Raw genomic sequence first — 54,559 nt, 5'->3', positions numbered from 1 at the left:
CGGCGTCCAGACCGGCCATGCCGCTCGGCGCGGTCGCCACGGCGTGCCCCTTGTCGCGGAGGGCCCGCACCAGCGCGCCGCGGAGCTGGGGGTCGTCCTCGACGACGAGAAGATGTGCCATACAACCACCGTAGTCAGGGGCGGGGCGCGCGCTCTTGCCGGGGTTCAAGGACGGGCTCTTAACCGGGCGTTAGGAAACGATGCGGCACAGTGGCGGGATGAGGAAGTGGCGGAACGCGGTGGGTACGGCGGCGTGGGTGGCCGTGGGTACGGCGGCGGGGGCGCTGGGCGCGTGGCAGTTGGCGAGTTCGGACAGTGCGGGTGGGGCGGCGCACAGTCGTCCGCTGGACGAGGCGGCGGTGCGGCGGGCGCTGACGTCGGCGTCAGCGCGGCCCTCGGGTTCGCCGCCCCCGAAGTCCCCCTCGCCCTCGTCCTCCTCGCCCTCCTCGTCCTCGCCCGTGCCGTCTTCGCCGGAGCGGTCCACTGTCCGTTTCACGGGGGGCTCGGCGACGGTGGAGTGCCGGTCCGACGGGACGGTGTATCTCGTGTCCTGGAGCCCGGCGGACGGCTTCCACATCGACGACGACGTGGAGCGGGGGCCGTCGGCGGTCGCCCGCCTGGAGGCGGAGCCGGGGGACGACGACGCACAGGACGACCTCCCGTACGAGATCCGCTGCGCGCCGTCCGGTCCCCGGGCGAAGGTGGTCCCGGACGCGGACGACGACTGAGGTTCGCTTTCGGGGGTTGGGGTTGGGGTTGGGGTTGGGGTCGAGGTCGGGGTTGGGGGCGGGTGTGGCCGGTGCGTGCGGGTGCGGGCCGGTGGGGGCGTGCCGCGCAGTTCCCCGCGCCCCTGAGGCAACCCCGGGCACCCTCACCCGCAAGCTCCCGCCCAGGAGCCCCACCCAGGGGCGCGGGGAACTGCGCACGGAGCCCCGCCTGCCCAGGCACGGTACGGGGGCGCCCAGGTGTCTTCCCCAGGGGCGCGGGGAACTGCGCACGGAGCCCCGCCGACCAGACCCGTACGGGGGGCGCCCAGGAGTCCCACCCAGGGGCGCGGGGAACCGCGCACAGAGCCCCGCCCGACCAGGACCATACGGCGGCGTCCGGATGACCCCCCCCGACACTCTGTCGCATTCCACCCCGCACGTCAGACAAGACGCCCATGTCCCGTCCACTCCGTGGACATCTACCCTCGGCCCCATGACCCCTCAGCCGAATCCCCAGGTCGGCGCCGCCGTGAAGGCCGCGGACCGCGCCCACGTCTTCCACTCCTGGTCCGCACAGGAGCTCATCGACCCCCCGGCCATCGCCGGCGCCGAGGGCTCGTACTTCTGGGACTTCGACGGGAACCGCTACCTCGACTTCACCAGCGGCCTCGTCTACACCAACATCGGGTACCAGCACCCGAAGGTCGTCGCCGCGATCCAGGAGCAGGCGGCGACGATGACGACGTTCGCGCCCGCCTTCGCCGTCGAGGCCCGCTCCGAGGCCGCCCGCCTCATCGCCGAGCGGACCCCGGGCGACCTGGACAAGATCTTCTTCACCAACGCCGGCGCCGACGCCGTCGAGCACGCCACCCGCATGGCCCGCCTGCACACGGGCCGCCCCAAGGTGCTCTCCGCGTACCGCTCGTACCACGGCGGCACCCACCAGGCCATCAACCTCACCGGCGACCCGCGCCGCTGGGCCTCCGACACCGGCACCGCGGGCGTCGTCCGCTTCTGGGCCCCCTTCCTCTACCGCTCCCGCTTCTACGCGGAGACGGAGGAGCAGGAGTGCGAGCGCGCCCTCCAGCACCTGGAGGACACGATCGTCTACGAGGGGCCGCAGACCGTCGCCGCCATCATCCTGGAGACGGTCCCCGGCACCGCGGGCATCATGATCCCGCCGCCCGGCTACCTCGCGGGCGTCCGCGCGCTCTGCGACAAGTACGGCATCGTCTTCGTCCTCGACGAGGTCATGGCGGGCTTCGGCCGCACCGGCGAGTGGTTCGCCGCGGACCTCTTCGACGTCGTGCCGGACCTGATGACCTTCGCCAAGGGCGTGAACTCCGGATACGTTCCGCTCGGCGGCGTCGCCATCTCCGGGGAGATCGCGGAGACCTTCGCCAAGCGGCCCTACCCGGGCGGGCTCACCTACTCCGGCCACCCGCTGGCCTGCGCCGCGGCCGTCGCCACGATCAACGTCATGGCGGAGGAAGGCGTCGTCGAGCACGCCGCCGCCCTCGGCGCCCAGGTCGTCGAGCCCGGCCTGCGCGCGCTCGCCGAACGCCACCCCTCGGTCGGCGAGGTGCGCGGCGTCGGCATGTTCTGGGCCCTGGAACTGGTGCGGAACCGGGAGACCCGCGAGCCGCTCGTGCCCTACAACGCCACCGGCGAGGCGAACGCCCCGATGGCCGCGTTCGGCGCCGCCGCCAAGAAGCGGGGCCTGTGGCCGTTCATCAACATGAACCGCACCCACGTGGTCCCGCCGTGCACCATCACGGAGGCCGAGGCGAAGGAGGGCCTCGCGGCCCTCGACGAGGCGCTGACGGCGGCGGACGAGCACACCGTGTAGCCGGGAGGATCACACCAGGTAGCTCCGTGGTTCCCCGCGGTGACGGCGGGCGGGGGGCCCGTATCGCGGCCCCCTGCCCCGCAACCCCGACCACGTAGTCTGACGTGCTCGTAAGCGACCACGTACCCGGACCCCGCGGGGGAAACAGATGCCCGGCACCGACGGCTCCGCCGTCATCCGCAGCACTCTGCGCCAGCAGATCGCCGACGCCCTGCGGGACGAGATCCTGGCCGGCCGCCTCCAGCCGGGCCAGGAGTTCACCGTCAAGGAGATCGCCGAGCAGTACGGCGTCTCCGCGACCCCCGTCCGCGAGGCGCTGGTGAACCTCACCGCGCAGGGCCTCCTCGACGCCGACCAGCACCGCGGCTTCCGCGTCCACGAACACACCCTCGCGGACTACCGCTCCATGCTGGAGGCCCGCGGTCTCGTCGCCGACGGCATCTTCCGCGACCTCGCCGCGCACGGCGCCCGCCGGGACGTCGCCGACGCGCTGCTCTCCGTACGCCGCCGCGGCGAGGAAGCGGCCCGCGCGGCCTGCGCCGGCGACCTGACCGTCCTGATCGGTTACGACCTGCGCTTCTGGCGCGAGCTCAGCGCCCTCTTCGGCAACCCCTACCTCTCCGACTTCCTGCACCGGCTGCGCGTGAAGTCCTGGGTCTGCGCGGTCACCCACCTCCGGCGCTGGTGCGAGAACAGCGGCGGTGACCTGCGGGGCGTCCTCTGGTCCCGGCACACCGAGCTCGTCGACGCGCTGGCGCGCCGCGAGCCGGAGACCGCCCACGGCATCGTCGTGGAGTACAACGCGCACTCCCTGGCCCTGATCGAGCGGCTGGCCACCGCATGAGCGTCGATCTGACCGTCGTCGTTCCGGCGTACAACGAGGAGCGGCGCCTCGGCCCCACCCTGGACGCGATCCGGGCGCACCTGGAGCTGACCGGCCGGGGCGCGTGGGAGCTGATCGTCGTCGACGACGGGTCCACCGACCGCACCGCGGAGATCGCCGCCGAGGCGTCCGCCGCCGACCCCCGCGTCCAGCTCGTGCGCGGCGACCGCAACCGGGGCAAGGGCCACGCCCTGCGCCAGGGCGTCCTCGCCTCCTACGGGCACCGCGTCCTGATCACCGACGCCGACCTCGCCGCGCCCATCGAGGAACTCGACCACCTCGACAAGGCGCTCACCGACGGCCACACGGCCGCGATCGGCTCCCGCGCCCGCCCCGGCGCGACCATCGGCGCCCACCAGCACCGGCTGCGCGAGCTCCTGGGGCGTACCGGCAACTTCCTGATACGCACGGTCGCCGTCCCCGGAATCCGCGACACCCAGTGCGGCTTCAAGCTCTTCGACGGCGACCGCGCCCGTGAGGCGTTCGCGGCGTCCCGGCTGCGCGGCTGGGGCATAGACGTCGAGATACTGCAGTACTTCCGGCGCTCCGGCTGGCCCGTCGCCGAGGTGCCCGTGCGCTGGTCGCACCAGGAGGGGTCGAAGGTCAGGCCGCTGGACTACGTCAAGGTCCTCGCCGAGCTGACCGCCCTGAAGGCCCGCGCGGTCAACCGCGCCGACATCCGCGTCGCCCTCCTCTTCCTCGCTCTGTCGGCCGTCCTCTTCTCGGCGCGCCTGGTGGGCCCCGCGCACCGCTACGTCCCCGACTCCATGCAGGACCAGAACCAGTGGGAGTGGTTCTTCGCGGTCACCGCGGACAACGTCCGCCACCTCCACAACCCCCTGTTCACCACGTTCCAGAACGTCCCGGACGGCGTGAACCTCATGGCCAACACGGCCATGCTCGGCCTCTCCGTGCCGCTCGCCCCCGTGACCTGGCTGCTCGGCCCGGCGTTCGCCCTGAACGTGGCGATGACCGGCGGCCTCGCCGCCACCGCCGTCTCCTGGTACTGGCTGATCCGCAGGCGCCTCGTCCCGCACCGGGGCGCCGCGTTCTTCGGTGCGGCCCTCGCGACCTTCGCGCCCCCGATGGTCAGCCACGCCAACGCGCACCCGAACTTCGTCGTCCTGTTCATGATCCCGCTGATCATCGACAGGGCGCTGCGGCTCTGCGAGGGCACCCGCGTCGTCCGCGACGGGATCGTCCTCGGCCTCTTCACCACGTACCAGATCTTCCTGGGCGAGGAGCCGCTCCTGCTCGCCGCCCTCGGCATGCTGCTCTTCGCCGTCGCGTACGGGGTCGCGCGCAGGGACGTGGCGAAGGCGGCCTTGCGCCCGCTCCTGCGCGGTACGGGGGTGGCGCTCGCCGTCACCGTCCCGCTGATCGCCTTCCCGCTGTACTGGCAGTTCTTCGGGCCGCAGAGCTACCAGAGCGTGCTGCACGGCGACAACGCGGGCAACAGTCCGCTCGCCTTCCTCTCCTTCGCGGAACGCTCCCTCGCGGGCAGCGCGGAGAGCTCCGACCACCTCGCGCTGAACCGCACCGAGCAGAACGCGTTCTTCGGCTGGCCCCTGCTCGCCCTGGCCTTCGCCGTCGTCGTATGCCTCTGGGAGCGCCCGGCGGTCAAGGCGCTCGCCTGCACCGCGGCCGGGGCGGCGCTGCTCTCGCTGGGGCTGGAGTTCCGCGTCCCGCTCACCGGCATCGTGCTGCCGGGGCCGTGGGCGGCGCTGTCGGACCGGCCGCTCTTCGAGTCCGTCATCGAGGCGCGCGTGGCGATGGTGTGCGCCCCGGCGCTCGGCATGCTCCTCGCCCTCGCCCTGGCCCGGCTGTCCTCGGTGCCGCGCCGCCTGCCCCGGTACGCGGGTGTCGCCGCCGTCGCCCTCGCGCTGCTGCCGATCGTGCCCGCGCCGCTGAAGGCCGTGGACCGGGCCGAGGTGCCGCCGTTCATCGCGCACGGCACCTGGCGCGCGTACCTGGGCGAGGACGAGACGCTCGTCCCGGTGCCCGTCCCCGACGCCGCCAACGCGGAGGGCCTGCACTGGCAGACCAGCGCCGGTCTGGGCTTCCGCATCCCCGGCGGCTACTTCAACGGCCCCTGGGGCCCGGACCGCGTCGGCATCTACGGCCCCTCGCCCCGCAACACGTCCAACCTGCTGCGCGAGGTCAGCTCATCGGGCCGCACCCCCCGGGTCACCCCGGCCTGGCGCGCCGCCGCCCGCGAGGACCTGAAGTTCTGGAAGGCGGGCGTCCTCGTCCTGGCGCCGCAGCCGCACGACGGACAACTGCGCGCGACCGTGGACGCACTCCTTGGCCGTCCCGGAAAGTGGGTAGACGGCGTGTGGGTATGGGATCTGCACCGGGGCAACGGACGGGACGACGGCCGGGATCACGGCCGGGATCACGACCGGGATCACGGGCGGGATCCGCACAACGGCGGCTAGCCGACCCCCTGCCCGACTACGCTGCCTGCACGCCGGGCAACGCACAGCAACGACCGACGGCGGCGCCCGCCGCCGTCCGAACCGTACGACCGACCCGAGGAGTCCTTCTTGGCCTGCGACCTGTGGCTGGTCCCCCTCGTCGACGTGCTGTGCCACAGCGCCGACAACCCCTTCGCGGAAGAGCTCGCCGCCTACGACAAGGCGCTGCACGAGGCCGGACTCCCTTCCGTGCCCGTCTTCGCCTACATGCCGGGCCTCTCCGGTGACGTCGCCCCGGTCGCGGTCTTCGACTACGACGCGCTGCACTTCCTGCGCCGCGCCTACCTCCTGCGGATCTGCGGCCTGGAGGTCACGCCGGTGGACGCGCTGGGCGGTGACTACGAACAGCTCCTGGAGATGTTCGACGCCACGGCGCAGCAGTCCCACCTCGTCTGGCACTACGACCACGCGGGCGCGTACGTCCCCGTGGACTTCCCCGCCCCGCTCTCCAACGACGACCTCCTGGCCGGTGGCGGCCCGCTTGGCTCCTCGCAGGCGCTCCTGCGCGAGCTGGAGTTCGTCGCCCCGTCGATCGGCATAGATCCGGCGAACCCGCCGCTCGCCCCGGCCCCGCCCGAGGCGCCCACCGCCCTGGAGGAACCGGCCGCGGCGGCGCCGCCGGACGAGAGCCCGTTCGCCAGGGAGCGGCACGTCTGGCTGGGCCTGCACGCGGCGGCGACGCGGAGCCTCGCCCAGGGCTCGATGATCATCTACAGCTAGGCCGCCCCAGGCCCTGGTGGTTCACGCGTCGGGGCGGTTCACTCGTCAGCGCGGCTCGCGTCTCAACGCGGCTCCGGCGGCCGCTGGCGCGGCATGTTCGGCCGAGCCCCCGGCGGCATCGGGAACCGCCCGGGGGAGGCCGGCGCCTCCCGGGGCGGGCTTCCCGGCGTCATCGCCTGCATGGCCAGCGGCACAGGACCGGCCCGGAACTCCACCATCCAGTCCGAGGTCTCCGCCCGCACCAGCTCCGTGACGTCCTCGGTGAACTTCCGCAGCACCCCGAGGCACCGCTCGGCGGCCTCGCCCGCCGTGCCCTCGGTGGGCCCGAGCACCTCCCGCACGCTCTCCGACGCCCAGTCGAACTGCAGCACCTGCAGCCGCCGCTGCACGGCCTGCGCGGTCGCCACGTCCCGCATCCACCCGGACGTGAGCCCGAAGAACCGGTCGCACCCCACGCACGCCACCCCGGCGAGCAGCGAGACGAACCCCCAGGTGGCCACGGGCCCCACGGCCCCCGCGAGATCGAGCAGCGGCAGCACACCGCCGCCCACGGCACCCAGCGCGGCGCCCGTCCGCAGGAGCCGCGCCCCGAGCCGCTTCCTGCCGCGGTCGGTGAGGTACCACTCGGCGGTGTCCAGGGCGCCCCGCTCGACCCAGCGGTACAGCTCGTCGAGCCGCTCGGCGGGCTCGCCCCAGTCGCCCTGGGGAAAGGCCCGGCCGGTCAGATCGCCGAGCCGCGCCCCCGGCCCCGCACCGGGACCCGCACCGGGACCCGCACCCGCGCCAGGACCCGCACCCGGCTCCGAACCGGCCCCCGAACCCTGCCCCTCGGGGGGCACCCCCTCGGGCTGCATCTCCGGCTGGCTCACCCGGCACTCCTCTACGAGATCGCGCGTATCGACGCTAAGTCCTACCGCCCAATGGGTGGCCATGAGACCGGGTTCACGGCTTTTCCGCCCGGAAGAGCTGCTTGATCAGGTATAGGAAGACGGCTGATCTCACTCGAAAGAGTGTCGGCGAGAGTGCTGGGGCGGCCCGGCCGCCGACCACGTAGGCTCGGTGCTGGCGGAAAACCCGCCAGACGGACCCGTACGAAACGGAGCTGATCGTGATCCCCGGTGGTGGCCAGCCCAACATGCAGCAGCTGCTGCAGCAGGCCCAGAAGATGCAGCAGGACCTCGCGGCCGCGCAGGAGGAACTGGCGCGCACTGAGGTGGAAGGCCAGGCGGGCGGTGGCCTCGTCAAGGCGACGGTCAACGGCTCCGGCGAGCTGCGCGGCCTCGTGATCGACCCGAAGGCGGTCGACCCCGAGGACACCGAGACGCTGGCGGACCTGGTCGTCGCGGCGGTCCAGGCGGCGAACGAGAACGCGCAGGCGCTCCAGCAGGAGAAGCTGGGCCCGCTGGCGCAGGGCCTGGGCGGCGGCGGCATCCCGGGGCTTCCCTTCTAAGAAACCCCCCGGCCAACTACCGTACGTAGAGAGCCGACACCCTCCAGAGGACTTCAGGAAAGGCGTTCCGTGTACGAAGGCGTGGTTCAGGACCTCATCGACGAGCTGGGCAGGCTGCCCGGCGTCGGTCCCAAGAGCGCGCAGCGGATCGCCTTCCACATCCTCCAGGCGGAGCCGACGGACGTCCGTCGGCTCGCGCACGCCCTGATCGAGGTGAAGGACAAGGTCCGCTTCTGCGCGACCTGTGGGAACGTCGCGCAGGAGGAGCTCTGCAACATCTGCCGCGACCCGCGCCGCGACCTCTCCGTCATCTGTGTGGTGGAGGAGCCGAAGGACGTCGTGGCGATCGAGCGGACGCGGGAGTTCCGGGGCAAGTACCACGTCCTGGGCGGCGCGATCAGCCCGATCGAGGGCGTGGGCCCGGACGACCTGCGCATACGGGAACTCCTGGCGCGCCTCGCGGACGGCACGGTCACGGAGCTCATCCTGGCCACCGACCCGAACCTGGAGGGCGAGGCCACGGCCACGTACCTCGCGCGCATGATCAAGCCCATGGGCCTGAAGGTCACCCGCCTGGCCAGCGGACTCCCTGTCGGGGGAGATCTGGAATACGCGGACGAGGTCACCCTGGGCCGCGCCTTCGAGGGGAGACGACTCCTAGATGTCTGACGCCACGCTGAACACCGTGACCGACAACCCGGACGACTTCGCGGTGCAGATCTCCGACCAGATCGAGAGCTTCATCGTCTCGGTCAGGGAGATCGCGAAGGGCGACGAACCCGACTCGGCCGTCCCCTTCCTCCTCCTGGAGGTCTCCCAGCTCCTGCTCGCCGGCGGCCGCCTGGGCGCGCACGAGGACATCGTCCCCGACGAGCGGTACGAGCCGGACCTCGGCCCCGAGCAGGACGTCGACGACCTGCGCGAGCGCCTGGCGCTGATGCTCGACCCGATCGACGTCTACTCCGAGGTCTTCGACCCGTACGAGCCCCGCAAGGCCCCGGTGGCCTGCCGCATCTCGGACGACCTGGCGGACGTCGTCGCCGACCTCTGCCACGGCCTGGCCCACTACCGCGCGGGCCGCACGACCGAGGCCCTGTGGTGGTGGCAGTTCTCCTACTTCTCGAACTGGGGCTCCACGGCCTCGGGCGCCCTGCGCGCCCTGCAGTCCCTGGTGGCCCACGTCCGCCTGAACCAGCCCCTCGAAGACCTCGACGGCCTCGACACGGACGAGGACCTGACGGAGTCGGCCCTCGAGGAGGAGGCCGGGAAGGTCATGGCGGAGGAGATCGCGGGGCCGCTGGGGTTGCGGACGGTCAAGTAGCGCTTCGGCGGAGTCGGTTGTGGGACGCGGCGGCATGCCGCGTCCCACACTGGTCTCATGGACGTACGACGGGTCGTGGAGATCTGGAACCCGGCCGAACGGCAGGCGGGCACCGGGTATCTGGTCGCGGACCGGATCGTCCTGACCGCGCTGCACAACGCGCGCGGTGGGGGTGGCTTGGAGGTTCGGCGGCTCGATCCCTCGGGTCGCGAGACGTGGGCGGCCGCCGAGCTGCTCTGGCCCGAGCCGGGGGAGGCCGAGGCCGCTCGGGTCGACGCGGCGCTGATCCGGGTGACGGACGGTGCGTGGACGCCGCCCGCCGGGGCGGAACCGGTGCGGTGGGGGCGGATCGACGCTGCTCCGGGCGAGGCCAGGCTCGGCTGCCTGGCGGTCGGGTTCCCGCGCTCCGAGGTGCGGGACGGGGCCCGGGACACCAAGGAGATCCGGGGTCACATCGAGACGCTGACCGGGCTGAGGTCCGGCGGCGGCCTGATCACCGTGCACGTCGACGGCGCCGCAACGCCGAACCGCCCGGCCGAGAGGTCGCGCTGGGCGGGGGCGTCCGGTGCGGCGCTGTTCGTGCGGGGCAGGATCGTCGGCGTGGTCACCACGGACCGGATGCGGGACTACGCGGCGGACCAGCTGACGGCCGTGTCGGTGGCCTCGCTGGCGGCGCGGCCGGGGTTCGCGAACGCGGTGGGCGGCGACCTGGTCCTGACGGCGGTCACGGCCGCCGACGCCCCCGAACTCCCGCGCACGCCCTACGACATGGCGGCGCCCCGGGGCCTGCACAACCTGCCGGAGCTGCCCTCGCGGTTCTTCGTCGGCCGGGACGAGGCACTGGCCGCGCTGAGCCGGGCCCTGTCCGAGGGCTCCCGGACGATCACGCAGACGGTGCACGGCCTCGGGGGAGTCGGCAAGACGACGCTGGCGCTGCACTACGCCCACGGCCACCGGGAGGCGTACCGCCTGGTGTGGTGGATCCGCGCCGACACGCCGGACCTGATCGACACGGGCCTGGCCGCGCTCGCCGCCCGGCTCCGCGGCGACGCCCCCGCCCTCGCGACGGCGCAGGCCGCCTCCTGGGCCATCGGCTGGCTGCAGACCCACCCGGGCTGGCTCCTGGTCTTCGACAACGCGGAGAGGCCGCAGGACGTCCGTGCGGTCACCGGCCAACTGGGCTCGGCCGGGCGGCAGTTGATCACCAGCCGGTGCAGGGCGGGCTGGACCGGCGAGCCGATCCCGCTGCCCGTCCTGACCGCCGACGACTCGACGGACCTGCTCGCACGCCTGACGGACGGCGACGACGAGAGTGGCAAGGGCGGCGGGGACGAGGCACGCGCGCTTGCCGAGGCCCTGGGCCATCTGCCCCTCGCCCTGGAACAGGCGGGAGCGTTCATCGCGCAGTCCATGATGACGACGGGCGAGTACCGGGACATGCTCGGCCGGTATCCGGGAGAGGCCACCGACGCCGCCCCCGAGGGCTCGGACCCGGCGCGCACGATGGCCCGGATCTGGCGCATCACCCTGGATGTCCTCGCCGAGCGCGACCCCCGCGCCGTCGAACTCCTGCGCGTCGCCGCCTGGTACGCCCCCACGGGCATCCCCCGCGACCTGGTCGCCCCGCTCGCGGAGAACCCCGTCGACCTCGCCAGGATCCTGGCCCTCCTGGCCAACTACAACATGATCACTCTCGACCGCTGGACCCTCGGCGTCCACCGCCTGGTCCAGATGGTGGCCCGCACGGCGTCGGAGACGGACCCGCACCGCGCCGGTGACCTCGTCCGGGAGGCCCGCGACCGGGCGGCGGGATGGCTGTGCGACGCGCTGCCCGGCGACCCCATGGACAACGTGGCGGGATGGCCGGCGTGGCGCAGGCTCCTGCCCCACGCCGAGGCCCTCCTCGACGCGTGGCGCCCCGAGGAGGACACCGGCCGGACCCAATTCCTGCTCAACCAGGTCGCGTTGTACCTCCAGGCCCAGGGCGAGGTGCGCAAGGCCACCGCGCTGCTCCACCGGAGCCTGGAGGCGAGCGTCCGGGTCCTCGGCGCGGACGACCCGGTGACGCTGGGGGCGCGCAACAACCTGGCGGGCGCGTACGAGATGGCGGGCGAGGTGGACCGGGCGATCCACCTCTTCGAGCGGACGCTGACCGACCGGCTGCGGGTCCTCGGCGCGGACCACCCCGACACGCTCAGGTCGCAGAACAACCTGGCGGGCGCCTACGAGTCGGCGGGTGACGCGCGCCGCGCGATCCCGCTGTACGAGCGGACGCTGGCCGACCGGCTCCGCGTCCTCGGCCCCGACCACCCGGACACGCTGATGTCGCGGAACAACCTGGCGTACACGTACCGGGCTTCGGGCGAGGTGGAACGCGCGATCCCGCTGTACGAGCGGACGCTGGCCGACCGGCTCCGCGTCCTCGGCCCCGACCACCCCGACACGCTCACCTCGCGGAACAACCTCGCGACCGCGTACGCGATGTCGGGCGCCGCGACGCGCGCGATCCCCCTGTACGAGGAGGTGCTTGCCGATCAGCTCCGGGTCCTCGGCGCGGACCACCCCGACACGCTCAGGTCGCGGAACAACCTGGCGGGCGCGTACGAGTCGGCGGACGACGTGGCCGGCGCGATCGCGCTGTACGCGGCGGTCCTTGCCGATCAGCTGCGCGTCCTCGGCAAGGACGACCCGAGAACGCTCAGGACCCGCAACAACCTGGCCCACGCGTACTGGCGCACGGGCGACACCGCCCGCGCGATCCCCTTGTACGAACAGGTCCTCGCCGACCAGCTCCGCGTGCTGAGCAGGGACCACCCGGACACCCTGACGTCGCGGAACAACCTGGCCCACGCGTACTGGACGGCGGGCGACGCGCACCGCGCGGTCACGCTGTACGAACAGGCACTGGCCGACTGCGTCCGCGTCCTCGGCGAGGACCACCCGACGACCCGGATCCTCCGGGAGGGCCTGACGACCGCCCGCTCCAAGAGCTGGAAACCGCGCAAGGCAACGGACTGATCAGCCCCCGAGCACCGCAAGCGAGCTGCGGGCCGCCCTTGTCGCCGCAGTTCAGCCCGGAGCTTGAGCCCCGGGGCCCGAGCTCTTTCCTGGTTGGTCTGGTGAGAGAAATGAACCCAACCAACCGACACATAACCGGAGTTGAGGGCTCCGTCACCCTCAAGAGTGACGTTCCGTAGTCAGCTTGCGTCGGAACGTAAAGCCGCCCTAGGTTCGCGGCAATAGAACGGCCTCGGCCGGTGCGCCAACACCGGGTCCGAGGCCTAGTCCTACGAGTCGAAAAAGGGTCGACCGTGACTTGCACTCAGCCTAGCCCTGCCCTCCCCTCCCCGTCCCACCCGATGGCCAAATCGGGCTACGGGAAACGCCTCGCGGGTGACGAAGAACCGGACACCGAACCCGACTTCGCACACCTGGTCCCGCGTGACGCCGAGCTCGCGACCTTCGTCGATCACCTCCCCGACGGCGCCGCGATGGGCTACAAACACATCGCCGCCGCCCACCCCCGCTACGGCCAGCAGGCGGTCCGCACCTCCCTCAACCGCCTCACCGACGCCGGTCACCTCCGCTGGGTCAAGGAGCACCTCACCGTCGAGGACGGCACCATGCGCTGGGTGACCAGGACGTACTGGTCGAGGGCGGCCAAGTCACCTGACTGGTGGGCGGAGTTCGTACGGGAACGGCACGGGCGCGACGTGACGCACACGTACCGGTCCGGGCTGGCCAGAGCGGACGCTCCGCCGGAGAAGGACCCGGCGCCCACCCCGTCCGCCGAGCCGAGCGCAGCTCACCGCACCCTCGCCCAGCTCCGTACCGCCGACCGCCGCATGGCCCTCTCCGAGGGTGAGTGCGAACAGCTGGAGCCGAGCGCGGCTCAGTGGCTGGAGCGCGGGGCGAGTCCGCAGGACATCACGCGCGCCCTCACCGAAGGGCTGCCGCCCACCGTCACCAACCCGGGCGGTCTCGCCCGCAACCGACTGGAGAAGAAGATGCCCCCCAAGCGTCGGGCCCCCGCCGAGGCCCGTGCCCGCGTCACCCGTGCCGTCATGATCTGCGGGGACTGCGAGGAGCCGGAGACCTCCGTGGAGCTGGTCAACGGAATCTGTACGGAGTGCTACCCCCTTGCGGAGCGGACCGGGTACATCCCGGACACGTTCCGCGCGCGCCCGCGCCGGGCCGCCGAGTCGGGGGTCGTGGACGTCACCGAACGCGTGGCGGAGCTGCGCCGCGCTGCCGGGCTGCCGACGCCCCGGAACGGCGTATGAGCGTGCAGGACGTGCCGGTCCGGGCACCATGGAGTCAAGGAGGCGACACCATGACCCCCAGGACCACCGACCGGCCCCAGATGTCCGTCGAGGACTTCGAGGAACTGGCCAGCCGTGCGCCCGAGACGGTGCGGTTGGAGTTCATCAATGGAAAGGTCCAGGTCAAGCCGGTGCCGGATGGTTCCCACGGCCAGATCGTCATGTGGTTGATCAAGTGCTGCATGCAGCAGCGCCCCGAGCTGTCCCTCTTCCCCGAGCAGGGCCTCAAGGTCGCGGGCTACCGGAAGGGCCGGGCCCGCCCGGACGGCGTGCTCGCGCCGGACGAGAACTTCGTGGGCCAGGGGCAGTGGGCCGATCCGGCCGGCGTCCTGATGACCGTCGAGGTCACCTCCTACGACCAGGACGCCGACCGGCGCGCCCGCGTCGAGAAGCCCGACGGGTATGCCGCCTCCGGCATTCCGGTGTACCTCCTCGTCGACCGGGACGCGGGCGAGGCCCGGGTGTACGCGGATCCGGAGGACGGGAGGTACCGCAGCCTCGTCCGGCGGGCATTCGGCGACGCCGTCGAGCTGCCCGAACCCGTCGGTATCACCCTGGACACGGCCAAGCTCAAGGAGTACGCCGCCTGAGGCCCCCGGTCAGACCCTGTGACCCGCCCCACTTTCCGGAGTGCAGCGCTCCACAGTGGGCATGTGCCCAGCCGAGCGGCCGGAACGTACTCCCCGAACAGCGGGGGCGTATGCCCCTGGTGATCAACTTGTGAGCGGGACATCTCACGATGTGATATAGCCGAGGCGGATTTCGGCCGCTCGTTAGACTGAGCCGACCGCACAACGGATTGAGCGAGGAGCGCACGTGAGCCTTGTCGTGCAGAAGTACGGAGGCTCCTCCGTAGCCGATGCCGAGGGCATCAAGCGAGTCGCCAAGAGAATCGTCGACGCCAAGAAGAACGGCCACCAGGTCGTTGTCGTGGTGTCGGCGATGGGTGACACGACGGATGAGTTGATCGATCTCGCCGGACAGGTATCCCCGATCCCTGCCGGACGCGAATTCGACATGCTGCTGACCGCTGGTGAGCGCATTTCCATGGCCCTGCTGGCCATGGCGATCAAAAACCTGGGCCACGAGGCCCAGTCGTTCACGGGCAGCCAGGCCGGCGTCATCACCGACTCCGTCCACAACAAAGCGCGGATCATCGATGTCACCCCGGGCCGCATCCGGACCTCCGTCGACGAGGGCAACATCGCCATCGTCGCCGGGTTCCAGGGCGTCAGCCAGGAGGGGAAGAACATCACCACCCTCGGGCGCGGTGGTTCGGACACGACGGCCGTCGCCCTCGCCGCCGCCCTCGACGCCGAGGTCTGCGAGATCTACACGGACGTCGACGGTGTCTTCACCGCCGACCCGCGCGTGGTCAAGAAGGCCCGCAAGATCGACTGGATCTCGTTCGAGGACATGCTGGAGCTCGCGAGCTCCGGCTCCAAGGTGCTGCTCCACCGCTGTGTGGAGTACGCCCGCCGCTACAACATCCCGATCCACGTACGGAGCTCGTTCTCCGGCCTCCAGGGCACGTGGGTCAGCAACGAACCGCAAGGGGACCGCAAGGTGGAGCAGGCCATCATCTCCGGTGTCGCGCACGACACCTCCGAGGCCAAGGTCACGGTCGTCGGCGTGCCCGACAAGCCGGGCGAGGCCGCCTCGATCTTCCGCGCCATCGCGGACGCCGAGGTCAACATCGACATGGTCGTGCAGAACGTGTCGGCCGCTTCGACGGGCCTGACCGACATCTCCTTCACGCTCCCCAAGGCCGAGGGCCGCAAGGCCGTCGACGCCCTGGAGAAGACCCGCGCCTCCGTCGGTTTCGACTCGCTGCGCTACGACGACCAGATCGCGAAGATCTCGCTCGTCGGCGCCGGCATGAAGACGAACCCGGGCGTCACCGCGACCTTCTTCGAGGCGCTCAGCGACGCCGGGGTGAACATCGAGCTCATCTCGACCTCCGAGATCCGCATCTCGGTCGTCACGCGCGCCGACGACGTGACCGAGGCCGTGCGGGCCGTGCACACCGCCTTCGGACTCGACTCCGACACGGACGAGGCCGTGGTCTATGGAGGCACCGGGCGATGAACCGGAAGCCGACGCTCGCGGTCGTCGGAGCGACCGGGGCCGTCGGCACCGTCATGCTCCAGATCCTGTCGCAGCATGCCGACATCTGGGGCGAGATCAGACTCGTCGCCTCACCGCGCTCGGCCGGCCGCAAGCTGGCCGTGCGCGGTGCGGAGACCGAGGTGCTTGCCCTGTCCGAAGAGGTCTTCGACGGGGTCGACGTCGCCATGTTCGACGTCCCCGACGAGGTCGCCGCGCAGTGGGCCCCCGTCGCCGCCGCCAAGGGCGTCGTCGTGGTCGACAACTCGGCCGCCTTCCGGATGGACCCGGACGTGCCGCTCGTCGTGCCGGAGGTCAACCCGCACGCCGCGCGCGTACGGCCGCGCGGCATCGTCGCCAACCCCAACTGCACGACGCTCTCGATGATCGTGGCCGTCGGCGCGCTGCACGCCGAGTTCGGGCTGCGCGAGCTGATCGTCTCCTCGTACCAGGCGGTGAGCGGCGCGGGCCGCGACGGCGTCGACACGCTCCGCCGTCAGCTGCGCCTCGTCGCGGGCACGGAGCTGGGCACCAGCCCCGGCGACGTACGCCGCGCCGTCGGCGACGACACGGGCCCCTTCCCGGAGCCCGTCGCGCTGAACGTGGTGCCCTGGGCCGGGTCCCTCAAGGACGACGGCTGGTCGTCCGAGGAGATGAAGGTCCGGGACGAGTCGCGCAAGATCCTCGGGCTGCCCGCCCTCCGCGTCGCCGCGACCTGCGTACGCGTGCCCGTGATCACCACGCACTCCCTGACCGTCCACGCCCGCTTCGAGGACGAGGTCACGGTGGACAAGGCGCGCGAGATCCTCGCCACCGCCCCGGGCGTCGTGCTGTTCGACGATCCGGCCGCGGGCGAGTTCCCCACCCCCGCCGACGTCGTGGGCACCGATCCGACCTGGGTGGGCCGGGTGCGGCGGTCGCTCGACGACCCGACCGCGCTGGAGCTCTTCGTGTGCGGCGACAACCTGCGCAAGGGCGCGGCGCTGAACACCGCGCAGATCGCGGAGCTGGTGGCCGCGGAGCTCACGGCCGGCTGAGCCGTCGCCGCCCGACCGATTGGTATGGACCACCCCGGAGCGGGTCCCTGTGTGAGATCTGTGTAAGTTCTGTGTCCAACTTGGTCGTCGCGCGTGCTTGAACTGGACCATCTCCCCGTTCGAAGATTCGCGTCTGGATCAGTGCAACCGGCGGCTGGGCGGGGGACGTCTTTGCGGTCGCCCTTCAGGGGTGGCCCGAGCGCTGTCGAAAAATGGGGCATAGGGGAAGAGCTGGTACGCATGGGGGCATTTGATGCATCGTCACGAGCGGTGCCCACGCAGCATGCCGCAAACGCGATCCCGGATGCGTACAACCCTGAAGGGGGGAAGCGTGTCCAACAAGCGTGGCAGAGGTACTCGATTTCACAGCGGTACAGGCGAGAGGCGCGGCAACACTGCGCCCCACTCGCCGACCCCGCACGACCGGTGGCATGCCGGTGATCGCACCCATGCCCGCAGCGCGGCCCGCCCGCATCCCGGCGCAGCGCGAGGGCGCTGACGACACGATGACCGCGGGCACCACAGTCGACCATCTCACCGAGACCTACCGCGCCCACTACCGGTCGCTGCTCGGCCTCGCCGCGCTGCTCCTGGACGACACGGCGTCCTGTGAGGACGTGGTCCAGGAGGCGTTCATCCGGGTCCACTCGGCGCGCAAGCGCGTGCGCGATCCGGAGAAGACGCTCGCGTACCTCCGCCAGACCGTGGTCAACCTCTCCCGGTCCGCGCTGCGCCGGCGCATCCTCGGGCTCAAGCTCCTCTCGAAGCCGATGCCCGACATGGCGAGCGCGGAAGAGGGGGCGTACGACCAGCTGGAACGCGACGAGCTGATCAAGGCCATGCGCGGCCTGCAGCGGCGTCAGCGCGAGGTCCTCGTGCTGCGCTACTTCGCCGACATGACCGAGGCGCAGGTCGCCGAGACCCTGGGGATATCACTGGGCTCGGTGAAGGCGTACGGCTCGCGCGGCATCGCGGCCCTCAGGGTCGCCATGGAGGCGCCGGCATGAGTGAGCGCAAGCGTGATGAGCAGGGCGGATCTGAGCGGCATGGCAGGAACGGACACGTGAACCACGGACCCGAAGACGGCCTCGGGCCGGACGGCGGGGCCCACGGAACCGGCCCCGAGAAGAGCGGCACGGATACGGGCGGGCCGGGTCCCGACGGCCCCGGCCCCGATGAGGGCTCCGGCCCTGATGACGGCTCCGGCCCCGACGAGCTCTCCGCCGTCGAACTCGCCTCCGACGAGCTCGCGCTGCGGCGGATGATGCGGCGGGCCGTGGAGGAGATCGAGCCGAGCGACCGCTCCCTCGAACACCTGCGGCAGGCGGTGCCCGCCCGCAGGGCCCGCAAGCGCCAGGCCGTCGTCGGCCTCGCCGCCGCCGCGCTCTTCATCGGCACCGCCGTCCCCGCCCTCGTGCACGTGACCAACTCCGAGGGCGACTCGGACGACCGGACCTCGATCGCGGGCAACAGCCAGGACGCGCAGGGCGGATCGAGCCAGGGCAAGGGCCCCGACGGCGGCGAGAAGGTCCCCGGCCAGAAGGCGGGGGACAAGTCCAAGGGCAAGGACAAGAAGGACAAGAAGGGCAAGAAGGACGACAAGGAGAGGGGTGGCACGGGCGGCGGCGGTACGGGATCGCCGGACCCCTCCACCTCCGAGGCCGCGAGCTCGCCGGTCTGCGACGCCGCCCAGCTCGGCGCCACGGGCAGCGCGGGCACCCCGGAGGCCGACAACAAGGTGTACGGCTCCTTCCGCGTCTCCAACGTCTCCGACAGCAGCTGCACCATCGAGGCCGCGGGCGCCGTGGGCACGGTGGCGCAGGGCGCGGCCGACCCCGCGAAGATCGTCGTGGTCGACCACACGGCGGGGGACGCGGCGACCGGCCTGCCCGACCCCGCGAAGGAAGCCAGCCCGTTCGTGCTGCAGCCCGGCGCCGCGTACGAGGTGCGGTTCGTCTGGGTGCCCTCGGAGACGTGCCCCGCGGACGGCGGGGACCCGACGCCCAACCCGACGCCGTCGGAAGGCGGCACCGGAACGCCCGAGGGCGGCTCGTCCGACGGTACGGAGCCGCAGCTGGGCCGGACGGACGGCGGCGTGGCCGAGGGCAGCGTCGTGGTCTCGCTGACCGCGGAGGCGGGCTCGCCCTCGGCGGGGGCGACGGTGCCCAACGCGTGCGCGGGAACGGTGTACCGGACCGGGGTGCTGCCCGCCTCGTAGCGGGCGCGGGTCAGGCCTCCAGGAGGCCGAGGTGGGCGTCGCGCGCGAACTCCGCCTCGCGGCGGAAGAGCCGGAACCACATGAAGACGACGAAGCCCGCGAAGACGAACCACTCACCGGTGTAGCCGAGGTTCTGGAAGGCCTTCAGGTCCAGGCCGGTGTTGCTGGGCGCGGCCGCGGGGACCGGCTTCATCCCGGAGTCGGCCTTGTCGAGGGTGACCCACGCGTCGTACACGTCGTCGCGTACGAGATTGACCAGTGACGCCGAGCTGATCGCGCCCAGCTGGCCCCGGGGCAGACCACCCGTGGCGCTGACCCCGTTGGAACCGGGGCTCTCCGAGGCCTGCAGCGCGCCCCTCACGGTGACCTTGCCGGTGGGCGCGGCCGGTGCCTTCGCCGTGTCGGCGTCGCCCGGGAGCCAGCCGCGGACGACGGGCAGGGACTTGCCGCCGTCGGTACGCAGCAACGTCAGCACGTAGAAACCGCGCTTGTCGTCCAACTCCCGCCCCGGTACGAGCAGTTGCTTGCCGTAGTGCCCGGTGGCCGTGGCCTGCTCGCCGGAGGTCTCCTTGTCGACGGGCAACAGCGCGTCGAGGGGCCGCCCCCGGGTGTTCCGCTCCTTGCCCTGCTCCGCGACCTGCTCCTTGGCGGACTCGTGGTCCTGCACGCGGTCCTCGAAGCGGCCGAGCTGCCAGGAGCCCATGAAAATGCAGAAGGGGATGGCCAGCACGACGAAGACGTTGATCCCCCACCATCGGGGCGTCAGCAGAAACCGGTACACACCTCCACGGTACGGGGCCCCTGCGGGGGGCTTGGGCGGGGGGTGGATTCGGGTGAGGTAGAGGCAGCTGCCCCTTACGCGGGCGTCCCCACATGACGCGCCGCGAACTCCAGTTCCAGCGCGACCTGCTTGATCCGCTCGTCCACGACCAGTGACCCGTGGCCCGCGTCGTACCGGTAGACCTCGTGCACCGCACCCCGCGCGGCCAGCCGGTCCACGTAGTTGTCGATCTGGCGGATCGGGCACCGCGGGTCGTTGACGCCCGCCGAGATGTAGACGGGGGCCTTGACCTCGTCCACGTACGTCAGCGGGGACGACGCACGGAAGCGCTCGGGGACCTCCTCTGGCGTGCCGCCGAGCAGCGTGCGGTCCATCGCCTTGAGGGCCTCCATCTCGTCGTGGTACGCCGTCACGTAGTCCGCGACGGGCACCGCCGCGAGGCCCACCGCCCAGGCGTCCGGCTGCGTGCCGAGGCCGAGCAGGGTGAGGTAGCCGCCCCAGGAGCCGCCCGCCAGGATCAGGCGGTCGGGGTCCGCGAGGCCCGACGTCACCGCCCACTCCCGCACCGCCGCGATGTCCTCGAGCTCGATGAGGCCGACGCGGTGCTTGAGGGCGTCCGTCCACGCGCGGCCGTACCCCGTGGAACCGCGGTAGTTCACACGGACCACCGCGTACCCGTGGTCGACCCAGGCCGCCGGGCCGGCGGCGAAGGAGTCGCTGTCGTGCCAGGTGGGGCCGCCGTGCACCTCGAAGACCGTGGGGAGCGGCCCCGACGAGCCCGCGGGCCGCTGCACCAGCGCGTGGATGCGGCCGCCTGGCCCGTCCACCCACACGTCCTCCACCGGCACGGACTTCGGTGCCTTCATGCCGGGCGGGTCCAGGACCACACCGCCCGCCGTCGAGCGGACCACCGGCGGCTCGGCGGCCGACGACCACATGTACTCCACGGCGCCGTCGGGGCGTGCCGTCGCGCCCGACACGGAGCCCGCGGGCGTCTCGATGCGGTCCAGCGCGCCCGAGGCGAGGTCGTACCGGAAGAGCTCGCCGCGGGCCTCGAAGCCGTGCGCGATGAGCAGGGCCGAGCCGTCCGGATACCACTCCGCGCTCACGTCGCCCGGCAGCCCGAGCGCGAGGTCGCTCTCCTCGCCCGTCGCCACGTCCCACACCAGCGGCTCCCAGCGGCCGCGCCGCTGGTGCCCGATGAGCAGGCGCGAGTCGCCGTCGACCGGCGCGAAGCCGAGGACCTCCAGGCCCAGCTCGACCGTGCCGCCCTCGGTGTCGTCCAGCTCGGCGACCGTCGAGCCGTCCGGGCGGATCACCCGCAGCGCGGAGTGCATCGCGTCGCCGTGCTCCGTGTGCTCCACGGCGATCAGCGTGCCGTCGTGCGAGAGGTCGCCGACGCCCGCCGACTCGCGGTGGCGGTACACCTCGACCGGGCCCGTGCCGTCGGGGCGCACGACGTGGATCGTCGAGCCGTCGTCGTCCGTGGAGCGGCCGACGACCACCGTGCGGCCGTCCCTGCCGAGGGCCAGACCCGAGGGGTACGAGGCCTCCAGGCCCGGCACGGCGGGCTCGTCGGGGCCGCCGCCGAAGGGCTGGCGCAGCCACACGCCGAACTCGTCGCCGTCCTTGTCGTTGAACCACCAGATCCATTCGCCGTCGGGCGAGAGCGCGCCGTCCGTCGTGCCGTTCGGCCGGTCGGTCACCTGGCGCTGGGCGCCGGTCGTGCGGTCCCACGCGTACAGCTCGTACGTCCCCGTCGCGTTCGACACGAACAGGGAGCGCTGCGGGGCGTCCTCCGCCCAGTCCGGCAGCGACACCCGCGGCGCCCTGAACCGCTTCTCCCAGTCCGGCATGGCGTCCGGCCCCCCGGACCCCGCCGCCGTGGCCTTCGCCGCCTCCGTCGCACTCATTGCGCTCGTCGCACCCGTCTCGCTCATGCCCCCCATAGTGCCTGTCCCCGCCGACAATTCGCTGGCGGGAGCCCCCAGCCTGTGGATAACTTTTCGACCATGTACTCCCCGACGCCCACCGACTGGCGCGAGACCAACCGGAAGCGCTGGGACGAACGCGTCCCCCTCCACCTCGCCAGCAGCTATTACGACCTCGACGCCTTCCGCGCCGGCAAGGACCCGCTGCGCGACTACGAGCTCACGGAAGTGGGTGACGTACGCGGAAAGTCCCTGCTGCACCTGCAGTGCCACATCGGACTCGACACGCTCTCCTGGGCGCGGCACGGGGCGTCCCGCGTGGTCGGGCTCGACTTCTCCGAGCCCGCCGTCGAGGCGGGCCGCGAGCTCGCCGCCGAGCTCGGCCTCACTCCGGAGCAGGCCACCTTCGTCGCCGCCGACGTGTACGACGCGGCCGTGGCGGTGCCCGACCCCTCGTACGACATCGTCTATACCGGGGTGGGCGCGCTCGGCTGGCTGCCCGACATCCGGCGCTGGGCGGAGACCGCCGCCTCGCTGGTGGCGCCCGGCGGCTTCCTCTACCTCGCCGAGTTCCATCCGCTCACCGACGTCCTGGACGACGCGACGGGCTCCCGCGTCGAGCACGACTACTTCGCGCGCGACGCCTGGATCGAAGAGGCCTCCGGCGGCTACGCGGACTCCGTCACCCCCACCGTCCACAACCGCAGCGTCGAGTGGCAGCACCCCATCGGCGACGTCGTCTCCGCGCTCGCCGCCACGGGCCTGCGCATCGACTTCCTGCACGAGCGGGACGAGACGCTCTTCGAGCGCTTCGGCGCGCTCGAAGAGCGCGACGGCGTCTACCGGTTCCCCGCCGGCCGGCCGCGCGTCCCGCTCATGTACTCCCTGAAGGCGAGCAGGCCCCAGGGCCCCCGGCCCGCCTCACGGCAGGGGTGACGGCGGCCGCAGCCAGCCCTCCCTGCCGGGTGCGAACTCGCCCAGCTTCCGCCAGTCCCACGCCTGCAGCACCTCACGCCCGAGGTCGTCGTCCTGCCGGGTGACGGCGACGACGACGTCGGACGTGTGCCGGGTGAGGAGCAGCGTCCGCAGCCGGGAGGCGACGCCCGCCCGTCGGCCGGCGGGCGTCACGAGCAGCTCGCTCAGCCGGAACACCCGCCCCGAAGCGGTCTGCTCCCCGGCCTCGGTGGGCAGGACGCTCCGGAACCCCTCCCACCACTCGCCGCTGCGCTCCGCGCGGTATCCGTAGAGACAGCCGACCAGGCCCGACGCGTCGGCCACGACCATCTCGAAGTCCGTCTGCTGCACATCGTGTGCGAAGCGGCGAAGAAAGTCCTGCCGGTCGCGGTACTCGGCCCCCACCGTTCCCCGATACGCCTCCGCGTAGAGGTCCGCCACGGCCTCCCGCTGCTGCTCCGCCTGCCAGCGGCTCAACCGCCTCAGGAACACGTCCGACATGTGCGCCTCCCGCCCGCCCTGCTGAGGGCGACTCCCCCTACACCCTGGACTCCGCATGGTGACAGCACGGACCGGCCAGCGGAACGGCGCGACGGGCCGTAACCGGGGTTGGGCGAGCAGCCCGTGAACTTCTATGGTGATCAAGGCGCTTAACCCGCCCGCGATTGGGCAGGCGCACTGTTGTCGTCCCGACAGTTGTCCCCGATGTCCCCCCACCAGAGGTGAACTTGTGAGGCTGCCTACACAGTTGACTGCCACATCGACGGATGAGGCAGAACACGCTGCGAGCCCCTGGGAAGAGATGTCCAGCAGCGAGCTGCCGTGGGTGGAAGACGCGGGCAGTGTCGCTCCCAAGGACGCGAGGGCCCTGTCGAAGATCTTCTTCGACCGGCTCCAGTTCCTCGAAGAGGGCACGCACGAATACCAGTACGCGCGCAACACCCTGATCGAGATGAACCTGTCGCTCGTGCAGTTCGCGGCCGCCCGCTTCCGCGGCGGCAGCACCGACGCGGACGACATCGTGCAGGTCGGCACGATCGGCCTGATAAAGGCCATCGACCGCTTCGAACTCTCCCGTGACGTGGCGTTCAGCACCTTCGCGCTGCCCTACATCACCGGAGAGATCAAGAGGTTCTTCCGGGACACCACCTGGGCCGTCCACGTGCCGCGGCGCCTCCAGGAGCTCCGCGTCGACCTGGCACGGGCCAAGGAGCAGCTGGGCGGCGAGCTGGACCGCGAGCCCACCGTCCGCGAACTCGCCGAGCACCTCGACCTCACCGAGCGCGAGGTCAACGACGGCCTCGTCGCCTCGAACGGCTACACCGCCGGTTCCATCGACGTCCCCGTCGGCCAGGACGACGGCACGCAGGGGCGGGACTACGCCGACGTCCTGGGCGAGGACGACCCCGCGCTCGACCTCTTCGAGGAACTGCACACGCTGGCACCCCTCATAGAGCAACTGGACGAGCGCGAGCGCACCATCATCGAGATGCGCTTCGGCCAGGAGATGACGCAGGCGCAGATCGGCCAGGTCCTCGGGATCTCCCAGATGCACGTCTCGCGGCTCCTGACACGCACCCTGGGCAAGCTCCGCGCCGGAATGCTCGCCCAGACCTGACCCGCCTGCGGATCACATGCCTACGGAGAACGCGTGCTGCACGTCTCCGTAGGGGAGGTGGTAGCCCGCGGGCTGCCCCTGAGGTGCGTACGAAGGGTGGTAGCCCAGGTCCTGTCGGCACGCCTCCTGATGGCGCGCCTCCTGCTGGTGACTCATCGTCTCTTGCGGGAAAAGGCCATGAGGAGTCCCGTTGGCTCGGTGGCGCCGGTGGCGCCCGGGTTGTCGCGAGGGAGCCTGCGCGGGCTCCCAAGTGTCACCTCCTGTCCGGACATCGGCCTGGGCCGAGGCAGCCTGGGCGGGTGCGCTCTCCGCGTAGGAGAGCTCCTGCACCCTGAGTGCCAGTGCCGACAGATCGCAGCCCAGCTGAGTGGCGAGCACGCTGGGGTTCACCCCCTCGTGCCAGCCCTGGACCAGCAGGTGGTCCATCGGCGCGGTCCACGAGACGGCTTCGGGTACCGACGTGGGAGCCGCGACCTGCACGTGCGGGGCAGCGGGTGCGGCCGCGGGGGCCGGCTGAACAGTGGTGGCCACGGGCGGCTGCGGTGCGGCCACGGGTGCTTGCGCGGTCGCGGGGGCAGGCGTGGGCGTGGGCATCGCGACGGTCTCCCGGGCGGGGGGCGGCGTCGCCGCCGGTTCGGGTGGGTGGGAGACCGGCTCCGGCACGGCTCTCGCGTCCTGTGTCCCGAACGGTTCCGCGGCGGCGGGTGGCCGGTCCGCGGAGGAGACGGCCGGCGCGGCGGCGGTCTCGGCGGCCAGCAGCTCCAGCGCGTTGGTCGCCAGGTCGAGGGCCTCCTCGCGGTTCACGGACTTGCGTGCCGTGCGGACGTCGCGCTCCGGCAGGCCGAGCACGTGCGCGGCTCCGGTGTCGCTGCCGAGGGTGACGGCGAGGGCCGCCAGCACACGATTCCTGTTCTTTCTCAGCTCCTCCAGTGTCAACTGCGCGTCCACGACACGTTCGTTGGCCTCGCAGTACATGTCCGCGAGTACGGCATGTCGCTCAAGCCGGTCCCTGAGTTCCATGACCGGCTGAACGGATCAACGTCTTTGAAGGAAATGGCGCTTGCCGTCGAGTACTCCGGTCGGCCCTACTCCTACGATCAACTGGCGAGTCATTCTTATCGCCTGACAGCTGGTCGCACGGTTGCTCCGTCCGGTGTCGGCATCCGGGTGGGATGCCCGCCGAACGGGTCTGTTCTCCGGCCCGACAGCCATACAGTCGGCAGAGAGGAAAGACGGAGGACTGCTGCAGAATCGTTCATACAAGGCGACCCCGCCGGGTGACGGGGGTGCCACGGCCGGGTGACGCCCTCAGCGCAGCCGTCTCGACTTGTGTGACCGCATCGTCAGCCGTACGTCGACCCGCAGCGGGCGGGGCGCCGCCGCCGCTCGCGCCTCGGCCACCGTGTGCCGGGCCAGCAGACCGAGGACCGCCTCCGGGCAACTGTCCGGCAGCAGCACCAGCGTGACGCGGGCCCGCAGCCGACGGGGGCTCCCCCGGAGACGCACGCGTGCGTCGGCCACCCCGTCGACGGCACGCGCACGCTCGGCCATCGCATCAGCCAGGGCGGACCCGGACAGGGTGACGCCCGCCTGCCCCAGCGGCAGTTCGCGCAGCCGCCCGCTGCGGGCCTGGGCCACGGTCAGGGCCAGGAACAGGAGTACGCCGACGGAGAGCGCGGCGATCACGGCGGGCGTCCACCAGCCGTGCTCGCGCCACCGGACGAGGTCCTGCGCGTCGGCCCAGACCCAGGCCCGGTCGCCGCCAGGCCGGGGCCAGTCGGACGGCAGCCGGTCGCGGACGGGCCCGGTGGCGGACGCCAGCACGGCGCCCGAGGCCATCAGCGCCACGGCCGCGCAGAGCAGGGCGGTGCGGTTGGCGCAGGTACGCAAGCGGCTCATCGGCCCGTGCCTTCCCGCCGACCGGTGCCCCCGGAAACCTCCGCGTCACCGTCGCCGCCCGAGTCGGCCTCCGGCACCAGCACCGGCGCCGCGCCCCTCTCCCGTACCGCGGGCGCGCGCCACGCGGATTCCGGGCGCAGCCGGACCCGGACGCGCGGCGCACGGGCCGCTCCCCAGCTCGCCACGGCCCGCGCCACCGTGTCGGCCAACTCGCCCCGCGCCGCCTCCAGATGGCCGAAAGCCAGCCCGGCGCGCACGCGGACCCGGCGGCGGCCGACACCGACCCGTACCCGGGTGATCCCGGGCAACTCCGTCACGGCGTCCCGCAGCAGCGCCGCCGCCGTGCCCCGGTCGAGCGCCGCGTGCACGTCCGGCAGCGGCTCGCGCAGGGGGAACCGGCCGCGCAGCCCGGGTGTGACGGCGAGCACCAGCAGCCACACGCCGAGGCCGAGCACGGCGAGCGCCGCCGCCAGGCCCGGCCACGCGCTGTCGGCCGGGCCGTGCGTGGTGAGCCACTCCACCGGACCGGTCCGCCACCGGCCGGGCGACCGCCCGGCCGCGTGCACGGCCAGCACGTCGTACAGGAGCACGCCACAGACCAAGGCCGCCGCCAACGCCAACATCCCGACCGGCAGCCGCCGTTGGGACCACGGCCGCCACACCCTGCCGCCGTCCGCCGCGCCGCCTTCCTGCCCCGTCACCTGCTCCGTCACCGGGGCCTCGCTCCCATCGGCCCGCGCCCGCGGGCGCAGCCCCGAGATCCGGACCCGCGCCGAGGGCACGACGAGTCCGGTGAGCCGCTGCGTGCGGTCGGCGACGTGCGCCCGCACGCGTTCGCCCGCCTCGTCGAGCACCTCGGGGTAGGGCAGCGTCACGGTGACGGCGACCCGCGCCCGGCGCCCGCGTACCGACGCCGAACTCCGGGTGGCCCGGACCTCGCCGGGCGCGAGCGCCTCCGTGGCCGCCCGCTCGGCGATCCGGCGCACCGCACGGTCGGCGACGCTCGTCGAGCCGCGCTCCCCCGCGGGCGTACTCATCGCCGCCCCCGGTCACGGCCGCCGAGGAAGCCCCGGATGTCCGTGCCGTCGTCCACGAAGCGCCCCACGACGAAGCCGACCGCGCCGAGGGCGGCGACCAGGAGGAAGGCGCCGAAGCCGCCGAACCACCCGGCGAACCCGAGGGCCATCCCGGCGACCAGGCCTGTCAGAGCTGTGCTCACCACTCACCTCACTCCACAGAAGGGACATCACTGAAGGGGGACATCGCTGCGGTACCCCGGGCCTGCCGCGGAATGCCTACTCCACGCGCGTCTCGCCGCCGGAGTCCGCGCTGTCGTCGTCTGGCAGCCGGACGTCGTTGACCGCGACGTTGACCTCGACGACCTCCAGGCCGGTGATGCGCTCCACGGCGGCGATGACGTTCTCGCGCACCTCGTGGGCGACGTCGGTGATGGGCACGCCGTACTCGACGACGATGTCCAGGTCGATCGCCGTCTGCCGCTCGCCGACCTCGACCTTCACGCCGCGTCCGACGTTGGGGCGGCCGCCCGGGACCCGGTCGCGGACGGCGCCGAGCGTGCGGGAGAGTCCGCCGCCCATGTCGTACACGCCCGGGATCTCGCGGGCCGCCGTCCCGGCTATCTTCACCACCACCACGTCGGCGATGGAGGTCTTGCCGCGGGTCGCGGCGGGTTCGGCGGCCCCGGTGCGGCCCGCCACGGTGGTGCTGCCCGGCACGCTCTGGCGCGCGCCGCCGGTGAAGGCCGTGTCGTCACCGGACGTGGCCGTCTTCGAAGTGATCTCCTGAGGCGTCATGAAGCCATCTCCTCGTCGTCAGGGACGTGTCGCCGTCCGTCTGCTGTCCGAGCGCTCGGTGGAAGCCGGGTGCCCGTACCGCTGCTCGTCTGACCCCCGCGTGTGCGATTCGTTACGCGGCTCGGCCGGATTTCTCCTCCACGTGATCCGCCCGCCCGTCTCGCGTAACGCGGCCGGACGCCGCAGTGTCGTAGGAGGACGACGTGAGTGAGAGGAGCCGCGTGTGCCGGGGGACCGGGACGGGGCGCGGGAGGACGCCGGCGTGTCCTCCCCGCGCGACGACGGATTGCTGGCCGTACGGGCCGCCGAGGGCGACGAGGAGGCCTTCGAGGAGCTCGTGCGCCGTCACGCGCCCGGACTCCTGCGGCTCGCGACGCGGCTCCTCGGCAGCCGCACGGAGGCCGAGGACGCGGTGCAGGAGTCGTTCGTGAGCGCCTGGCGCAAAATGCCGGAGTTCCGCGGCGACGCGCGCTTCGGCACCTGGATGCACCGCATCGTCACGAACCGGTGCCTGAACGTGCTGCGGGCCCGCCGCCCTTCCGTGGACCTGGGCGAGGTGCCCGAGCCGCAGGCGCCGGAGCACGAGGCCTCGCCCGCCCGGGTGGCCGAGTCGCACGCCGCGGTGGCGGCCCTCGGCAAGGCGATGGAGGGGCTGTCCCCGGAACAGCGCGTGTGCTGGGTGCTGCGTGAGCTCAACGGCCTCGCCTACGAAACCATCGCGGAGACGGTCGGCATCAGCCCGGAGGCGGTACGGGGCCGCGTCTTCCGCGCGCGGCGCTATCTCACGGAGGCGATGGCCGCATGGCGATGAACGAGGAGCACGGGCCGGACGGGGTGCACCACGGGCCGGACGGAGAGATGACGGACGAACCGAACGAACTGCTGCCCTGCGGACGCGACGTGTGGAGCGTCTGGGAGCGCGCGGAGAACGGCGAGGCCGATCCGCACGCCGAGACCTGCCCGCACTGCGCGGGCGCGCTGGACACGCTGCGGCGCCTCGAGGACGTCGTGTCGGCCGCCCGCGAGACGGAACCGCGGGAGCCGGAGGCCGACGCCACCGCGCTCGTCGGCCGGGTCATGGACGTGGTCCGCCTCGAACTGCGGCCGGGCCGCACGCTGCCGCTCGGCGAGGAGGACGAGGACGCGTGGATCGTGGAGGCCGCGGCGGCCCGGACCGTCCGCGCCGCCGCGGAGACCCTGTCAGGGGTACGGGCGGGCAGCTGCCGCATCGAGCCGCTCGCCCCGGGCAGCGGGCCGCGCGGCCCGGTCCGGGTCCGGGTGGCGGTGGCCGTGCCCCTCACCTGGAACCTCCAGGAGGTCGCGGAGCGGGTCAGGGGCCGGGTCCTGGAGGCGGTGGACACCGAACTCGGCCTGCGGGTCGCCGCCGTCGACGTGACGATCACGGACATCACCGACCACACTGACAGCACCGACAGTACCGACGACGACAGCGTGGAGAGGCGGCAGCCGTGACGGAACGACTCACTTCCGGTGCGCGGGCCGATGACGTACGGGAAGCGGTGCTCGGCACGCCCGGCGTCGCCTTCCTCCGCCCCGGCCTCGCCGAACTCCTGCGCTCCTCCCACCTGCTGACGAGGGGAGTGGCGCGCTCCGCGGGCGTCCGGCTCGCCCGCGAAGGCTCCGGGAGATGGCACGCCGACATCCACGTCGTCCTGCGCCGCGGCCACCGGGCGGTGGACGTCACCCGCGAGGTGCGCGCCGCGGTGACCGAGGCGCTGCGGACCGGCGACGCGGAACCGCCGCGTGTGACGGTGACGGTCACCGGCCGCGTGTGACCAAGGGCCCTAGGCGAACGTGACGTCGCCCGAGGTCTGGGCGAGCTGCCTGGCCTCGGCCGTACGGGAGTCCTCGGCGGTCATCGTCACGGTGACCGAGCCCTTGGTGTCCTTGGTCGCGGGGCCGGAGAAGCTGTACTCCCAGCGGTGGGGCGTGGCGCTGCCGTCGCAGGTCCCGTCGAGCGTACGGATGTTGGCGGTCGTCGACGTGCTCGTCTTCGGGACGGGAACCCCGGGGACGCCGAGCCACTGGAAGAGGTTCTTCACGGTCTCGGTCTCGGTCGCGTTGAGCGGGCGCGTCCGTTCCGTCCGCAGCGAGACCCTGAGCCGTACGGGACCGGTGTAGCCCTCGCACGTGTACGTACCGGAGACGACGGCCGTCCTCCCGTCCGCGCCGGCCCGGGCCGTGGGCGTCACGGTGACCGCGTGCCGTTCGGCGGCGTCCGCCGCGCCGGGCAGCAGCGCCGTCGCCGCGGCGACCGCTGTCACAAGGGTTGTCTTCACGAATCGCTGCACCGCGGGGACCGGCCTTTCCTTGGGGCGGGAGGCGTACGGCCCCCATGCAACCCCGGCGTCCCCGGCCCGCCCGGTAGCCACACGGCGCGGGGCGCTCCGGCTGGTCCAGCGGAGTGGTGGCGGGGGCGGGGGCTCAGGCCGCCAGCGGGACGTGGGCGACGATGCGTTTCCCGCCGCCGGGCAGGTGCGTCACGCTCACCTCGTCGGCCAGGCGGCACACGGAGGGCCAGCCGAGTCCGCCGCTGATGAGGAGGCCGGTACGGGGGCGGGTCACCGGGACCTCGTCGTTGCCGTCGTCGACCTCGATCTCGACGGTCCCGGGCAGCATGCGGCACGCGAAGCCGCGCAGTCCGCCGCCGTGCCGGATCGCGTTGGTGACGAGTTCCGAGGTGACCAGGACGGCATCGGCGAGGGCCGTCTCACCGACGTGCTGGGTGCCCTGGCGCAACAGGGCGCGCACGACGTCCCGGGCGGCTCCGGGGCCCGCGGGCCAGGTGAGGGGTGCGGTGTCCGGCGAGCTGACGGTCGTCACAGCGCATCACTTCCACCGATCTTGTGGGAACTGTTTCTCTTCGGTTGCCCCACGACGGTGCGCCCACACGCGGCGTTCGAGTGTTTCGCCCGATTAGTGATCAAATGCGCGGTGGCCGCCACGGAAAACCGTGGCGGCCACCGTTCACACCGTGGCGTCAGAGCAGCCCCAGGTCCAGGTCCAGCAGGTGGTCGTGGTCGTGGTGGTGGTGGTGACCGTGGTGGTGGTGGTCCCAGTCGTCGTCCCAGTCCCGGGCGTCGGACTGCTGAGTGACCGGAGCAGCGGTGACAGCGGGCGCCGCGGCGGCGACGCCGACGGCCGGGACGGCCAGCGCGGCGGTGATGCCGGCGATGGACACGGCACGGGCTATGCGCTTCATAGTCGAACCCTTCGGTGTGGGGGCGTGTGCACGCATCGAAAGTGCGTGCACGAACGCTCACCACGCTGAACGGTCCTTTCGGGGCCCGCCCGCCGAACGCGGCTGGACGAGTGACACGACCGGAGGAACGGGGAGGGCGCCGACAGCGGTGTGCGGGCCCTCCCCGGCGATGCCCCCGGCCATGGCGGGGCGCTCGGCTCAGTGGTTGGCGGTGCCGTTGCCCGAGAGGAGCGGGATGTCCTCCAGGATGTGCGAGAGCGGCTCGTCGCCCTTGGCCTGCGTCGAGTTCTCGACGCACTGCTGCATCTGCGGCGCGGAGAGGATCGGGATGTCCTGAACGCCGACGTTGACGAGGGCGACGATGTTCTGGATGTTGGCCTTGACCGGGAGGCCGACACAGAGCTTGTTCAGCGAACCCTGGACGAGGGTCATCTGCGGGCTCATGTTGCCCTTGGTGCCGGAGTTGCCGAACGACTGCCCGGCGTTGTTCCCGCTGACGGACTGGGTGTTCGAGTCGTCGCCGACGGCCATGGCCTGCGGGGTCGCGGTGGCGCCCAGACCGGCGGCCGACAGGGCGACGAGGGTCGTTGCGAGCAGCTTCTTCATGGTGAGGAGATCCCTTCGAGTGAGGCTCCACTCCGGAGCCGCATCGTGACCAACTGAGCTGTGGGGCGGGGGTTGCGGCGATTGAACCGTTCGGTGGATAAATATGCTGAACGTCAGCCTTTCCTCTCAATGGCACCGTTTCGTCGCATACTGCGGCAGGAACGAAAACGGAGACGCTCGACGCTCCCCACTCTCGGCGAGGAAAAATGGCTGACCGCACAGGACCATGGCAGCGGCTGGGTGTCATTCCGACGAGCAGACAGTCCCCGGAGAGCCGCACCGACCCCATCTACGAGTCCCTGCTGAGGAGTTACCACGCGCAGGGAAAGACCGTCCCGGGCCGGCCCGACCCCGAATGGCGGATGCTGGTCGAGCGCGACCCCTGGCCCCGGCACTGAAACAGAACAGTGGGCCGCCCATGTGGAAGATGGCGGCCCACTGAAAGGTGTGCGTGTGTCAGTGGTTGCTGACTCCGTTGCCGGACAGGATCGGCAGGTCCTCCAGGATGTGCGAGAGCGGCTCGTCGCCCTTGGCCTGCGTCGAGTTCTCCGTGCACTGCTGGGTCTGCGGCGCGGAGAGGATCGGGATGTCCTGGATGCCGACGTTGACCAGGCCCACGATGTTCTGCAGGTTGAGCTTGGCCGGCAGGGCGATGCAGGGCTTGTTGAACGAGCCCTGGATGAGCGCCATCTGGGGGCTCATGTTGCCGTGCGTGGCCGAGTTGCCGAAGGACTGCATGGCGTTGTTGCCGCTCATGGTCTCCGTACCGCCGTCGTTGCCGATGGCGAGGGCCGTGGGCGCTGCGGCGGCGGACATGCCGACGACGGAAGCCGTGACCGCAGCCGCGGTCATAACCTTCTTGATCACAGGTGTTCCTCTCTGAGTTAGCCCCGTCCTCGGAGCACCCTGAGCAACTGCCCGGAACTGTAGGGGTTGCTGAAATTCACTCCGATGGCCCAATGTGCGACAACTCGCCGGGATGACTGATTCTGTCGCCGCGCCGCCCGTCGACGATCCGATGGAGTGAATGCCCGGAACCAAACGTGGAGTGCGGAGTTGAGCAGGCCGCAGTGACGTGAGCGTCTGCCCCAGAAAAGGAACCACAAATGCTTCAGAAGGCAATGGCAATGGCAGTGGTCGCGGTGGCCGCGGCTGGTATCGCTTCTCCGGCGATGGCCATCGGTGATGACAGCGGCACCCAGTCGCTGAGCGGCAACGGTGCTGAGCAGTCGTTCGGCAACTCCGCCACCAAGGGCGACATGAGCCCGCAGCTCTCCCTGGTCCAGGGCACGCTGAACAAGCCCTGCATCGGTCTCCCGGTCAAGGCCAACATCCAGAACATCGTCGCCCTCGTCAACGTCGGCGTTCAGGACATCCCGATCCTCTCGGCGCCGCAGACCCAGCAGTGCACCGAGAACTCGACGCAGGCCAAGGGTGACGAGCCGCTCTCGCACATCCTCAGCGACCTGCCGATCCTGTCGGGCAACGGCCAGAACAACGGCTGATCCGACGCACTGCCGAGACTGCTCGGGCCGCCCGTTTTCCTTCCTCCTCGGGCGTCCCGGGCTTTCTCATGTCCCGGCTCAACTCTGTTTCGTTTAACGGCTTTTCAGCGTCACTCGCATTTGAGTGAACCTCCGAATGAAGTCAACCTCGCGGTTTCCTCGCTCCCTATCGGTCGTTAAGTAGGGCTCAGGTCACGGTGCGGGAAGAGGAACTGCCCGCCCGGTTCAGGCCGGCGTTCAGGCGTGACCCGAAGGAAGGGAAAAGCTGTGAAGCTGAAGAAGAGCGCGACCATCATTGCCGGTGCCGTCGTGGCGCTGAGCCTGGGTGCCCCGGCGTTCGCCGACTCCGGCGCCTCCGGTGCGTCCACGGGCTCCCCGGGCGTCATCTCCGGCAACACCATTCAGGTTCCCGTCCACGTTCCCGTCAGCGTGTGCGGCAACAGCATCGACGTCATCGGTCTGCTGAACCCGACGTTCGGCAACAAGTGCGTCAACGACTGACGTAACGGCACAGCTGCTTCTGCTGCGCCTCAGCCGGCCCTGGCGACCCTCCCGGGGCCAGGGCCGGCTCCCCATCGGACAGAGAAAGACCACTAGATTGCGACAGGCCCTCAGCAAAGGAATGCTCTCCGCCGCGGCCGCCACGAGCATCCTGTCCCTGTCCGGCACCCACGCGTTCGCCGCTACCGAAGCGAACGGGCAGGCGCTGGACTCGCCCGGCATCTTGTCGGGCAACAGCGTGCAGGCCCCGCTGGAAGTACCGGTCAACGCCTGCGGCAACACGGCGAACGTCGCCGCGGCCGGCAACCCGGCTTTCGGCAACTCGTGCGGCTCCTCCTCCCCCCACCACCACCGCCCTGCCGAGCAGCACCACCCTGCCGCGCAGAGCCCCGAACCCCACCGGGCGGCACACAGCGCCCCCCCGGTGAGGACACCGGCGAAAGCACCGGCGACCCCGGCGAAGAAGCCGGCGAAGGCACCCGTGACGACGCCGCGCGCGGGCGGCTACGGCGACGATGACACCCACGACGCGCCGAGCGGCGCCACCGCCCACGGCCCGGCGACCCACTCGCCCGGCGCGGCGGCGGGCAACGACGTGAAGGCCCCGGCGGACGTGCCGGTGAAGGCCTGCGGCAACACCGTGGGCATCGTGGCCGCGCTGTCGAGCGCCATGGGCAACGCGTGCGGGAGCGAGGGCTCCCACCACGGCGGCTCCCACCACGGCGGCTCCCACCACGACAGTTCGCACCACGGCAGCTCGCACCACGACGCGCCGTCGCGCACCGGCCCGCACGCCGACGCGCCGGAGGCCCCCGGCCCGCATCCCCGGGCCATGCCCCCGGCCGCCCCCCACCCCGTGGTCCCCGGGGACTACGTCACCGCCTCGCACCCGGCGCCGCACCACGTGCCGCAGGGCACGCGTGCCCACGTGCCGGCCCAGGCGGGCGCGGTGGCGCAGGCGGCGGACCAGCTGGCCCGGACGGGCGCGGATTCCACGCTGCTCGGTGCGGCGGGCGCCAGCGCCGGGCTGCTGCTCGGCGGGGCGATCCTGTACCGGCGCGGATTCGCCGGGAACCGGCGCTAGACGGAGCGCCCCGGGCTCTGAACGGGCGCGGGAGCGCGGCGCGGAGAGAGGGAGCGCCAGGAACGGCAGAACGCCGGCAGGGAAGCCGAGACGGAACGGCTTCCCTGCCGGCGTTTCAAGGAGGTGGCGACCGGCCCGATGGGGGTGCCGCGCCCCGACGGCAGAGCTGCCGACGGCTGGTGGGGCGCGACCCGGGCCTGTCCCATGATGCGCTTTCAGTGCACCACTGGACGGCCCGCCGCGGAACCGAAGTTCACCCGTTCGCCCGCCCTGTCACTCAGAAGAGCTGCCCGGCCTGTGCGTACGTACCGCTCGACGCCCCGCACCAGGCGTTCCGCGGTGAACGAAGCGCCGTACACGAAGCGCATGGCGGGGCCGAAGCTCGACGCGGTCGTCAGACCGGCCAGGAAGAGGCCGGGGCACGACGTCTCGAAGCGGTCTCCGACGTAGGGGGTGCCGTCGGCCAGGGACCGCAGGCCGGTGCGGAGCTCCGGGGCCAGGACACCGATGCGGTCGGTCGTCGCGCGAAAGCCCGTGGCGGCGATGACGTGGTCCGTCTCGAAGCGCAGCCCCTCGCCGGTGTGCGCGGCGGTCCTCACCCTGACCCGCCCGTCGGCGAGTTCGGCCGCCTCGACGCGGTGGCCGACCCGCACCTCGACGCCGGCCTCGACGCGGTCCCTGACCCACCACGCGCCGGCCGGGCCGAGCGCGCGGTCGGCGGCGCGGGCGCGGGCCTGCTCCGGGAGGAGGCGGAAGAGGCCGGGGGTGTCCGCGTAGAACTTGTTGCGCCAGCCGCAGCCGAGGCCGGTGTGCGGGGCGCGCAGCGACCGCCACCACGGCCGCTGCCAGGCCTCCGGCAGGGTGTTCCAGGCCACGCGCGGGGACCGGGCGAGGACGCGCACCCGGGTGCCCTGCTCGGCCAGCAGGGCCGCGGTCTCCAGGGCCGCCTGTCCGGCGCCGAGCACCGTCACGTCCCGGCCCGTGAAGCGCCGCAGGTCGGCGTGGTGGCTGCTGTGCGAGACGTGGTCGTCGCCGAGCCCCCGTACGGCCCGGGGGATCTCGGTGAAGGGCAGCACGCCCACCGCGAGGGCCACCGCCCGCGCGTGGCAGACCTCGCCGTCCCGCGTCCGTACCTCGTATCCGGCGGGGCCGCGGCGGACGGAGGCGATGAGGCGCTCGTCGACGGGCGGTGCGGCCCGCTCGGCGAACCAGAGGCCGTAGGAGGCGAAGTGCTCGATGGGCAGGGGTCTGCCGTGCTCGGCGGGCAGCCCCTCGCGGGCGCAGTAGGCGGCCAGGCCGTAGCGGCCCGCGGGGTCGGACAGGTCGGACGCCCACGGCTCCGACTTCAGGAACATGCCGCGCGGCATGTGGTCGCGCCAGGACGCCATGGTCCTGCCGAAGATCCGTACGTCCAGGCCGGCCGCCGCGGCGTGCGCGGCGATCGACAGGCCGTACGGGCCCGCGCCGACGATCAGCAGGTCATGCATCGGTGACTGCTCGCTCTCGGTTCGCCGTGCCGGGAAGGACGGCGGGCGCGTGTTCGCGCGCCCTGCTCGACAGGGACACCAGGACGGTGCGGGACCGGTGGCCGAGGCCCTCGCGCAGCCGCCGCACCACGTGGCGGCACCAGAGGCGGCGCAGGGCCGCGCCCGGCGCGGGGTCGTCCCCGTCGTGCCAGGCGAACTCGCGGGACGGCGACGGGGCGCGCCGGCCCGGCCGGGGGAGCGAGAGCAGCGCGGTCAGCGGGGCGTAGTTCTCGACCACGAAGGTGCGGCCCGTCAGGGGCTGTGGGGGCGGTACCGGCCGGTGCGTCAGGTCGAGGTGCAGGGCGCGGACGACGTCGGTGCCGGTGCCGTCGGTGAAGAGGCGGAACTGGGCGCCGGGGCGCGGGTTGAAGTCGATGAGGTGGAAGTCCCCGGTCGTGGCGTCCCTGCGGAAGTCCAGGTCGAAGATCCCCCGGTACTTCAGGGCAGACACCACCTGCGCCGCAGCCGACCAGAGCACCGGGTCGGCGGCCCACTCGCCGCTCACCGTCAGGCCCGCCGAGCGCGGCCAGGAGCGGTGCTTGCGGCCCGTACCGCCGCTGCGTACGACGCCGTCGCGGCCCGCGCAGCCGTGGACGAACCAGTCCGCGTCGCGGGCGCCGGGGACGAACGCCTGGAGCAGCAGGCGGCTGCCGGCCTCGGCCCGGCGCTCGAAGAGCGCGGCGGCCTCGTGCGGGGAGCCGATCACGGTGGTGCTGCGCAGGCCGGTGTCGCGGGGCAGCAGCCAGGGGCGGCTCCACTTCGCCACGGCGGGGGAGCCGAGCCGGTGTACGGCGCCTGCGGCCTCGGCGGCGGACTCGGGGGCCAGCGTCGCCGGGTGGGCCACGCCGGCCTGCGCGCAGATCCGGGCCAGGCTCGCCTTGTCCGCGACGCGCTCGGCGACGCCGCCGCTCGCGCGGGGCAGCAGGAAGCGGTCGGTGAGCTCGTCGTAGAGGGCGCTGATCGCGAGGGCGCTCGCGTCGTCCAGGGGGATCAGCACGGCCGGTGCCGTGAGGCGGTGGGCGACCCGGCGCAGCACGGCGGCCACTTCGGCGAGGGACGCCCCGGGGGCGGGCGGCGCGTGCATCCGGTGCAGGTGGCGGGAGCGCCGTACGGGGCTTTCGCGGTCGTCGGCCACGAGGTGGACCTCGATGCCCGCCCGCCCCAGTGAGCGCACGGCGCCGAGGGTGCCGTGATGAAAGGGATTCCTGTCGATCCGCATGAGGACCGCAGGAATGCGTGTATCCAGAGGCTGCAACGTCACCCTCGCTTATCGATCGCCCATGCGGGCGATGTGCTGGAACTCAGGATTAGAAACCCGATTGGCGTAATAGAAATACATATGACGAGGTGTCAGTGAAGTGCGGTCGGAAAACGAGGAGCAGATATGTCCCCACAGCGTCGTCAACGCAGTAGACGTCTCGCCTTCATCGCTGCCGGAATCGTCTCGTCGGTGGCCCTGGCGGCCGTGCCGGGACACACGGTCGGTGTCGTGCGCGACGGTGAGCCGCCGGGACCCGCGGCCGCGAAGAAGGAGACGCCCGCCTTCGGCGCCTATCTCGACTACGGCCCGCGCGGGGTCACCCGCATGGAAGAGCTCAGCTCGTGGCTGGACGGCGCGGAGCTGCGGGTCGGACACACCTATCTACCGGGCGATCGCTGGAGCAACATCGAGGGCGCCCCGAACTTCCTGGAGAACTGGGCCGAGTGGCGCAAGGCCAAGGACGACCGGCTCTTCGTCCTGAACGTCCCGATGCTCGAACGCAACGAGGACCGGGTCGGCGACGGCGAGGTGGCGCTGCTGCTGCGGCAGGGGGCCGCCGGCGCGTTCGACGACCACTTCCGGGCGCTCGGCGAGCGCTTGGTGGACCTGGGCGTGCCCGACACGGTGATCGTGCTCGGCTGGGAGATGAACGGCACGACCTACACCCATCGCTGTGGTCCGGACCCGGAGTCCTGGAAGAAGTACTGGCACAGGGCCGTCACCGCGATGCGTGCGGTGCCGGGGCAGAAGTTCCGGTTCGATTTCACGCCGAGCAGGGGGCGGGACGCCGTTCCGTGGACGCACTGTTATCCCGGTGACGACGTGGTCGACATCATCGGAATGGACTCGTACGACCAGCCGCGCGGAATGCCGTTCGACGAACAGGTGAAGGAACCCTATGGGCTCCAGGCGCACGTGGATTTCGCGGAGGCTCACAACAAGCCCATCTCGTACCCGGAATGGGGCCTTTTCCGCAACGGCGACAACGAGGAGTACATGCGCCGGATGCTGAAATGGATCGACGAGAAGAAGCCGCTGTACAACACCGTCACCGACTACTGCCCGCACGGTGTGTGGCAGTGCAAGGACAACCCCGCCGCCTCGAAGGCGTACCGCGAGCTGCTCTCCGGCCGCGACGGGGGCCCGACCGGCCCGACCACGCCCACCGAGCCCACCAAGCCCACCAAGCCCGCGAAGCCGACGGTCTGCTCGCCGTTGGAGCTCGGCGACTGGGTGCAGCACTGGCTGGGCGAGAAGCTGTGCGTGCGGATCGACTGGCTGCACGGTCGGCGCCTGCCCTGAGACACCGCGGTGCCGCGGCGGTGGCCCCCGTCACGACGGGGTTCCACCGCCGCGGCGCGCCGCCCGCTCGCGCAGCCGCCGCTTCGCCCAGGCGCGGCCCGACGCGCCCCAGGCCACCGCGCACACCAGTGGCACCGTGCGCCTGCGGGCCAGCAGGAACCGCCGGTTGTGGACCGGCTCGGGCCGCCAGTGGTGCTTGTAGGGCTCGTCGCCGCGCAGCAGGCTCAGCGCGCGCGGGTGCTCGCCGCCGGTGTGGCGGGTGCACGCGTCCAGGAGCATCGTGGCGACGTCGACCTTGCGCTCCCTGAGCCGGGGGTGGGCGCCGTACAGGTAGCCGCCCGCCAGCGTCCCCGAGAGCAGCGTCAGGTCGGCGGCGAGGACCTCGCCGTCGAGGCGGAACTCGGTCACCACCGCCTCGCCGGCCGCGACCATCGGACGCATCGAGCGGAGCAGGTGCTCGTGGAACCGGGGCTGGAGGTGCTCGGCGGTCACCTTGCGCCCCTGCCACTGCAGCTGGTGCAGGTGCAGCAGCGTCCGTACCGAGGTCTCCACCTCGTCGACGGGCACGACCCGGCTCTCCACCCCGAGCGCCGCCAGCTTGCGCATCTTGGCCCGGGTGCGCTGGGCGCGCGGCGCGGGGAGCCGCTTGAGCAGCTCGTCCATCGGCAGCGCGGGCAGTTCCAGGCAGGGCGAGGCGCGCAGCGTGCGGCGCGGCCCCGGCCACCGTTCGTAGAGGCTCTCCACGCACGCGCCGGGCCGGACCTCGCCGAAGTCGACCAGCGCGGTGCGGGCCAGCGCGTACATCCCCGCGAGGAGCGCGTCCGCCGCCTCCTCGCGGCACGCGCCGTCGAGCAGGACGTCCGTGAAGTCGGAGATCTCGCCGCCCAGCGGCTTGAGGGCGGGCAGCGGCCGGTCCACCCGCATCAGCGGCGCCGCGGCGATCAGCCGTCCGCCGTCGCGCACCAGGACCACCCGCAGCCGCCCGGGACGGCCGTAGGACCGCCACCAGGACGCCAGCCACGCGTGGCTCTGGAACGGGGTCGCCGCCGGGCACGCCCGGTGCAGCCGCCCCCACGGTTCGGCCAGCGCCTCGAACTCGTCCTCGTCCACGCACAGTTCGGCCCGCGGGGCCTCGTCGGGCGCGCTCACGGGGCGCTCCTCACCAGGGCGGAGGCGGGCCCGGGGACGGAGGGCCCCGGCGACTTCTCCGTACGCGTACGGGGGCGGACGAGGAGCGCGAGGCCGCCGAGCAGGCCGCCCGCGCACCCGCCGACCAGGGCCGTCACCCCGGTGGAGAGCGAGGAGGGGGAGTTGGGCTCCAGGGCGCGGGAGAACGCCAGGAGCTTGACCTGGGTGCTGTCCTTGGAGTGGTTGGCGCTTCTGGCGAGCGACTGCGCCACCGCGTTGGCGGTGAGGGCGGCCGTCGACGGCTTGGCGGTGGTCGCCGAGACCGCGATCATCGGCGCGTCGGGCGAGGTGACCACCTTCACGCTGTCCTGCAGCTCGGCCGGCGACATCCCCGCGGCCACCTGGGCGTCGCCCAGCACGGCGAGCTGCGTCGCCACCCGGCCGTACGCCTGGGCGAACCCCAGCGCCGTCGCCGGGTCCGCCTTCTCCTGCGGGACGGCGACGACGTAACTCGTGGCCGTGTACTGCGGGGTCTGCAGCACGCCGTACCCGGCGCCGGTCACCACCCCGAGAGCCGCGCACGCCGGGAGGGCCCACCAGCGGGGCAGCTGCGCGAGCCGGGCTCGCAGGACGTCGGTGCGCGGGCGCTCGTTCGCGGAGTCGCTCATCGAGGGTTCACCTCCGGGGTCGGGCCGGGCGCGAGGGACGCGTAGACGCCCATCAGCTGCTCGGCGCTTCGGGTGATGCTGTAGTGGCGCACCGCGGCCGGGGCGCCGCGGTGCGGGGGGACGTCGCCGCGCAGGCCGTGCAGGGCCCGCGCGAAGGAGTCCGGGTCGCTCGGGCAGTACGCGGCGCCCGGCCGCTCGGCGGGGCCGAGGCTCTCCAGGGCGGGGCAGGACGCGTACAGCACGGGCAGGCCGCTGGCCAGGCCCTCCACGAGCGCCAGGCCGAACGCCTCCTCCGGGGAGGGGGAGGCGAGGGCGTCCATGGCGGAGAGGAGGGCGGGCAGGTCCGGTACGCCGGGTTCGGCGCCGCTCTCCCGCGGTGCCGGTGCGTCGGTGAACCGGGCTGACGTCTCGGTGAACTGGGGGGCCTCGCCGGTGAACCGCACCCGCCCCGCGATGCCGAGCCGGTGCGCGAGCCGCCGCAGCTCCGGCTCCTCGGGGCCGCCTCCGACAAGCAGGACGACGACGTCCTCGGGGAGCAGGGCGGCCGCCCGCAGCAGGACGTCGAACCGCTTGCCGGCGGCCAGCCGCCCCACGCCCCCGACGACGAACGCCCCGTCGGGCAAACCCAGTTGCTCTCGCGCTCGGGTACGCGCGGCCGGATCGAACCGGAACCGCTCCACCTCGATGCCGTTCGGCACCACCCGGATGCGGCGCCGCGGCACGCCCCACCGGTGCAGCCGCGCCCCGACGGCGGGGGAGACCGCGACCGTCATCCGGCCGAGCCGCTCCCCGGCCAGGTACAGCGCGCGGACCCCCGCCGTGAGGGGCCTGCCCTCCATCTGCGAGTCGCCCAGGGAGTGTTCGGTGGCCACCACCGCGCGCACCCCGGCGAGGCGGGCCGCGATCCGCCCGTACAGGCAGGCCCGGTAGAGGTGGGTGTGCACCACGTCGTAGCGGCCCGCGCGGATGAGCCGGACCAGGCGGGGCAGCGCCGACACGTCACGGTTGCCGGACATGCCGAGCTCGGTCACGCGCGTCCCGTCGGCCGCGATCCCGGCCGCCACGGTGCCCGCGTCGGTCAGCGCGACGACGTCGCAGGGGGTGGGCAAGTGGCGCAGCAGTACGCGCAGTTGCTGCTCGGCACCGCCCACGCCGAGCCCGGTGATGATGTGCAGGACCTTCACCCGGACACCGCCGAAGGGCCCAGGACGCGGTGCCTGAGCCGGTTCGTGCGCAGCTTCAGACGCAGCCGCCAGGCCGTGTCGCCCTGGCCGATGTGGACGCGGGGCAGGGCGAGTGGACCGGCGAGGGCGCCCGGCGCGATGGCGCAGGCGTAGCGGTACCCGGCCTCGCGCACCGCGGCCACCACGCGCTCGTCCACGTGCCCGTAGGGGTAGCAGAAGCCCTGCACCTCGCGGCCGGTCAGCTCGTGCAGCGCCGCCCGGCTGCCGTCGAGCTCGCGGCGGAGCAGCCGGTCGTCGGCCGTGGTCAGGTCGACGTGCGTCAGGCCGTGCGAGGCGATCTCCATGCCGGAGTCGGCCACGTGCCGGACGTCGTCGGCGCCGAGCAGCGGTTTGCGCGGGCCGAGCGGGTCCCAGGCGTTCTCGCCGTCCAGCCGGCCCGGCAGCACGAACACGGTGGCGGTGCAGTCGTGCAGGCGCAGCAGCGGCAGCGCGTGGTCGACGAAGTCGCGGTACCCGTCGTCGAAGGTGAGCCCGACGAGGTTGTGCTCCCGGCCCTGCGCGCACGCCTCCAGGAGGTACTTCATGGACACGCCGCGCAGGCCCTGGCGCCGCATCCACCGCAGCTGCGCGGCGAGGCGCTCCGGCGCGACGGTGATCCCGTACGGGTCGTCGGACGGGTCCGCGACGGAGTGGTACATCGCCACCCACGCCGGGGTGCGGGGCGGCCGGAACCGCAGGAACGGCTCCGTGCCGGGCGGGGTGTCAGGGGTGAGGTCAACGGACATGGCGCAGCTTTCCGGTCACGGTGCGAAGGGCGGACGCCCAGGGCTGCGCCCCCAGGAGGAGACCCAGGAGCACGAAGGAGACGGTCGCCGCCGCGAAGCTCGCGAGGACGGCGAGGGCGGGCGGTCCCGCGACGCGGTCGGCACACAGGGCACCCAGCAGGGCGGCGCCCGCGGCGGCGAGCACGAGCCGGCCCAGCTGCCCCACGACGGCGCGCGTCCTGATCGCCACGGTGCGCGGGCCCATGCCGCGCAGCAGGAGCAGTGCGGCGACGCAGATGCCGACGGCGTTGGCCCCGGCGATCCCGCGGACGCCCCACGTGCCGACGGTCAGGAAGCCGAGCCCCGCGGTGGTGACGACGCCGGTGAACATCGCGTAGAGCGGGATCCAGGTGGTCCGGGCGACGGAGAAGTGGGCCCGGGCGAGCGCGCCGACCAGCGTGTGCCCGAGCAGGCCGAGGGCGTAGACGCGCATCACCGATGCGGTGGCGGCGGTGTCCCCGGCGGTGAACGCGCCGCGCTGGAAGAGGAGTTCGATGAGCGGGGGCGCGGCGGCGACGACCGCGGCGGTGCCGAGCAGGACGATGCACCCGGCGAGGACGAGGTCGCGCTCCACGCGCTCGCGGGCGCGTTCCGTCTCGCCGTCGGCCAGGGCCCGCGCGACCACGGGGAAGGTGACGGTGCACAGCATGAGGGAGAGGACCATCGGCATCTGCGCGACCTTCTGCGCGTAGTTCAGGTGCGAGATGGCACCGGCGGGCAGCGACGAGGCCAGGAACCGCTCGATGAGGACCTGCGACTGACGGCACAGCGCGAAGAGCAGGACGGTCCAGATGATGGCCGTCTGGAGGGACTTGGCCGGTGCCGCCCCTTTGTCCCCGGCCGCCGCGGGTGTGGGTGCGGCCCGCAGCTGCCGCCAGAGCGAAGGAGCCTGGACGACCGCCATGAGGGCGCCCCCCACCGCCACACCCACCGCGGCGGCCCGTACGCCGAGCGGCGCGGCGAGCGCGAACAGAGCGGCGATGATCGCGGCGTTGTAGGCGACGTAGACCGTGGCGGGCGCGACGAACCGCTGGTGCGCGCGCAGGGCCGCGCTGCAGTAGCCGGTGAGTCCGAAGGTCAGGGCGCAGGTGGCGGTCAACCGGGTGCAGTCGACGGCCAGTTGGGGGTCGGGGAGGCCGGGGGCGAGCACCGCCACCACGTACGGCGCCGCCGCGATGAGCAGCACGGCGGTGCCCGCGAACCACAGCGTCATCCGCGGCAGCGACGCCCGTACGAGCTCGTGGACCGGGTCGGTGGCCGGGGCGTCCGCGCGGCGCGCGAGCGCCAGGCTGAACGCGGGTACGAGGAAGAAGGCCAGGCCGTCCTCGATGAGCAGCGTCGCGGCCAGCTCGGGAAGCGTCCACGCCACCAGGAAGGCGTCGGTGTCGGTCCCGGCGCCGAAGAAGTGCGCGAGGGCCTGGTCGCGGACGAGTCCGAGCAGCGATCCCGCTACGGACAGTACGGCCGTGACCAGCGCGGCCTTGGCGAGGAACGAGCCGCCGGACCTCCCGCGACCCTGCTCCGCGGCGGGCCCGGCGGTGTCCGGCGCGGCCGGTTCCGGCGCCGCCCGGGGCGGCACGGTGGTCATCGCGCGGCCGCCTCTCCCCGGCGGGCCCGGGCGCCGACCGCCCACCAGGCCGCGACGCCGAGGGCGACCGCGGTCAGGACGGTGGAGGGCCCGCCGATGTCGGCGTACATGAAGTCGATCAACTGCCAGACAAGGAGCCCGCAGGCCACCAGGGCGCAGTCCGGATCGGGCCCGCCCGCCCTGCCCCGCCGGGCCCGCCGCCGGTGCCAGCGGCGCACCGCGCACACGACGAGCGCCGCCCAGCCGCCCGCCAGCGCGGTGAGCCCGAGCAGCCCCTGCTCGCTGAGGACGAGCAGGTACATGTTGTGCGGGGAGAGCAGCGGCTGGCGGACGAAGCCGCTGCCCGCTCCCGCCGTGTCGCTGCCGGAGGAGAGGGCCAGCGAGGCGTGGCTGTCGCGGTGGGCGGGGAACCCCTTCAGGCCCACGCCGGTCACCGGGTGCGCGCGCCATATGTCGGCCGACGCCGCCCACATCGTGTAGCGGTCGGTGACGGACTGGTCGGGTGCGTCCGTGACCTGGGTGATGCTGCTCAGGCGCTCCTGGAGCATCGCCGAGCCGACGCCGAGCCCCGCCACCAGGACCACGGCGGCCGCGCCCGCGACGAGGAGCACCCGGCAGGCCCGGCGCACCCCGGCGAGCAGCAGCACCGTGCCGCAGGCGGCCGCGGTGGCGATCCACGCGCCGCGGCTGAACGACAGGGCGAGCGGCACGGTGAGGAGCGCCGCGCACACCACCGCCGCCGCCCGGTGGCGCGGGGCGCCGGGGCGGTGGGCGAGGGCCAGCGCGCAGACGAGTCCGTACGAGACGACCGTGGCCATCCCCATGACGTCCGTCGGGCCGAACGTGCCGACGGCGCGGATGTCCTCGCCCATGTACGAGGCGCCGGTGCCGGTGAGGTTCTGGTGCACGCCGATGACGCCCTGCCACAGCCCGAGGCCGACGAACGACCAGGCGAGGAGGCGGAAGTGGGACGCGTCGCGGATCAGGAGGAGCACGGCCGCGGGCACGAGGACGAAGATCTGCAGGTAGCGCGCGGCCCCGGCGACGCCGGTCGCGGCGGAGGCGGCGCCGAACGCGGCCACGGTGATGCCGACGACCGGCAGCCCGAAGAGCACGGCGGCGGTAGGGGTCAGCGCGCGCTGCCCGGCCCGCACCGCGCGCACGACGCAGTAGCCGACGACGAGGGCGGACACCGCGTCGGCCGCGGTGCCGGTGCCGGTGCCGCCGTCGGCGGCGGCGCTCCCGGCGGGCACCGGCAGCGCGAGCAGCGCGATCAGGAGCACCACCGGGAGGACCGGGGCGTTCCGCCGCAGCCACGGCAGCGCCACGTCGAGCGGGTGGGGCCGGTGCAGGGCGGGGGGCGGGACGTGGGTCACTGCTCAGCTCCCCGTGCGGCGTACGAGGCAGCCGAGGGTGCGCAGCAGGATGCACAGGTCCTGCCAGAACGACCAGCTGTCGATGTAGGCGTTGTCGAAGCGGCACCGGTCCTCGATGGAGGTGTCCCCGCGCAGGCCGTGGATCTGGGCTAGGCCGGTGATGCCGGTCGGCATCCGGTGGCGCTGGGCGTAGTCCGGGTAGGTCTGGCTGAACTGCGCGACGAAGAAGGGGCGTTCGGGCCGTGGGCCGACGAGACTTATGTCGCCGCGCAGTACGTTCCACAGCTGGGGCAGCTCGTCGAGCGAGGTGCCCCGCAGGAACCGGCAGAACGGGCTGATCCGGCGCTCGTCGGCGACGCTCCACCGGGTCGCAGCCTCCTGCGGGTCGGCGGGCCGGTGGGTCCGGAACTTCAGCAGGGTGAACAACTGCCCGTCCTTGCCGACGCGTTCCTGCCGGAAGATCACGCCGGGGCCCTCCACGGCCCGGAGCACCAGGGCGCAGGCCGCGAGCACCGGCGCGGCGACGAGGAGCAGGGCGCCCGACACGGTGATGTCCAGGAGCCGCTTGCCGATGCCGGTGCGCCGGACCCGGGTGGCCACCAGCGGGCGGCAGGGGAACCCGGCCACGTACTGCTGGGGCCCGCCCGGCGCGGGCGCCACGTCCGGGCAGCGCGCGTCGAGTTCCCACAGGTCGCAGTCCAGGCCGCTCAGCGCGGGCAGCAGGGCCGCGGACCCAGGGCCCCGGTCGGCGAGGAGCAGCACGGCGCGGACGTCGTTCTGGATCACCGCCCGGTGCAGTTCATCCTCCGTGCGCAGCACCGGCAGCCCGGGCCCGGCCCCTGACGCCGTATCGGCCTCGTCGTCCTGGTCCTGCTGCGGTTCGGCCGCCTCGCCCACGATGCCGACGGGCCGCATGCCGCAGCCGGGCCGCCGCAGCAGCGCCGCGGCCACCCCGCGGGCCGGTCCGCTCGGGCCGAGCACCAGGACCGGGCGGGGCCTGCGCACGGTGCCGGCCCGGCGGTGCCGGTGGACCAGCGCCCGCCCGCAGAGGCTCAGGACGCACTGCGCGGCGGCGGCGCGCAGGAGGGTCTCCGGGGCGAGCGGGCCCGCCGCGGGCAGGGCGGTGGCGAGCACCGCGGTGAGGGACCAGGCGAGCACGATCCGCCCGGCGAGCGAGGGCAGCCTGCCGAGGGTGTCGGGCAGCACGGCGTACTCGTACAGGCGGCCCCGCGCGTTGAGGATCAGCACACCGGCCACGAGCAGGGGCGCGAGGACGGCCCGCTGCCGCGCGTCCTGGAGCAGCAGCAGGGCGAGCAGGGCGGCGGCGCAGTCGACGGCCATCAGCGCGGCCGCCGAGCGCCGTCGGCGGGCGGGGCGCGGCGCCGACGTTCCGGCGCGGGTGCCCATGGCTCCGCGTGGCGCGACGACGAAGGTCCCGGGCGGGGCCTGGGCGTCCTGGCGCGACTGACCCGATGAGGAGGCGACGGTCCGTTCGGCACTCACGTGGTGGTGCACTCCCTGTGTCCGGTGGGCGCCGTGCCCAGAACCTCGCCGTACACCGCGTCGATGGCGGCGGCGGTGTGCCGTGCGTCGTGGTGGTCCAGTACGTGCTGACGGCCCCGCCGCCCCAGCGCGTCCCGCAGCTCCTCGTCCCGCAACACGGCGACCAGGGCCCGCGCCAGCGCGCCGGGGTCCTCCGGCGGTACGAGGGCGTGCCCGCGGTCGGCGTGCGGCAGGCTCTCCCGCGCCCCGTCGACGTCGGTGACGACGACCGGACGGGCGCAGGCCATGGCCTCCAGCGGCGCCAGCGCCATGCCCTCCCAGCGCGAGGGCAGGACGACGACGTCGGCCGCCCGGTACCAGGGGGCCGCGTCGGCCGCCTCCCCGGCGAAGGCCACCCGCGGCCCGGCCCTGGCGCGCAGCCGGCCGGCGTCGGGCCCGTCGCCCACCAGCACGAGGCGGGCCTCGGGAATCCGCGCGGCCACCTCGGGCCAGGCACGCAGCAGTACGTCCTGCCCCTTCTGCCGGCAGAGCCGTCCGACGCACACCACCAGGGGGACGCGCGCGCCGGGTGGCCCGCCGGGGGCGGCGGGCGTGAAGCGGCCGGTGTCGACGCCGTTGGGGACGACCGTGTAGGAGCCGGTGACGCCCGCCCGCCGCCCGGTGACCCACTCGGCCTCGCTGACGCAGACGATGCGCGCCGTCCACCGTGCCGCGCTCCGTTCCCAGCGGCGGGCGAGCAGCGCGGTGACGCCGCCGACCGCCTCGAACGACCAGGCGTGCGGCTGGAACACGGTGGGCACGGCCCCGCGCAGCGCGAGCCGCGCGGCGAGCCCGGCCTTGGCGCTGTGCGCGTGGACGAGCGCCGGTCCCGTCGCGTCGACGATGCGCTTCAGGTCCCTCGTCTCGGCCCTGAGGCCGGGGCCCGGGGAGCGGCCGGCCGCCCAGGGGTGGACCTGCACGCCGGGGCCGAGGGCGCCGAGCACTCCGGGCAGTAAGCCCTCCGGCGGGCAGGCCACGTGGACGTCGGTGCCCGCCGCGGCCTGAGCCGTGACGAGGTCGACGACGACCCGTGCCACGCCGCCGTCCACGGGCTGGCTGACGTGCAGGACCCGCGGGGGAGCGAGTGCTGAAGGCAGAGGCATGCGCGACTCCCTTGAGTCAGTGACAGCGCGGAGCCGGTGCGGAGCGAGGTGCTAGCGCCGCGCGTCGACGGCGGCGAAGACCACGCCGACCCACGCCGACTCCCGCGAGGAAAGGTGGACCGTCAGATCGCCGCCCCGTCCGCCCGGACGTGTGGTCAGCGGGAGGACATCGGAGTCGTATCCCAGGGTGTTGGGGTACGCGGGGGTTCTGCGGATCGGCGGTCCTGGCTCGCTGATGGTGGAGTTGAGTACGTCGCCGGCCGGGTTGGCGCGGTCCGACAGCGGCACGGCCCGGCCCCGCCCGGCCGCCACGCCCACGGTGTCCCCGAGCCGCCCGCGGTCGCCGTCGTAGGCCACCACTCCGGCGATGCCGCCCGCGCCGCCCGGCGCGGGCACGCCGCGCAGCCGCAGGGTGTGCCGTCGCCCGTGCTTCCCGGTCGAGTCGAAGCCGTCCCAGACGGTCAGGGCGCGCAGCGGTGCCGCGGCGTCCTCGTAGGCCACGACGAGCGTCCAGCCGCCCCAGGCACCGGCCCGTGAGTGCCCCTTGGCGACGTTGACCTGCGCGACCGTGTACGAGCCGCCGCCCGCGGTGCGCACCAGGCCGGTCACGTCGGCCGATGCCTGGAAGGCGTCGGCGTCGTCGGCGACGCGGTGGCCGGTCAGGGTGTCGGCCACGACCGGTCTGTAGCGGCCGCCCGGTTCGGCGATGAGCACCCGGCCGTTGTCCTTGGGCGGCTTCTGCTCGCCGGCCCGGAGGTTGCCTCCCCAGTACAGGCGTGCGTAGGTGACGCGCGCGTGCGGGGGCAGGCGTACCTCGCCCGTACTGGAGTTGTAGGTGTTCGGATCGTCGTCGACGTCGATGTAGGCCATGTCGAAGTCTTCGTTGACGCCCGCCGCGCCGCCGCGCGTCGCGGCGCAGGACGCGGCCGTGCGCGCCACCGCGCGGCGGCAGGTGATCGCCGAGTTCGCGGCCCGGACGATCCCGCCGTGCTGCAGTGCGCGGTACCTCTGCGCGAAGTCGACGCGCGTCCTCTCGCCTCCGGGTGGGGCTGCCGAGCCGGACCCGGTGGCCGCGAGACACGCGGCGAGTGCGAGCGGGACGACGAACACGCGACGCAGGCCCGGAGAGTGACGCATGACGGCGTTGGCCTTCCGAAGGGTGGAGACTCTGCACCACGGCAGAGAGATGATTCGTACTTTTTTGAACGAATATGAACGTATATGAGTGGATTGCCCTAAAGGGAAGCGCAACTGTAGCCCCTGAAGCGGGCCACCCGGTCAACCTCGGCGCGTGTGTCGGAACGGTGAAGGAAGCGGCAGATGGGCGACGTCGGACAGGGCCCGCGTCAGCGCGGAAGGAGCGCAGGTCCGGCCGGGTCGACGGCCGACGGACCGTCACCGCAATGGATCTCGCGCAGCATCACCCGTCTGGGCGCACAACTCGCCGCCATGCTCAGCAGTTGATCCCCCTAGACGGGTATCCCTCCCGTCCTCGTTACATCACCAAGGAGCAGCACTCCATGTCGCGTACCACCAAGGCTCTTGCCCTGTCCGCCGTCGCCGCCGCCGCCGTGGCCGGATCCGCGGGCGCCGCCGCCGCCGACAGCGGCGCGCAGGGTGCCGCCCAGAACTCCCCCGGCGTGATCTCGGGCAACACCGCGCAGGTGCCGGTCCACATCCCCGTGAACGTCTGCGGCAACAGCGTCAACGTCATCGGTCTGCTGAACCCGGCGTTCGGCAACCAGTGCGCCAACGACTGACGCACCGTCTGACAGGAGCGGCCGTCCCCGTACTCACGGGGGCGGCCGTTCCGCGTGCCGGGGCGGCATTCGGCCGCCGCGGCACACGTCGGCCGTGCCCCGAATGGGGGGCGCGCCACGCATGGCCGACAGACCGTCACATCCACTCCCCACCTGCGCGGATGCTCCTTCCGCGGAGGAATGGAAGCTACGGTGCGCGGCCGCTCGGTTGCGGGTGACGTGGCCCGATCCCACGGTGATCACAGGATCTGCCGCATCACCGAAAGGGACACACCTATGCGCGCTCTGCCCGTACGGCGTATCGCGACCACCGCCCTGTGCGCGACGCTGCTTCTCGGCACGGCCGGACCGGCCCTCGCCTCGCACGGCGACGCCTCCCGGGACGACGACCGGACGGCGGCCGGCGCGCCCGCGGACCCGGCCGCCCTGCTGGCCCAGGTCCAGCAGCTCAGCGGCCTCGGTGCGGTCATCACCCCCGTCACGGACCTGCTCAACGCGGTGCTCAAGGCGAAGGACAACAAGCTCTCCCCCGAGGACGTCAAGAAGCACGCCGACGCCATCAAGAAGGCGCTCGACGCTGCCGCCAAGCCGCCCGCCAAGGCGCCCCTCAGCACCGCCGCCGACCCGGCCGCGCTCCCCCAGCTCCCGGCCACGCAGCTGCCGGCCGCGCAACTGCCCGCCGCGGGAGCGCAGCGGGACGCCAAGGCGGTGCTCGACCCCAAGGCAGACGCCGTGGCCGCGCTGCAGAAGGCGGTCGACGGCCTGCTCAAGGCCGTCACGGCGGGCGACCCGAAGGCCGTGCTCGCGCAGGTCCCCGCGGTCCTCACCGGCCTGGTCAACTTCGTCGCCGCCACCCTCCTCGGCGGCGGCCTGCCTGCGCCCAACCTGCCCGGCCTGCCCAAGCTCCCCACGCCCTGAGCCCACGGCGCGGGCCATTCCCGGGGGAGGCCGACCGCTGCCGCCCGCCGCACCGGAGACCGTCCGGCGCGGCGGGTTTCGTGCGCTCAACCGCCTTTATCGGCAGGCCGGTTGATATGAGAATGCGATGCGCTCTTCATTCGGGTGGGATCGGGGAACTTTGCGGCGCGAGGGTTTCCGTACCGAGCCGGGCTCGTTAGCCGGGGAGAAGAGACACAGGCAAACCGATGCCTGAACGGTTCTCCCCCAGGCGACACGCGTTGCCAAAGAAAGGAACATGATGAAGGCCCTGAAGGCTGCCGCTGTCCTTGCCGGTTCGATCGCCATCGCCGGTTCCGCCGCGCCCGCGTTCGCCGGCGACCTGACGCCCTCCAGCCTGAACGGTGGTCTCGACGCCCTGACCCGCCAGTCGCTCCTCGACACCAAGCCGGTGAGCACGAACATGCTCGACACCGAGAACAAGGACTCCGTGGTCAACACGGTCGCGGACGCCGTGGACGGCCTGAACGCCGGTGGCGGCCCCGCCGGTCTCCTCGGCGGCCGCCCCGCCGGCAAGTAGGGCCTTCTGCTCCTGTTTCCGTTCCGTGCCGGGGGGTGTCGCGGCGCGCGGCACGGACGGGAGTTCGGCCGTGGGGTCTCACGGGCGCCGACCGGGTGACCCCATCGTGTGATGGCGTCCTCGGGCTGGGCCACTCGGGTGACAACGGAGCCGGAGCGGCCCCTTCGCGTCTATACGGTTCCCCTCATGACCTCAACTTCCAGTGAGCAGCGCCCCTTCCGACCAACTGATCTGGGAACCCTGGCAGTTCTCGCCTGGAGCGGTGAACACCCCGAGGACGAGAAGGACATGCCCTTCTTGCTCGCCTACTCCCTCGGTGACACCGAGGAGGGCCCGGAGGGCACGGCCGAGGCGATGCGCACGCTCCTCGCCGAGACGGGCCTGCCGATGGGCGGCCCCCTCCTCGACGGCGCCCGCAACCCCTCCCTGCCGGTGAGCCTGCTCGTCGAGGGCGACAACGCGGTCGTCAACATGCCCCACCTGAACGCGCAGTGCGGGGTGCCGCCGGAGTGGATCGCCGCCGTCAAGCTGCGCGGCCACGCCTACTTCATGATCACCACGCGCGCGTGGCCGGAGGCCAAGCCGGGTGAGCCCGTGCCGGAGGAGGGCCTCGCCGCGTTCGCCGGTGACGAGGAGACCATGCTCAACGCCGCCCACTGCCTGCTGCCCGCGCGCAGCCTGCGCTGATGCGCCGCACCACCGAACTGCCGCACCGGGTACCGCTCCAGGCCGTCGGCGCCGGTGCGGCCCCCGTCGCGGCCGACGGCGCCGACCCGCCCCGGCGGCAGGAGGCGGGCCGCCTCCTCGGCCTGCTCCTGGTGGTCACCGGCACGGCGGGGCTGCTCGCGGCGTGGGTCATCACCCTCGACAAGATCAAGCTGATGGAGGACCCGGACTTCGTCCCCGGGTGCAGCCTCAATCCGGTGGTCGCCTGCGGCAACATCATGAAGAGCGAGCAGGCGGCGGCCTTCGGGTTCCCCAACCCGATGCTCGGTCTCGTCGCGTACGCCGTGGTGATCGGCGTCGGCGCCGGTCTGCTCGGCGGCGCGCGCTTTCCCCGCTGGTACTGGCTGACCTTCAACGCGGGCACCGTATTCGGTGTCGCATTCTGCGGCTGGCTGCAATTCCAGTCCCTTTACCGCATTCATTCCCTCTGTCTGTGGTGCTGTCTGGCCTGGGCCGCGACCATCGTCATGTTCTGGTACGTGACATCGCACAATGTGCGCTGCGGATTCCTGCCCGCTCCCCGGGGTGTGCGCACTTTCCTGGACGAGTTCACCTGGACCCTGCCCGTTCTGCACGCGGGCGTCATCGGCATGCTCATTCTGACGCGCTGGTGGGATTTCTGGACCAGCTGACCGAGGCCGTACGGCGAAAGGACGGACCGAGCGCCATGCAGGAATCTGTGCCCCCATCGACACGCGTGGGCGACCGGATGACCCGCCGCCACCTCATCGGCGCCGCGGCCACGGCGTTCCTCGGCGCCGCGGCCGTCGTCCGGGCCGCCCCCGACGACCCGGAGACGGCCTCCGCGGCGCCGGGCCCGCAGGCCGCGTACGACCATCCGCCGTTCGACGAGACGTACCGGGGCAGGCGCATCCGGGGCGAGCCGGCCGCCCACCACGAGGGGCCCGCGCACGGAGGCTGGCAGGTCACCGTCGACGGGCAGCGGCTCGGGCTCATGCGCCGCGCGGACGGCAGCTACCTCAGCATGGTGGACCACTACCAGTCGTACGCGACCCCGCTGGCCGCCGCGCGGGGAGCCGTCGACGAACTCGGCCCCCTGCGGGCCCTGAGCGGACGTGGCCACTGAGCCCGAGGCGCACCCCCCGACCGCAGAAGGGACGGACATGGCCCACACGCGCAGGAACCAGCGCAGCCTCACCCGAGCCGAGCGGCGGCGCTTCGTCGACGCGCTCCTGAAGCTCAAGCGGCGGGGGGAGTACGACGAGTTCGTGCGCATGCACATCGACTTCTACGTGTCGGACGGGGACGAGCGGCTCAGGGTCGCGCACATGGCCCCCTCGTTCTTCCCCTGGCACCGCCGCTTCCTGCTGGAGTTCGAGCGGGCCCTGCGGCGGATCGACTCCGGTGTCTCCGTGCCCTACTGGGACTGGACGAAGGACCGTACTCCGGCCGCGTCCGTGTGGGGCGAGGACCTGATGGGCGGCAACGGGCGGCGCTCCGACCGGCAGGTCATGACCGGGCCGTTCGCGCACCGGAACGGGCACTGGGACATCAAGGAGAGCGTCACCGACGGGGAGTTCCTCATGCGGGACCTCGGCCGCCCGCAGGACCCCGTCGACCTGCCCACCGCGCGGGACGTGGAGTGGGCCATGTCCGATCCCCGCTACGACACGGCGCCCTGGGACTCCACGTCGCCCGGGGGCTTCCGCAACAAGCTGGAGGGCTGGACGTCGGCGCGGGGCAAGGAGCGGTGGCGCAACCACAACCGCGTCCACCGCTGGGTCGGCGGTCACATGCTGGGCGGCGACTCGGTGAACGACCCGGTCTTCTGGCTCAACCACGCCTTCGTGGACCTGCTGTGGGACCGGTGGCAGCGCCGCCACCCCGACTCGGCCCCCTACCTGCCCGCGCGGCCGCCGGGCCCCGGCTCGGTCCAGTACCAGCGCATCGTCGCCCGGCACGAGCCGATGCCGCCGTGGGACGCCACGCCGGACAGCCAGCTGTCGCACAAGGGGAAGTACACCTACGGCGGCTAGTAGTGCTTCGTTAGGTTGTGGGCTGTCTGCGGCTGCTCCGAGGGCTGGGCAGGGGGCGTCCGCAGGTGGTGCAGGTACCGGTCCAGCACCT

At 72.7% G+C, this 54,559-nt stretch carries 59 protein-coding genes (1 of these 59 cut by a window edge); 32 read left to right on the top strand and 27 right to left on the bottom strand.

The features are described 5' to 3' along the window. On the bottom strand, positions 1-121 hold the 5' end (the start) of the coding sequence (locus ACZ69I_RS37475; protein WP_470836977.1) for a response regulator transcription factor. The gene continues 575 nt to the left of window position 1, outside the view; only the first 121 of its 696 coding nucleotides appear in the window; it begins with the start codon at positions 119-121; its stop codon lies off the left edge, out of view. 69 nt (positions 122-190) lie between these two features. Then, positions 191-496: a hypothetical protein gene (locus tag ACZ69I_RS37470; RefSeq protein ID WP_470836976.1), complete on the bottom strand. Its 306-nt coding sequence runs from the start codon at positions 494-496 to the stop codon at positions 191-193. A gap of 49 nt (positions 497-545) precedes the next feature. On the opposite strand from ACZ69I_RS37470, the gene ACZ69I_RS37465 reads away from it, so the two are divergent. From ACZ69I_RS37465 to ACZ69I_RS37445, 5 genes are all read left to right on the top strand, one after another. Next, positions 546-728, top strand: coding sequence for a hypothetical protein (locus ACZ69I_RS37465; protein WP_467674325.1), 183 nt, complete (start codon positions 546-548; stop codon positions 726-728). A gap of 472 nt (positions 729-1,200) precedes the next feature. Next, the gene (locus tag ACZ69I_RS37460) at positions 1,201-2,556 is read left to right on the top strand and encodes an aminotransferase class III-fold pyridoxal phosphate-dependent enzyme (RefSeq protein WP_470836975.1); all 1,356 of its coding nucleotides are present in this window, start codon (positions 1,201-1,203) and stop codon (positions 2,554-2,556) included. A 148-nt stretch (positions 2,557-2,704) separates the two neighbouring features. After that, positions 2,705-3,400: a GntR family transcriptional regulator gene (locus tag ACZ69I_RS37455; protein WP_467674321.1), complete on the top strand. Its 696-nt coding sequence runs from the start codon at positions 2,705-2,707 to the stop codon at positions 3,398-3,400. Next, entirely contained in the window at positions 3,397-5,877 is a 2,481-nt protein-coding gene (locus tag ACZ69I_RS37450) for a dolichyl-phosphate beta-glucosyltransferase (protein ID WP_470836974.1), read from the top strand. Before ACZ69I_RS37455 ends, ACZ69I_RS37450 begins: the two co-directional genes overlap by 4 nt. A gap of 108 nt (positions 5,878-5,985) precedes the next feature. Continuing rightward, on the top strand, positions 5,986-6,636 hold the full coding sequence (locus ACZ69I_RS37445; protein WP_467674317.1) for a hypothetical protein: 651 nt from the start codon (positions 5,986-5,988) through the stop codon (positions 6,634-6,636). Positions 6,637-6,698: 62 nt separating this feature from the next. On the opposite strand, the gene ACZ69I_RS37440 is transcribed toward ACZ69I_RS37445, so the two are convergent. Continuing rightward, entirely contained in the window at positions 6,699-7,505 is an 807-nt protein-coding gene (locus ACZ69I_RS37440) for an SLATT domain-containing protein (RefSeq protein WP_467674315.1), read from the bottom strand. Between the two features lie 239 nt (positions 7,506-7,744). On the opposite strand from ACZ69I_RS37440, the gene ACZ69I_RS37435 reads away from it, so the two are divergent. From ACZ69I_RS37435 to ACZ69I_RS37390, 10 genes are all read left to right on the top strand, one after another. After that, complete coding sequence (locus ACZ69I_RS37435) at positions 7,745-8,086, top strand: YbaB/EbfC family nucleoid-associated protein (protein WP_135336558.1); 342 nt, start codon at positions 7,745-7,747, stop codon at positions 8,084-8,086. A 69-nt stretch (positions 8,087-8,155) separates the two neighbouring features. After that, positions 8,156-8,755, top strand: a complete 600-nt coding sequence (gene recR, locus ACZ69I_RS37430; RefSeq protein ID WP_389717611.1) for a recombination mediator RecR — start codon at positions 8,156-8,158, stop codon at positions 8,753-8,755. Next, entirely contained in the window at positions 8,748-9,407 is a 660-nt protein-coding gene (locus ACZ69I_RS37425) for a DUF5063 domain-containing protein (RefSeq protein WP_467674313.1), read from the top strand. The genes recR and ACZ69I_RS37425 overlap by 8 nt, the downstream gene beginning before the upstream one ends. A 57-nt stretch (positions 9,408-9,464) precedes the next feature. Beyond that, a complete protein-coding gene (locus ACZ69I_RS37420; RefSeq protein WP_470836973.1) occupies positions 9,465-12,425 on the top strand; it encodes a tetratricopeptide repeat protein in 2,961 nt (986 codons plus the stop codon). Between the two features lie 341 nt (positions 12,426-12,766). Continuing rightward, positions 12,767-13,690, top strand: a complete 924-nt coding sequence (locus tag ACZ69I_RS37415) for a hypothetical protein (RefSeq protein ID WP_470836972.1) — start codon at positions 12,767-12,769, stop codon at positions 13,688-13,690. Positions 13,691-13,740: 50 nt separating this feature from the next. Further along, on the top strand, positions 13,741-14,319 hold the full coding sequence (locus tag ACZ69I_RS37410; protein ID WP_470836970.1) for a Uma2 family endonuclease: 579 nt from the start codon (positions 13,741-13,743) through the stop codon (positions 14,317-14,319). Between the two features lie 226 nt (positions 14,320-14,545). Next, positions 14,546-15,817: an aspartate kinase gene (locus tag ACZ69I_RS37405; protein WP_467674305.1), complete on the top strand. Its 1,272-nt coding sequence runs from the start codon at positions 14,546-14,548 to the stop codon at positions 15,815-15,817. Then, on the top strand, positions 15,814-16,872 hold the full coding sequence (locus ACZ69I_RS37400; RefSeq protein WP_467674303.1) for an aspartate-semialdehyde dehydrogenase: 1,059 nt from the start codon (positions 15,814-15,816) through the stop codon (positions 16,870-16,872). Before ACZ69I_RS37405 ends, ACZ69I_RS37400 begins: the two co-directional genes overlap by 4 nt. A gap of 431 nt (positions 16,873-17,303) precedes the next feature. Then, on the top strand, positions 17,304-17,879 hold the full coding sequence (locus ACZ69I_RS37395) for a SigE family RNA polymerase sigma factor (RefSeq protein WP_467674301.1): 576 nt from the start codon (positions 17,304-17,306) through the stop codon (positions 17,877-17,879). Positions 17,880-17,935: 56 nt separating this feature from the next. Further along, positions 17,936-19,090 carry a hypothetical protein gene (locus tag ACZ69I_RS37390; RefSeq protein ID WP_470836967.1) on the top strand — a complete coding sequence of 385 codons (1,155 nt, stop codon included), beginning with the start codon at positions 17,936-17,938 and terminating at the stop codon, positions 19,088-19,090. A 10-nt stretch (positions 19,091-19,100) separates the two neighbouring features. Here the strand turns inward: ACZ69I_RS37390 and ACZ69I_RS37385 are convergent, their stop codons facing one another. Continuing rightward, a complete protein-coding gene (locus ACZ69I_RS37385) occupies positions 19,101-19,871 on the bottom strand; it encodes an SURF1 family protein (RefSeq protein ID WP_467674297.1) in 771 nt (256 codons plus the stop codon). Positions 19,872-19,945: 74 nt separating this feature from the next. After that, positions 19,946-21,784: a S9 family peptidase gene (locus ACZ69I_RS37380; RefSeq protein WP_467674833.1), complete on the bottom strand. Its 1,839-nt coding sequence runs from the start codon at positions 21,782-21,784 to the stop codon at positions 19,946-19,948. A gap of 99 nt (positions 21,785-21,883) precedes the next feature. Between ACZ69I_RS37380 and ACZ69I_RS37375 the strand changes: the two genes are divergently transcribed. Then, on the top strand, positions 21,884-22,738 hold the full coding sequence (locus tag ACZ69I_RS37375) for a class I SAM-dependent methyltransferase (protein WP_467674295.1): 855 nt from the start codon (positions 21,884-21,886) through the stop codon (positions 22,736-22,738). Here ACZ69I_RS37375 and ACZ69I_RS37370 read toward each other — a convergent pair. After that, complete coding sequence (locus ACZ69I_RS37370; RefSeq protein WP_467674293.1) at positions 22,724-23,257, bottom strand: GNAT family N-acetyltransferase; 534 nt, start codon at positions 23,255-23,257, stop codon at positions 22,724-22,726. The two genes, ACZ69I_RS37375 and ACZ69I_RS37370, sit on opposite strands and share 15 nt — an antisense overlap. Before the next feature lie 301 nt (positions 23,258-23,558). Between ACZ69I_RS37370 and ACZ69I_RS37365 the strand changes: the two genes are divergently transcribed. After that, the gene (locus tag ACZ69I_RS37365) at positions 23,559-24,374 is read left to right on the top strand and encodes an RNA polymerase sigma factor SigF (protein WP_467674289.1); all 816 of its coding nucleotides are present in this window, start codon (positions 23,559-23,561) and stop codon (positions 24,372-24,374) included. Positions 24,375-24,386: 12 nt separating this feature from the next. Here ACZ69I_RS37365 and ACZ69I_RS37360 read toward each other — a convergent pair whose 3' ends face one another. From ACZ69I_RS37360 to ACZ69I_RS37340, 5 genes are all read right to left on the bottom strand, one after another. Beyond that, on the bottom strand, positions 24,387-25,394 hold the full coding sequence (locus ACZ69I_RS37360) for a hypothetical protein (protein ID WP_470836964.1): 1,008 nt from the start codon (positions 25,392-25,394) through the stop codon (positions 24,387-24,389). 288 nt (positions 25,395-25,682) lie between these two features. After that, a complete protein-coding gene (locus ACZ69I_RS37355; RefSeq protein ID WP_467674285.1) occupies positions 25,683-26,273 on the bottom strand; it encodes an Asp23/Gls24 family envelope stress response protein in 591 nt (196 codons plus the stop codon). Then, positions 26,270-27,310 (bottom strand): DUF6286 domain-containing Asp23/Gls24 family envelope stress response protein, encoded by a 1,041-nt coding sequence (locus tag ACZ69I_RS37350; protein WP_470836963.1) that lies wholly within the window; start codon positions 27,308-27,310, stop codon positions 26,270-26,272. Before ACZ69I_RS37350 ends, ACZ69I_RS37355 begins: the two co-directional genes overlap by 4 nt. Further along, positions 27,307-27,492, bottom strand: coding sequence for a hypothetical protein (locus tag ACZ69I_RS37345; protein ID WP_389717571.1), 186 nt, complete (start codon positions 27,490-27,492; stop codon positions 27,307-27,309). The genes ACZ69I_RS37350 and ACZ69I_RS37345 overlap by 4 nt, the downstream gene beginning before the upstream one ends. 76 nt (positions 27,493-27,568) lie before the next feature. Then, positions 27,569-28,087: an Asp23/Gls24 family envelope stress response protein gene (locus tag ACZ69I_RS37340; protein WP_467674281.1), complete on the bottom strand. Its 519-nt coding sequence runs from the start codon at positions 28,085-28,087 to the stop codon at positions 27,569-27,571. 223 nt (positions 28,088-28,310) lie between these two features. On the opposite strand from ACZ69I_RS37340, the gene ACZ69I_RS37335 reads away from it, so the two are divergent. From ACZ69I_RS37335 to ACZ69I_RS37325, 3 genes are read left to right on the top strand one after another with little or no spacing between them, the layout of a single operon-like run. After that, entirely contained in the window at positions 28,311-28,898 is a 588-nt protein-coding gene (locus ACZ69I_RS37335) for an RNA polymerase sigma factor (protein ID WP_467674279.1), read from the top strand. Continuing rightward, positions 28,889-29,560 carry an Asp23/Gls24 family envelope stress response protein gene (locus ACZ69I_RS37330; protein ID WP_470836962.1) on the top strand — a complete coding sequence of 224 codons (672 nt, stop codon included), beginning with the start codon at positions 28,889-28,891 and terminating at the stop codon, positions 29,558-29,560. The genes ACZ69I_RS37335 and ACZ69I_RS37330 overlap by 10 nt, the downstream gene beginning before the upstream one ends. Further along, positions 29,557-29,883 (top strand): Asp23/Gls24 family envelope stress response protein, encoded by a 327-nt coding sequence (locus ACZ69I_RS37325; protein WP_470836960.1) that lies wholly within the window; start codon positions 29,557-29,559, stop codon positions 29,881-29,883. The genes ACZ69I_RS37330 and ACZ69I_RS37325 overlap by 4 nt, the downstream gene beginning before the upstream one ends. Positions 29,884-29,892: 9 nt before the next feature. Here the strand turns inward: ACZ69I_RS37325 and ACZ69I_RS37320 are convergent, their stop codons facing one another. From ACZ69I_RS37320 to ACZ69I_RS37305, 4 genes are all read right to left on the bottom strand, one after another. Then, a complete protein-coding gene (locus ACZ69I_RS37320) occupies positions 29,893-30,387 on the bottom strand; it encodes a hypothetical protein (protein ID WP_470836959.1) in 495 nt (164 codons plus the stop codon). A 145-nt stretch (positions 30,388-30,532) separates the two neighbouring features. Then, on the bottom strand, positions 30,533-30,931 hold the full coding sequence (locus ACZ69I_RS37315) for an ATP-binding protein (protein ID WP_467674271.1): 399 nt from the start codon (positions 30,929-30,931) through the stop codon (positions 30,533-30,535). Between the two features lie 157 nt (positions 30,932-31,088). Next, a complete protein-coding gene (locus ACZ69I_RS37310; protein WP_470836958.1) occupies positions 31,089-31,310 on the bottom strand; it encodes a hypothetical protein in 222 nt (73 codons plus the stop codon). A 198-nt stretch (positions 31,311-31,508) separates the two neighbouring features. Beyond that, positions 31,509-31,916: a rodlin gene (locus ACZ69I_RS37305; protein ID WP_470836957.1), complete on the bottom strand. Its 408-nt coding sequence runs from the start codon at positions 31,914-31,916 to the stop codon at positions 31,509-31,511. Positions 31,917-32,122: 206 nt separating this feature from the next. Here ACZ69I_RS37305 and ACZ69I_RS37300 point away from each other — a divergent pair, with 206 nt between their 5' ends. Beyond that, positions 32,123-32,314, top strand: a complete 192-nt coding sequence (locus ACZ69I_RS37300; RefSeq protein WP_467674265.1) for a hypothetical protein — start codon at positions 32,123-32,125, stop codon at positions 32,312-32,314. 58 nt (positions 32,315-32,372) lie between these two features. Here ACZ69I_RS37300 and ACZ69I_RS37295 read toward each other — a convergent pair whose 3' ends face one another. After that, the gene (locus tag ACZ69I_RS37295) at positions 32,373-32,783 is read right to left on the bottom strand and encodes a rodlin (protein ID WP_470836956.1); all 411 of its coding nucleotides are present in this window, start codon (positions 32,781-32,783) and stop codon (positions 32,373-32,375) included. Positions 32,784-33,022: 239 nt separating this feature from the next. Here ACZ69I_RS37295 and ACZ69I_RS37290 point away from each other — a divergent pair, with 239 nt between their 5' ends. The 3 genes from ACZ69I_RS37290 (at position 33,023) to ACZ69I_RS37280 (ending at position 35,006) form a co-directional block, all read left to right on the top strand. Then, positions 33,023-33,421 (top strand): rodlin, encoded by a 399-nt coding sequence (locus tag ACZ69I_RS37290; RefSeq protein ID WP_467674263.1) that lies wholly within the window; start codon positions 33,023-33,025, stop codon positions 33,419-33,421. Between the two features lie 273 nt (positions 33,422-33,694). Further along, a complete protein-coding gene (locus ACZ69I_RS37285; protein WP_467674831.1) occupies positions 33,695-33,922 on the top strand; it encodes a chaplin in 228 nt (75 codons plus the stop codon). Positions 33,923-34,043: 121 nt separating this feature from the next. Then, on the top strand, positions 34,044-35,006 hold the full coding sequence (locus tag ACZ69I_RS37280; protein WP_470836955.1) for a chaplin: 963 nt from the start codon (positions 34,044-34,046) through the stop codon (positions 35,004-35,006). Between the two features lie 215 nt (positions 35,007-35,221). Here ACZ69I_RS37280 and ACZ69I_RS37275 read toward each other — a convergent pair whose 3' ends face one another. After that, the gene (locus ACZ69I_RS37275; RefSeq protein WP_470836953.1) at positions 35,222-36,493 is read right to left on the bottom strand and encodes an FAD-dependent oxidoreductase; all 1,272 of its coding nucleotides are present in this window, start codon (positions 36,491-36,493) and stop codon (positions 35,222-35,224) included. After that, positions 36,486-37,787, bottom strand: a complete 1,302-nt coding sequence (locus ACZ69I_RS37270) for a carboxylate--amine ligase (protein WP_467674829.1) — start codon at positions 37,785-37,787, stop codon at positions 36,486-36,488. The genes ACZ69I_RS37275 and ACZ69I_RS37270 overlap by 8 nt, the downstream gene beginning before the upstream one ends. A 129-nt stretch (positions 37,788-37,916) precedes the next feature. Here ACZ69I_RS37270 and ACZ69I_RS37265 point away from each other — a divergent pair, with 129 nt between their 5' ends. Then, positions 37,917-39,095, top strand: a complete 1,179-nt coding sequence (locus tag ACZ69I_RS37265; RefSeq protein ID WP_470836952.1) for a glycoside hydrolase family 26 protein — start codon at positions 37,917-37,919, stop codon at positions 39,093-39,095. Positions 39,096-39,125: 30 nt separating this feature from the next. On the opposite strand, the gene ACZ69I_RS37260 is transcribed toward ACZ69I_RS37265, so the two are convergent. The 9 genes from ACZ69I_RS37260 to ACZ69I_RS37220 are packed head-to-tail and all read right to left on the bottom strand — an operon-like array spanning position 39,126 to position 49,645. Next, positions 39,126-40,244, bottom strand: coding sequence for a GNAT family N-acetyltransferase (locus ACZ69I_RS37260; RefSeq protein ID WP_470836951.1), 1,119 nt, complete (start codon positions 40,242-40,244; stop codon positions 39,126-39,128). Next, a complete protein-coding gene (locus ACZ69I_RS37255) occupies positions 40,241-40,891 on the bottom strand; it encodes a YveK family protein (RefSeq protein WP_470836949.1) in 651 nt (216 codons plus the stop codon). Before ACZ69I_RS37255 ends, ACZ69I_RS37260 begins: the two co-directional genes overlap by 4 nt. Next, entirely contained in the window at positions 40,888-42,075 is a 1,188-nt protein-coding gene (locus ACZ69I_RS37250; protein ID WP_470836948.1) for a glycosyltransferase, read from the bottom strand. The genes ACZ69I_RS37255 and ACZ69I_RS37250 overlap by 4 nt, the downstream gene beginning before the upstream one ends. Continuing rightward, the gene (locus ACZ69I_RS37245) at positions 42,072-42,860 is read right to left on the bottom strand and encodes a polysaccharide deacetylase family protein (RefSeq protein WP_467674250.1); all 789 of its coding nucleotides are present in this window, start codon (positions 42,858-42,860) and stop codon (positions 42,072-42,074) included. Before ACZ69I_RS37245 ends, ACZ69I_RS37250 begins: the two co-directional genes overlap by 4 nt. Next, positions 42,850-44,487, bottom strand: coding sequence for a murein biosynthesis integral membrane protein MurJ (gene murJ, locus ACZ69I_RS37240; protein WP_470836946.1), 1,638 nt, complete (start codon positions 44,485-44,487; stop codon positions 42,850-42,852). The genes ACZ69I_RS37245 and murJ overlap by 11 nt, the downstream gene beginning before the upstream one ends. Next, a complete protein-coding gene (locus tag ACZ69I_RS37235; protein WP_470836945.1) occupies positions 44,484-45,863 on the bottom strand; it encodes an O-antigen ligase family protein in 1,380 nt (459 codons plus the stop codon). The genes murJ and ACZ69I_RS37235 overlap by 4 nt, the downstream gene beginning before the upstream one ends. A 3-nt stretch (positions 45,864-45,866) precedes the next feature. Further along, complete coding sequence (locus ACZ69I_RS37230; protein WP_470836943.1) at positions 45,867-47,366, bottom strand: sugar transferase; 1,500 nt, start codon at positions 47,364-47,366, stop codon at positions 45,867-45,869. Next, positions 47,363-48,508 carry a glycosyltransferase gene (locus ACZ69I_RS37225; RefSeq protein WP_470836942.1) on the bottom strand — a complete coding sequence of 382 codons (1,146 nt, stop codon included), beginning with the start codon at positions 48,506-48,508 and terminating at the stop codon, positions 47,363-47,365. The genes ACZ69I_RS37230 and ACZ69I_RS37225 overlap by 4 nt, the downstream gene beginning before the upstream one ends. A 51-nt stretch (positions 48,509-48,559) precedes the next feature. Then, entirely contained in the window at positions 48,560-49,645 is a 1,086-nt protein-coding gene (locus tag ACZ69I_RS37220; RefSeq protein ID WP_470836941.1) for a DUF3344 domain-containing protein, read from the bottom strand. 383 nt (positions 49,646-50,028) lie between these two features. On the opposite strand from ACZ69I_RS37220, the gene ACZ69I_RS37215 reads away from it, so the two are divergent. The 7 genes from ACZ69I_RS37215 (at position 50,029) to ACZ69I_RS37185 (ending at position 54,468) form a co-directional block, all read left to right on the top strand. Beyond that, positions 50,029-50,268 (top strand): chaplin, encoded by a 240-nt coding sequence (locus ACZ69I_RS37215; protein ID WP_389717526.1) that lies wholly within the window; start codon positions 50,029-50,031, stop codon positions 50,266-50,268. A 276-nt stretch (positions 50,269-50,544) separates the two neighbouring features. Beyond that, positions 50,545-51,186 carry a hypothetical protein gene (locus ACZ69I_RS37210; RefSeq protein ID WP_470836940.1) on the top strand — a complete coding sequence of 214 codons (642 nt, stop codon included), beginning with the start codon at positions 50,545-50,547 and terminating at the stop codon, positions 51,184-51,186. A gap of 280 nt (positions 51,187-51,466) precedes the next feature. Next, complete coding sequence (locus ACZ69I_RS37205; RefSeq protein WP_467674827.1) at positions 51,467-51,745, top strand: hypothetical protein; 279 nt, start codon at positions 51,467-51,469, stop codon at positions 51,743-51,745. A 186-nt stretch (positions 51,746-51,931) separates the two neighbouring features. Further along, positions 51,932-52,432 carry a DUF5949 family protein gene (locus tag ACZ69I_RS37200; RefSeq protein ID WP_467674234.1) on the top strand — a complete coding sequence of 167 codons (501 nt, stop codon included), beginning with the start codon at positions 51,932-51,934 and terminating at the stop codon, positions 52,430-52,432. Next, a complete protein-coding gene (locus tag ACZ69I_RS37195; protein ID WP_470836938.1) occupies positions 52,432-53,103 on the top strand; it encodes a vitamin K epoxide reductase family protein in 672 nt (223 codons plus the stop codon). The genes ACZ69I_RS37200 and ACZ69I_RS37195 overlap by 1 nt, the downstream gene beginning before the upstream one ends. Before the next feature lie 35 nt (positions 53,104-53,138). Further along, positions 53,139-53,558, top strand: a complete 420-nt coding sequence (locus ACZ69I_RS37190) for a tyrosinase family oxidase copper chaperone (protein WP_470836936.1) — start codon at positions 53,139-53,141, stop codon at positions 53,556-53,558. Between the two features lie 37 nt (positions 53,559-53,595). Next, the gene (locus ACZ69I_RS37185; RefSeq protein WP_467674228.1) at positions 53,596-54,468 is read left to right on the top strand and encodes a tyrosinase family protein; all 873 of its coding nucleotides are present in this window, start codon (positions 53,596-53,598) and stop codon (positions 54,466-54,468) included. The last annotated feature ends 91 nt before the right edge of the window (positions 54,469-54,559 follow it).

It is taken from the genome of Streptomyces sp. NPDC036815, from assembly GCF_055609205.1.
This window is presented reverse-complemented; position numbering and strand designations above follow the sequence as displayed.

Excerpts from the sequence above, each read along its gene's own strand:
- ACZ69I_RS37280 (WP_470836955.1), top strand. The coding sequence starts at position 34,044 with ATGCTCTCCGCCGCGGCCGCCACGAGCATCCTGTCCCTGTCCGGCACC.
- ACZ69I_RS37410 (WP_470836970.1), top strand. The coding sequence starts at position 13,741 with ATGACCCCCAGGACCACCGACCGGCCCCAGATGTCCGTCGAGGACTTC.
- ACZ69I_RS37455 (WP_467674321.1), top strand. The coding sequence starts at position 2,705 with ATGCCCGGCACCGACGGCTCCGCCGTCATCCGCAGCACTCTGCGCCAG.
- ACZ69I_RS37450 (WP_470836974.1), top strand. The coding sequence starts at position 3,397 with ATGAGCGTCGATCTGACCGTCGTCGTTCCGGCGTACAACGAGGAGCGG.
- ACZ69I_RS37350 (WP_470836963.1), bottom strand. The coding sequence starts at position 27,310 with ATGAGTACGCCCGCGGGGGAGCGCGGCTCGACGAGCGTCGCCGACCGT.
- ACZ69I_RS37355 (WP_467674285.1), bottom strand. The coding sequence starts at position 26,273 with ATGAGCCGCTTGCGTACCTGCGCCAACCGCACCGCCCTGCTCTGCGCG.
- ACZ69I_RS37395 (WP_467674301.1), top strand. The coding sequence starts at position 17,304 with ATGCCGGTGATCGCACCCATGCCCGCAGCGCGGCCCGCCCGCATCCCG.
- ACZ69I_RS37330 (WP_470836962.1), top strand. The coding sequence starts at position 28,889 with ATGGCGATGAACGAGGAGCACGGGCCGGACGGGGTGCACCACGGGCCG.
- ACZ69I_RS37415 (WP_470836972.1), top strand. The coding sequence starts at position 12,767 with ATGGCCAAATCGGGCTACGGGAAACGCCTCGCGGGTGACGAAGAACCG.
- ACZ69I_RS37425 (WP_467674313.1), top strand. The coding sequence starts at position 8,748 with ATGTCTGACGCCACGCTGAACACCGTGACCGACAACCCGGACGACTTC.
- ACZ69I_RS37215 (WP_389717526.1), top strand. The coding sequence starts at position 50,029 with ATGTCGCGTACCACCAAGGCTCTTGCCCTGTCCGCCGTCGCCGCCGCC.
- ACZ69I_RS37370 (WP_467674293.1), bottom strand. The coding sequence starts at position 23,257 with ATGTCGGACGTGTTCCTGAGGCGGTTGAGCCGCTGGCAGGCGGAGCAG.
- ACZ69I_RS37245 (WP_467674250.1), bottom strand. The coding sequence starts at position 42,860 with ATGTCCGTTGACCTCACCCCTGACACCCCGCCCGGCACGGAGCCGTTC.
- ACZ69I_RS37190 (WP_470836936.1), top strand. The coding sequence starts at position 53,139 with ATGCAGGAATCTGTGCCCCCATCGACACGCGTGGGCGACCGGATGACC.
- ACZ69I_RS37205 (WP_467674827.1), top strand. The coding sequence starts at position 51,467 with ATGAAGGCCCTGAAGGCTGCCGCTGTCCTTGCCGGTTCGATCGCCATC.
- ACZ69I_RS37310 (WP_470836958.1), bottom strand. The coding sequence starts at position 31,310 with ATGAAGCGCATAGCCCGTGCCGTGTCCATCGCCGGCATCACCGCCGCG.
- ACZ69I_RS37380 (WP_467674833.1), bottom strand. The coding sequence starts at position 21,784 with ATGAGTGCGACGGAGGCGGCGAAGGCCACGGCGGCGGGGTCCGGGGGG.
- ACZ69I_RS37210 (WP_470836940.1), top strand. The coding sequence starts at position 50,545 with ATGCGCGCTCTGCCCGTACGGCGTATCGCGACCACCGCCCTGTGCGCG.
- ACZ69I_RS37185 (WP_467674228.1), top strand. The coding sequence starts at position 53,596 with ATGGCCCACACGCGCAGGAACCAGCGCAGCCTCACCCGAGCCGAGCGG.
- ACZ69I_RS37460 (WP_470836975.1), top strand. The coding sequence starts at position 1,201 with ATGACCCCTCAGCCGAATCCCCAGGTCGGCGCCGCCGTGAAGGCCGCG.
- ACZ69I_RS37275 (WP_470836953.1), bottom strand. The coding sequence starts at position 36,493 with ATGCATGACCTGCTGATCGTCGGCGCGGGCCCGTACGGCCTGTCGATC.
- ACZ69I_RS37340 (WP_467674281.1), bottom strand. The coding sequence starts at position 28,087 with ATGACGCCTCAGGAGATCACTTCGAAGACGGCCACGTCCGGTGACGAC.
- ACZ69I_RS37420 (WP_470836973.1), top strand. The coding sequence starts at position 9,465 with ATGGACGTACGACGGGTCGTGGAGATCTGGAACCCGGCCGAACGGCAG.
- ACZ69I_RS37305 (WP_470836957.1), bottom strand. The coding sequence starts at position 31,916 with ATGAAGAAGCTGCTCGCAACGACCCTCGTCGCCCTGTCGGCCGCCGGT.
- ACZ69I_RS37265 (WP_470836952.1), top strand. The coding sequence starts at position 37,917 with ATGTCCCCACAGCGTCGTCAACGCAGTAGACGTCTCGCCTTCATCGCT.
- ACZ69I_RS37375 (WP_467674295.1), top strand. The coding sequence starts at position 21,884 with ATGTACTCCCCGACGCCCACCGACTGGCGCGAGACCAACCGGAAGCGC.
- murJ (WP_470836946.1), bottom strand. The coding sequence starts at position 44,487 with ATGACCACCGTGCCGCCCCGGGCGGCGCCGGAACCGGCCGCGCCGGAC.
- ACZ69I_RS37220 (WP_470836941.1), bottom strand. The coding sequence starts at position 49,645 with ATGCGTCACTCTCCGGGCCTGCGTCGCGTGTTCGTCGTCCCGCTCGCA.
- ACZ69I_RS37290 (WP_467674263.1), top strand. The coding sequence starts at position 33,023 with ATGCTTCAGAAGGCAATGGCAATGGCAGTGGTCGCGGTGGCCGCGGCT.
- ACZ69I_RS37365 (WP_467674289.1), top strand. The coding sequence starts at position 23,559 with ATGTCCAGCAGCGAGCTGCCGTGGGTGGAAGACGCGGGCAGTGTCGCT.
- ACZ69I_RS37400 (WP_467674303.1), top strand. The coding sequence starts at position 15,814 with ATGAACCGGAAGCCGACGCTCGCGGTCGTCGGAGCGACCGGGGCCGTC.
- ACZ69I_RS37255 (WP_470836949.1), bottom strand. The coding sequence starts at position 40,891 with ATGAGCGACTCCGCGAACGAGCGCCCGCGCACCGACGTCCTGCGAGCC.
- ACZ69I_RS37200 (WP_467674234.1), top strand. The coding sequence starts at position 51,932 with ATGACCTCAACTTCCAGTGAGCAGCGCCCCTTCCGACCAACTGATCTG.
- ACZ69I_RS37300 (WP_467674265.1), top strand. The coding sequence starts at position 32,123 with ATGGCTGACCGCACAGGACCATGGCAGCGGCTGGGTGTCATTCCGACG.
- ACZ69I_RS37360 (WP_470836964.1), bottom strand. The coding sequence starts at position 25,394 with ATGGAACTCAGGGACCGGCTTGAGCGACATGCCGTACTCGCGGACATG.
- ACZ69I_RS37225 (WP_470836942.1), bottom strand. The coding sequence starts at position 48,508 with ATGCCTCTGCCTTCAGCACTCGCTCCCCCGCGGGTCCTGCACGTCAGC.
- ACZ69I_RS37195 (WP_470836938.1), top strand. The coding sequence starts at position 52,432 with ATGCGCCGCACCACCGAACTGCCGCACCGGGTACCGCTCCAGGCCGTC.